General features: G+C 72.1%; 50 protein-coding genes (1 of these 50 cut by a window edge). 19 read left to right on the top strand and 31 right to left on the bottom strand.

Annotated features, from left to right (window positions below):
- Window positions 1-817: the 3' end of a glycoside hydrolase family 9 protein gene (locus Ari01nite_RS31795; protein WP_203785921.1), read on the top strand. The gene continues 1,409 nt to the left of window position 1, outside the view; the window shows 817 of its 2,226 coding nt (coding positions 1,410-2,226); its start codon lies off the left edge, out of view; its stop codon occupies window positions 815-817.
- A gap of 25 nt (window positions 818-842) precedes the next feature.
- Here Ari01nite_RS31795 and Ari01nite_RS31790 read toward each other — a convergent pair whose 3' ends face one another.
- Window positions 843-1,274: a hypothetical protein gene (locus Ari01nite_RS31790; RefSeq protein ID WP_203785920.1), complete on the bottom strand. Its 432-nt coding sequence runs from the start codon at window positions 1,272-1,274 to the stop codon at window positions 843-845.
- An 85-nt stretch (window positions 1,275-1,359) separates the two neighbouring features.
- On the opposite strand from Ari01nite_RS31790, the gene Ari01nite_RS31785 reads away from it, so the two are divergent.
- Complete coding sequence (locus Ari01nite_RS31785) at window positions 1,360-1,926, top strand: DUF2087 domain-containing protein (RefSeq protein WP_203785919.1); 567 nt, start codon at window positions 1,360-1,362, stop codon at window positions 1,924-1,926.
- 257 nt (window positions 1,927-2,183) lie between these two features.
- Window positions 2,184-3,539 carry a glycosyl hydrolase family 18 protein gene (locus Ari01nite_RS31780; RefSeq protein WP_203785918.1) on the top strand — a complete coding sequence of 452 codons (1,356 nt, stop codon included), beginning with the start codon at window positions 2,184-2,186 and terminating at the stop codon, window positions 3,537-3,539.
- 10 nt (window positions 3,540-3,549) lie between these two features.
- Here Ari01nite_RS31780 and Ari01nite_RS31775 read toward each other — a convergent pair whose 3' ends face one another.
- The 11 genes from Ari01nite_RS31775 to Ari01nite_RS31725 form a co-directional block, all read right to left on the bottom strand.
- Window positions 3,550-3,891, bottom strand: a complete 342-nt coding sequence (locus Ari01nite_RS31775; protein ID WP_203785917.1) for a transcriptional regulator — start codon at window positions 3,889-3,891, stop codon at window positions 3,550-3,552.
- Window positions 3,888-4,598 carry a hypothetical protein gene (locus Ari01nite_RS31770; RefSeq protein ID WP_203785916.1) on the bottom strand — a complete coding sequence of 237 codons (711 nt, stop codon included), beginning with the start codon at window positions 4,596-4,598 and terminating at the stop codon, window positions 3,888-3,890. The genes Ari01nite_RS31775 and Ari01nite_RS31770 overlap by 4 nt, the downstream gene beginning before the upstream one ends.
- A gap of 58 nt (window positions 4,599-4,656) precedes the next feature.
- Window positions 4,657-5,460 (bottom strand): GGDEF domain-containing protein, encoded by an 804-nt coding sequence (locus Ari01nite_RS31765; RefSeq protein ID WP_203785915.1) that lies wholly within the window; start codon window positions 5,458-5,460, stop codon window positions 4,657-4,659.
- A gap of 36 nt (window positions 5,461-5,496) precedes the next feature.
- Window positions 5,497-5,670, bottom strand: coding sequence for a hypothetical protein (locus Ari01nite_RS31760; RefSeq protein WP_203785914.1), 174 nt, complete (start codon window positions 5,668-5,670; stop codon window positions 5,497-5,499).
- Between the two features lie 60 nt (window positions 5,671-5,730).
- Entirely contained in the window at window positions 5,731-8,136 is a 2,406-nt protein-coding gene (gene fxsT / locus Ari01nite_RS31755) for an FxSxx-COOH system tetratricopeptide repeat protein (protein ID WP_203785913.1), read from the bottom strand.
- A gap of 47 nt (window positions 8,137-8,183) precedes the next feature.
- A complete protein-coding gene (locus Ari01nite_RS31750; RefSeq protein ID WP_239163206.1) occupies window positions 8,184-8,957 on the bottom strand; it encodes a M15 family metallopeptidase in 774 nt (257 codons plus the stop codon).
- A gap of 61 nt (window positions 8,958-9,018) precedes the next feature.
- On the bottom strand, window positions 9,019-10,050 hold the full coding sequence (locus Ari01nite_RS31745) for a GGDEF domain-containing protein (protein WP_203785912.1): 1,032 nt from the start codon (window positions 10,048-10,050) through the stop codon (window positions 9,019-9,021).
- Between the two features lie 50 nt (window positions 10,051-10,100).
- Window positions 10,101-11,177, bottom strand: a complete 1,077-nt coding sequence (locus tag Ari01nite_RS31740; protein ID WP_203785911.1) for a CaiB/BaiF CoA transferase family protein — start codon at window positions 11,175-11,177, stop codon at window positions 10,101-10,103.
- On the bottom strand, window positions 11,174-13,177 hold the full coding sequence (locus Ari01nite_RS31735) for a 3-hydroxyacyl-CoA dehydrogenase NAD-binding domain-containing protein (RefSeq protein WP_203785910.1): 2,004 nt from the start codon (window positions 13,175-13,177) through the stop codon (window positions 11,174-11,176). The genes Ari01nite_RS31740 and Ari01nite_RS31735 overlap by 4 nt, the downstream gene beginning before the upstream one ends.
- A gap of 17 nt (window positions 13,178-13,194) precedes the next feature.
- Window positions 13,195-14,409: an acetyl-CoA C-acetyltransferase gene (locus Ari01nite_RS31730; protein ID WP_203785909.1), complete on the bottom strand. Its 1,215-nt coding sequence runs from the start codon at window positions 14,407-14,409 to the stop codon at window positions 13,195-13,197.
- Window positions 14,399-15,571 carry an acyl-CoA dehydrogenase family protein gene (locus Ari01nite_RS31725; RefSeq protein ID WP_203785908.1) on the bottom strand — a complete coding sequence of 391 codons (1,173 nt, stop codon included), beginning with the start codon at window positions 15,569-15,571 and terminating at the stop codon, window positions 14,399-14,401. The genes Ari01nite_RS31730 and Ari01nite_RS31725 overlap by 11 nt, the downstream gene beginning before the upstream one ends.
- Before the next feature lie 60 nt (window positions 15,572-15,631).
- Here Ari01nite_RS31725 and Ari01nite_RS31720 point away from each other — a divergent pair, with 60 nt between their 5' ends.
- From Ari01nite_RS31720 to Ari01nite_RS51020, 5 genes are all read left to right on the top strand, one after another.
- The gene (locus tag Ari01nite_RS31720; protein WP_203785907.1) at window positions 15,632-16,231 is read left to right on the top strand and encodes a TetR/AcrR family transcriptional regulator; all 600 of its coding nucleotides are present in this window, start codon (window positions 15,632-15,634) and stop codon (window positions 16,229-16,231) included.
- Between the two features lie 113 nt (window positions 16,232-16,344).
- The gene (locus Ari01nite_RS31715; protein WP_203785906.1) at window positions 16,345-17,364 is read left to right on the top strand and encodes a S8 family peptidase; all 1,020 of its coding nucleotides are present in this window, start codon (window positions 16,345-16,347) and stop codon (window positions 17,362-17,364) included.
- Window positions 17,365-17,366: 2 nt separating this feature from the next.
- Window positions 17,367-17,936, top strand: coding sequence for an RNA polymerase sigma factor (locus Ari01nite_RS31710; protein ID WP_203785905.1), 570 nt, complete (start codon window positions 17,367-17,369; stop codon window positions 17,934-17,936).
- Window positions 17,933-18,427 (top strand): hypothetical protein, encoded by a 495-nt coding sequence (locus Ari01nite_RS31705; RefSeq protein WP_203785904.1) that lies wholly within the window; start codon window positions 17,933-17,935, stop codon window positions 18,425-18,427. The genes Ari01nite_RS31710 and Ari01nite_RS31705 overlap by 4 nt, the downstream gene beginning before the upstream one ends.
- Window positions 18,424-21,183, top strand: coding sequence for a CHAT domain-containing protein (locus tag Ari01nite_RS51020; RefSeq protein ID WP_203785903.1), 2,760 nt, complete (start codon window positions 18,424-18,426; stop codon window positions 21,181-21,183). Before Ari01nite_RS31705 ends, Ari01nite_RS51020 begins: the two co-directional genes overlap by 4 nt.
- 63 nt (window positions 21,184-21,246) lie before the next feature.
- Here the strand turns inward: Ari01nite_RS51020 and Ari01nite_RS51015 are convergent, their stop codons facing one another.
- Window positions 21,247-22,449, bottom strand: coding sequence for a methyl-accepting chemotaxis protein (locus tag Ari01nite_RS51015; RefSeq protein ID WP_275410895.1), 1,203 nt, complete (start codon window positions 22,447-22,449; stop codon window positions 21,247-21,249).
- A 129-nt stretch (window positions 22,450-22,578) separates the two neighbouring features.
- Window positions 22,579-22,782 (bottom strand): DUF1918 domain-containing protein, encoded by a 204-nt coding sequence (locus tag Ari01nite_RS31690; protein ID WP_203785902.1) that lies wholly within the window; start codon window positions 22,780-22,782, stop codon window positions 22,579-22,581.
- Window positions 22,783-23,048: 266 nt separating this feature from the next.
- Between Ari01nite_RS31690 and Ari01nite_RS31685 the strand changes: the two genes are divergently transcribed.
- Window positions 23,049-24,473, top strand: coding sequence for an AMP-binding protein (locus Ari01nite_RS31685; protein ID WP_203785901.1), 1,425 nt, complete (start codon window positions 23,049-23,051; stop codon window positions 24,471-24,473).
- Window positions 24,474-24,665: 192 nt separating this feature from the next.
- The gene (locus Ari01nite_RS31680; RefSeq protein ID WP_203785899.1) at window positions 24,666-25,346 is read left to right on the top strand and encodes a DUF5317 family protein; all 681 of its coding nucleotides are present in this window, start codon (window positions 24,666-24,668) and stop codon (window positions 25,344-25,346) included.
- 435 nt (window positions 25,347-25,781) lie between these two features.
- On the opposite strand, the gene Ari01nite_RS31675 is transcribed toward Ari01nite_RS31680, so the two are convergent.
- Complete coding sequence (locus Ari01nite_RS31675; protein ID WP_239163204.1) at window positions 25,782-26,987, bottom strand: alpha/beta hydrolase-fold protein; 1,206 nt, start codon at window positions 26,985-26,987, stop codon at window positions 25,782-25,784.
- A gap of 161 nt (window positions 26,988-27,148) precedes the next feature.
- On the opposite strand from Ari01nite_RS31675, the gene Ari01nite_RS31670 reads away from it, so the two are divergent.
- Window positions 27,149-27,889, top strand: coding sequence for an acetoacetate decarboxylase family protein (locus Ari01nite_RS31670; RefSeq protein ID WP_203785897.1), 741 nt, complete (start codon window positions 27,149-27,151; stop codon window positions 27,887-27,889).
- Window positions 27,890-27,912: 23 nt separating this feature from the next.
- Here the strand turns inward: Ari01nite_RS31670 and Ari01nite_RS51010 are convergent, their stop codons facing one another.
- From Ari01nite_RS51010 to Ari01nite_RS31655, 3 genes are all read right to left on the bottom strand, one after another.
- Entirely contained in the window at window positions 27,913-28,575 is a 663-nt protein-coding gene (locus Ari01nite_RS51010) for a M15 family metallopeptidase (RefSeq protein ID WP_203785896.1), read from the bottom strand.
- Window positions 28,556-28,702 carry a hypothetical protein gene (locus tag Ari01nite_RS31660; RefSeq protein WP_203785895.1) on the bottom strand — a complete coding sequence of 49 codons (147 nt, stop codon included), beginning with the start codon at window positions 28,700-28,702 and terminating at the stop codon, window positions 28,556-28,558. Before Ari01nite_RS31660 ends, Ari01nite_RS51010 begins: the two co-directional genes overlap by 20 nt.
- A 281-nt stretch (window positions 28,703-28,983) precedes the next feature.
- Window positions 28,984-30,390, bottom strand: a complete 1,407-nt coding sequence (locus Ari01nite_RS31655) for an aminotransferase-like domain-containing protein (protein ID WP_203785894.1) — start codon at window positions 30,388-30,390, stop codon at window positions 28,984-28,986.
- Between Ari01nite_RS31655 and Ari01nite_RS31650 the strand changes: the two genes are divergently transcribed.
- Window positions 30,389-31,381, top strand: coding sequence for a DMT family transporter (locus Ari01nite_RS31650; protein ID WP_203785893.1), 993 nt, complete (start codon window positions 30,389-30,391; stop codon window positions 31,379-31,381). The two genes, Ari01nite_RS31655 and Ari01nite_RS31650, sit on opposite strands and share 2 nt — an antisense overlap.
- Here Ari01nite_RS31650 and Ari01nite_RS31645 read toward each other — a convergent pair.
- Both Ari01nite_RS31645 and Ari01nite_RS31640 read right to left on the bottom strand, forming a co-directional pair.
- Window positions 31,371-35,315, bottom strand: a complete 3,945-nt coding sequence (locus Ari01nite_RS31645; protein WP_203785892.1) for a hypothetical protein — start codon at window positions 35,313-35,315, stop codon at window positions 31,371-31,373. The genes Ari01nite_RS31650 and Ari01nite_RS31645 overlap by 11 nt on opposite strands.
- A gap of 238 nt (window positions 35,316-35,553) precedes the next feature.
- Window positions 35,554-37,149, bottom strand: coding sequence for a methyl-accepting chemotaxis protein (locus Ari01nite_RS31640; protein ID WP_239163202.1), 1,596 nt, complete (start codon window positions 37,147-37,149; stop codon window positions 35,554-35,556).
- 136 nt (window positions 37,150-37,285) lie between these two features.
- Between Ari01nite_RS31640 and Ari01nite_RS31635 the strand changes: the two genes are divergently transcribed.
- Complete coding sequence (locus Ari01nite_RS31635; protein ID WP_203785890.1) at window positions 37,286-38,869, top strand: methyl-accepting chemotaxis protein; 1,584 nt, start codon at window positions 37,286-37,288, stop codon at window positions 38,867-38,869.
- Window positions 38,870-38,936: 67 nt separating this feature from the next.
- Here Ari01nite_RS31635 and Ari01nite_RS31630 read toward each other — a convergent pair whose 3' ends face one another.
- Window positions 38,937-40,457, bottom strand: a complete 1,521-nt coding sequence (locus Ari01nite_RS31630; protein ID WP_203785889.1) for a methyl-accepting chemotaxis protein — start codon at window positions 40,455-40,457, stop codon at window positions 38,937-38,939.
- Between the two features lie 146 nt (window positions 40,458-40,603).
- Here Ari01nite_RS31630 and Ari01nite_RS31625 point away from each other — a divergent pair, with 146 nt between their 5' ends.
- Complete coding sequence (locus tag Ari01nite_RS31625; protein ID WP_203785936.1) at window positions 40,604-42,523, top strand: propionyl-CoA synthetase; 1,920 nt, start codon at window positions 40,604-40,606, stop codon at window positions 42,521-42,523.
- Window positions 42,492-43,259, top strand: coding sequence for a PASTA domain-containing protein (locus Ari01nite_RS31620; protein WP_203785888.1), 768 nt, complete (start codon window positions 42,492-42,494; stop codon window positions 43,257-43,259). The genes Ari01nite_RS31625 and Ari01nite_RS31620 overlap by 32 nt, the downstream gene beginning before the upstream one ends.
- Here Ari01nite_RS31620 and Ari01nite_RS31615 read toward each other — a convergent pair.
- From Ari01nite_RS31615 to Ari01nite_RS31585, 7 genes are read right to left on the bottom strand one after another with little or no spacing between them, the layout of a single operon-like run.
- Window positions 43,249-43,986: an enoyl-CoA hydratase/isomerase family protein gene (locus Ari01nite_RS31615; protein WP_203785887.1), complete on the bottom strand. Its 738-nt coding sequence runs from the start codon at window positions 43,984-43,986 to the stop codon at window positions 43,249-43,251. The two genes, Ari01nite_RS31620 and Ari01nite_RS31615, sit on opposite strands and share 11 nt — an antisense overlap.
- A gap of 9 nt (window positions 43,987-43,995) precedes the next feature.
- Window positions 43,996-45,282 carry a type I glutamate--ammonia ligase gene (locus Ari01nite_RS31610; RefSeq protein WP_203785886.1) on the bottom strand — a complete coding sequence of 429 codons (1,287 nt, stop codon included), beginning with the start codon at window positions 45,280-45,282 and terminating at the stop codon, window positions 43,996-43,998.
- Window positions 45,283-45,317: 35 nt separating this feature from the next.
- Complete coding sequence (locus Ari01nite_RS31605; protein ID WP_239163201.1) at window positions 45,318-46,382, bottom strand: amidohydrolase family protein; 1,065 nt, start codon at window positions 46,380-46,382, stop codon at window positions 45,318-45,320.
- A gap of 37 nt (window positions 46,383-46,419) precedes the next feature.
- Window positions 46,420-47,274 (bottom strand): LLM class flavin-dependent oxidoreductase, encoded by an 855-nt coding sequence (locus Ari01nite_RS31600; RefSeq protein WP_239163200.1) that lies wholly within the window; start codon window positions 47,272-47,274, stop codon window positions 46,420-46,422.
- Complete coding sequence (locus Ari01nite_RS31595) at window positions 47,271-48,644, bottom strand: transaminase (protein ID WP_203785885.1); 1,374 nt, start codon at window positions 48,642-48,644, stop codon at window positions 47,271-47,273. Before Ari01nite_RS31595 ends, Ari01nite_RS31600 begins: the two co-directional genes overlap by 4 nt.
- Window positions 48,645-48,679: 35 nt before the next feature.
- Entirely contained in the window at window positions 48,680-49,570 is an 891-nt protein-coding gene (locus tag Ari01nite_RS31590) for a nucleoside hydrolase (RefSeq protein ID WP_203785883.1), read from the bottom strand.
- Between the two features lie 4 nt (window positions 49,571-49,574).
- Window positions 49,575-51,305, bottom strand: coding sequence for a sulfatase-like hydrolase/transferase (locus Ari01nite_RS31585; protein WP_239163199.1), 1,731 nt, complete (start codon window positions 51,303-51,305; stop codon window positions 49,575-49,577).
- Between the two features lie 108 nt (window positions 51,306-51,413).
- Here Ari01nite_RS31585 and Ari01nite_RS31580 point away from each other — a divergent pair, with 108 nt between their 5' ends.
- Together Ari01nite_RS31580 and Ari01nite_RS31575 are read left to right on the top strand one after the other, a co-directional pair.
- Window positions 51,414-51,959 carry a pyridoxamine 5'-phosphate oxidase family protein gene (locus Ari01nite_RS31580; RefSeq protein ID WP_239163198.1) on the top strand — a complete coding sequence of 182 codons (546 nt, stop codon included), beginning with the start codon at window positions 51,414-51,416 and terminating at the stop codon, window positions 51,957-51,959.
- A gap of 45 nt (window positions 51,960-52,004) precedes the next feature.
- Window positions 52,005-52,646: a hypothetical protein gene (locus Ari01nite_RS31575; protein ID WP_203785882.1), complete on the top strand. Its 642-nt coding sequence runs from the start codon at window positions 52,005-52,007 to the stop codon at window positions 52,644-52,646.
- Here the strand turns inward: Ari01nite_RS31575 and Ari01nite_RS31570 are convergent.
- Complete coding sequence (locus Ari01nite_RS31570; RefSeq protein WP_203785881.1) at window positions 52,615-53,472, bottom strand: glutathione S-transferase C-terminal domain-containing protein; 858 nt, start codon at window positions 53,470-53,472, stop codon at window positions 52,615-52,617. The two genes, Ari01nite_RS31575 and Ari01nite_RS31570, sit on opposite strands and share 32 nt — an antisense overlap.
- Before the next feature lie 347 nt (window positions 53,473-53,819).
- A complete protein-coding gene (locus Ari01nite_RS31565; protein WP_203785880.1) occupies window positions 53,820-54,941 on the bottom strand; it encodes a 5-methyltetrahydropteroyltriglutamate--homocysteine S-methyltransferase in 1,122 nt (373 codons plus the stop codon).
- 79 nt (window positions 54,942-55,020) lie between these two features.
- On the opposite strand from Ari01nite_RS31565, the gene Ari01nite_RS31560 reads away from it, so the two are divergent.
- On the top strand, window positions 55,021-55,518 hold the full coding sequence (locus tag Ari01nite_RS31560; protein WP_203785879.1) for a hypothetical protein: 498 nt from the start codon (window positions 55,021-55,023) through the stop codon (window positions 55,516-55,518).
- 98 nt (window positions 55,519-55,616) lie between these two features.
- Here Ari01nite_RS31560 and Ari01nite_RS31555 read toward each other — a convergent pair whose 3' ends face one another.
- Window positions 55,617-56,231 carry an ArsR/SmtB family transcription factor gene (locus Ari01nite_RS31555; protein ID WP_203785878.1) on the bottom strand — a complete coding sequence of 205 codons (615 nt, stop codon included), beginning with the start codon at window positions 56,229-56,231 and terminating at the stop codon, window positions 55,617-55,619.
- 65 nt (window positions 56,232-56,296) lie between these two features.
- On the opposite strand from Ari01nite_RS31555, the gene Ari01nite_RS31550 reads away from it, so the two are divergent.
- Window positions 56,297-56,878 (top strand): dienelactone hydrolase family protein, encoded by a 582-nt coding sequence (locus tag Ari01nite_RS31550; protein ID WP_203785877.1) that lies wholly within the window; start codon window positions 56,297-56,299, stop codon window positions 56,876-56,878.
- Window positions 56,879-56,965: the final 87 nt, after the last annotated feature.

The raw sequence follows: 56,965 nt of genomic DNA, 5'->3' as shown, positions 1-56,965 counted from the left end.
GGCGCTGGCGGCGGCCCGCACCGCGTACGCGGCCGCCAAGGCCAACCCGGACAAGATCGCCTCGCCGGACGACGGCGTCGGCGGCGGCACGTACAGCGACAACAAGGTGGTCGACGACTTCTACTGGGCCGCCGCCGAGCTGTTCATCACCACCGGTGAGAAGCAGTACCAGGCGGACATCCTGGCGTCGCCGGAGCACACCGCGGACGTGTTCGGCGCCGGCGCGTTCGACTGGGGCTACACCGCGGCCGCGGGCCGGCTCGACCTGGCGCTGCTGCCCAACAAGCTGCCCGGCCTCGCGGCCGTCCGGCAGTCGGTGGTCGCCGGGGCCGAGAAGTACCTGGCCCAGCAGCAGGCGCACCCGTACGGCGTCGGCTACGCGCCGGCGAACAACATGTGGGACTGGGGCTCCAGCAGCATCGTCCTGAACAACCTGGTGGTGCTGGCGGCCGCGCACGACCTGACCGGCAAGGCGAAGTACAAGGACGGCGTGCTGACCGGTATCGACTACATCTTCGGCCGCAACGCGCTGAACATCTCGTACGTGACCGGCTACGGCGAGGTGAGCGCGCAGAACCAGCACAGCCGCTGGTACGCCCGCCAGCTTGACCCGAACCTGCCCAACCCGCCGCCGGGCACCCTGGCCGGCGGCCCGAACTCGTCCATCCAGGACCCGGTCGCGCAGGAGAAGCTCAAGGGCTGCGTCGGCCAGTTCTGCTACATCGACGACATCGGCTCCTGGGCCACCAACGAGCTGACGATCAACTGGAACGCCCCGATCTCATGGGTGTCGGCCTGGGTCGCCGACCAGAACTGACCCGCTGGACCCTGCTGCTGCGCCGCTACCGGTGCAGCAGCAGGGCTCCGTCCAGGCTTTCCACCCGTACGGCCTGACGCCGCGCATCGGTGAAGTCGCCGGTGGCGGTGGGTGACACCCAGAGCAGCCGGGGGAGCAGCGCGGAGATGTCGTCGACCAGCGCGACGGTGTCCGCGCTCAGGCTGCGCCCGGCCTCGGTGACCAGGCGCGTCCACCAGGGATCGTCACCGGCCGGCCCGTCCATCTCCACGGTCAGCCCGTGCTCGTCGACCCGGAACCGCACCGGCACGTCCTTGCCGTCCGGCGGCGAGATCCGTCCCGCCACGGGTCGACCGGCGGCCAGCGCCACGGCCGCCTCGTGATGGCTCCGCCCCTCGATCCCGAGCGGAAGCCGCCGCAGCCAGTCCTCGACCGGCCCGGCGTCCACCGCCCCCGAGATCAGCAGCCAGGTGATCACGTCGGCTCACCTCCGACCCCATTGTGGCGCGCCCCGCCAAGAAATCCGGATGCGGACCGGCCGGTAGCTTGCCTAAGTTGGCAAAATGTCCGCCGAAGCCGCCCGCGCCGCCGAGGTGCTGGCCCAGCTGTCCAGCCCGCCCCGCCTGCTGGCCTACGCCGAACTGGTGCGTCGCGGCAAGGAGGGCGCCACCATAGCCGAGCTGGCGTACCTGCTGGACGTGAAGCCCCCGCAGGCCGGCGAACTGCTGGCCCGACTGACCGGCGCAGGCCTGGCGACGGGAACGGGCAACGGCGTCTACCGGGCCCAGCCCGGAGCCCTGCGCGAGGCGGCGGCCGCCGTCGACCGGATGCAGCCGATCGCCCTGCTGCTGGCCGAGTATCCGCAGCTGAAGGGCAACTTCGCGCACGGCCGCCTGACCGCCCTGCCGCCCACGATGAGCGAGCGGTACCAGCAGATCGGCGAGTTGCTGGCCCGCTTTCTGGCCCTCGAGGGCCTCCACGACGAGGACGCGATCAACCGGCGGCTGTCCGCGATCACCGATGACGTGGCCGGAGCCCGCCGCATGCTGGTCGAGACGGGCTGGCTGGAACGCGACCGGGCCGGCACGACTTACGGCCCGGGGAGGCCGTTACCGCAGCCGACCCCGTAGATCCGCGCCCTACCGCGCCCGCGCCCGCCCCGCGCTGTCCGCACGGCCATGTGGAGTCTCTGTCGCCCGGCGACAGCGGATCCACAAGATCGAGGATCGGGTGCGGGCACGTAGTGGCGACGGCCGGTCGCTGCCGTTCGGTCTGACTTTGTTCATGGTGTGTATTGACGACTATTAGTAAGTCTTCCTAATATTTGGCGGCCCGTAGTCATCCCCACGGCGCGTTCGCGCGCCGGACACGAAGGGTCACCATCCCCATGGCCAAGTTCAGAAGGGGCCGCTGGTTCGCCGCGGCCACCGCGGTCGCCACGGTCGCGGCCGGTGCGGTCACCGTGATCGCGCTGCAGGGCACGTCCGAAGCGGCCGTGCTGCCCAACGGGTTCAAGAGCGTCGGCTATCTGCCGTCCTGGGCCGGCAGCGTCACCAGCGTCCAGTACTCGAAGCTGACGCACATCAACTACTCGTTCGCGCTCCCCAACGCGAACGGCACCCTCCAGCCGATCGAGAACACGGCGAAGCTCCAGCAACTCGTCACCCTCGGCCATCAGAACAACGTCAAGGTCTCGCTGGCCATCGGCGGCTGGAACGACGGCAACGACTCCGCGTTCGAGAGCCTGGCGGCCAACGCGAGCACGCGCTCCGCGTTCGTCTCCAATGTCTTGAATGTCGTCCGTCAGTACGGCCTGGACGGTGTCGACATCGACTGGGAGTACCCCGATCCGGGAGCCTCGGGCAACAACTTCACCGCCCTGATGCAGCAGCTCAGCACCGCCCTGCACAACGAGGGCAAGCTGCTGACCGCGGCCGTGGTCAGCGAGGGCGGCACGGCCAACGGCGTCCAGCCGGCGGTGTTCGGCATGGTCGACTGGCTCAACATCATGGCGTACGACGGTGGCAGTCCGCACGCGAACTACGACTGGGCGATCGGCGCCGCGAACTTCTGGAAGAACCGCGGCCTGCCCAAAGCGAAAACCGTGCTGGGTGTGCCGTTCTACAGCCGGCCGGGCTACCTCACCTATGCCCAGCTGGTGCAGCAGGACCCGGCCAACGCCAACCGCGACTGCACCCCGTCCGGCGAGTGCTACAACGGCCTGCCCACCATCCGCCGCAAGACCCAGTGGGCCATGGCCAACGCCGGCGGCATCATGAACTGGGAGCTGTCGCAGGACGCCACCGGCGCGAATTCGCTGGTCAGCGCCATCTATGAGACGGCGGTGGGAATGGGCGGCCCCCGCGCCGGCCGGATCACCGGGATCGCCGGCAAGTGTGTCGACATCGCCGCCGCCAGCAGCGCCAACGGCACCGCGGTCCAGCTCTACGACTGCAACGGCACCACCGCGCAGACCTGGACCGCCGGCTCCGACGGCACCCTCCGCGGCCTCGGCAAGTGCCTGGACGTCGCCGCCGCGGGCACCGCCAACGGCGCACTGGTGCAGATCTACGACTGCAACGGCACCGGCGCCCAGCAGTGGCAGGCCCAGTCCAACGGCACGTTGCGCAACCCCGCCAGCAACCGGTGCCTGGACGCGTCCGGCAACAGCTCGGCGAACGGCACCCGCCTGCAGATCTGGGACTGCTTCGCCGGCGCGAACCAGCGCTGGATCCTGCCGTGACGACCCGGCCCTAAGCCGGTGCGGGCGGCGGATCGTCCAGGTCCGCCGCCTGCAACCGGGCCGTGAGCTGTTCCAACGCGTGCAGCTCCGCCTTGAGCGCGCGCCGGCCGTCCCGGGTGAGCCGCAGCCAGGTGCGCGGCCGGTTAGCCTCGTACCCCTTTGTCACCGTGACCAGCCCGGCATCCGCAAGCACCTGGACGTGCCGGTTGAGGTTGCCGTCGGTGAGCCGCAACTCGCTGCGCAGGGTGGCGAACGCGCACTCCGGGATCTCGGCGAGCATCACCAGGATGCCGAGCCGTACGCGCTGATGAATGACGTCGTCGAGGCCGACCGCCGGATGAGGATCGGTCACGACCGCCGCAGCCGGAACAGTCCGACGACCACCAGCGGCAGGCTCATCAGGATGAGCGCGGGTGCCGGCCGGTCCATGCCCAGCAGGGTGACCTGGCCGCCCAGCCCGGGCCCCGATCCGCCGCCGAGCAGCCACGTCTGCCACCCGAGCAGCCCGCCGACCTGCCCGGTGGCGCAGAACTGCCAGGCCACGGCCGCCATCCAGGCGCCGGCCAGGACGATGGCCGGGCTCCGTTCGACAAGACCGAGGGCGAACGCGGCGACCGCCACCCCGAGCAGCGGCGTCAGCAGCCCCTGCCACCAGTTCGTGCCGAAGCCGAGCGCCGGCGTCCCGGTCGGCGCGGCGAACAGGGCCACCAGCGCGAGCAGGCCGAGCGAGCCTGCCGCGACCGGCACCCGCCACGGCACCCGCACGCCGTGCCGTCGTTCGCGGTACCGGTACCACTGCGCCACCAGCACAAAGGCCAAGGGCGCCAGCACCATCCAGAAGAGGTACGAGAGCAGCGCCGCGCGCTGCTGGTGTGGCAGGCCGGCCCAGTACGGGTATTCGATGATGATCTCGGTCACCGGCGCGAACGGGTGCCGGTACAGCGCGATGCTCAGCAGCGGCAGCGCGGCCAGGGCGAGGGCCGGCAGCCAGGCGCCGCCGTGCGCGAGCCGGCGGCTGCGGTTCTTCAGGTCGTGCAGGTCGGACAGCATGTCACCCATCGGAACCTCTGCAATCCAGAAAGCTTTGGATTACAGAGTAAGCCGCGCTGTCAACGGCTCAGGCGGCCACCCGGTCCCGCCCGTTGCGCTTGGCGTCGTACAGCGCCTCGTCGGCCCGCCGGATCAGGTCGGCCTCGCACCCGCCGTCGCCGGGCCGCGCCGTGGCCGCGCCGACGCTCACCGAGACCCGCCCGCTGGGCGCCTGCACGTGCTCGAGCGCGAGGTCGGCCACCGCCTGCCGCACCCGCTCGCCGACCGCGCGGGCCCGCTCCAGGCCGGCGCCGGACAGCACCACGATGAACTCCTCGCCGCCGAACCGGGCCACCAGGTCGGCCTCCGGCGAGGCCCCGTCGAGCGCGGCCGCGACCTGCTCCAGGCAGCGGTCCCCGCCGAGGTGCCCGTAGTGGTCGTTGTAGGGCTTGAAGTGGTCGATATCAATCATGAGTACGCTGATCTCCCGCGCCGACGGCCACACGTCCGCGAGCACCTCCCCGAGGTGCCGCCGGTTGGCCAGCCCGGTCAGCGGATCGGTCCGGTTGGCCCGCTCGAGCAGCGCGTTGGCCGCCGCGGCCGCCTCCAGCGCCTGCGCGAACCGCCGCTCGGTGGTGACCCGCGTGCCGAACAACAGCAGGCCGAGCAGGACCGACGTGATCGCCGCCCCGACGACCTCCACCTCGGCGCCGCGGGCGGCACCACCGGCGAACTGGGCGACCAGGTGCGCCGCCGGCACCACGGCGAGCCCGATCTGCGCGTACGGCCGCAATGCCATGAGCCCGACGTAGGTCATCGTGATGGCCAGGCTGACCGAGGCCAGCGCGTGCGCGTCGGGCGTGAGAAACGCCCACGCCAGATGCAGCAGCACACAGACGCCCAGAGCCGTCGGCCCGTCACTGGGCCGCTACCCGTCCCGACGCGTGATAATTCCCATGATCATGATGACGGACGCCGAGAGCAGCACCCACCCGCCGACGCCGGGCGTGATCAGGAATCCCGTCACGTACAGCGGCACCGAGATGCCACCGAGCCGGCTGGTCCACCGGCCGGCTACTCCCGCGAGCGTCACCTGGGTCACATGCTCACCGGTCGGCAGGCTCGGTCGCACATTGAGTGCCGCCGGGTGGCATCCCGGTTGCTACGCCGAGGCCCGCTTCTCACCCAGCAGGCGCAGGTTGATGGCGAGGTTGCCGGCCGAGCGGCGGGTGTCGGCGTGGTCGTCGCCGAGCACCCGCCGCCGGCGGGCCAGGGTGGCCTCGTCGAGCTGCCGCGCCCGCTCGTACTCACCAAGGTGGCGCAGGCTGACGGCGAGGTTGGTGGCCGACAGGAGGGTGGCGGGATGGTCCTCGCCGAGCACCCGACGGTAGCGGGTCAGGGTGTCCTCGTCGAGCTGCCGGGCCTGCTCGTAGTCACCGGCGTCACGCATGTTGACGGCCAGGTTGGTGGCCGAGGCGAGGGTGTCGGGGTGGTCGTCGCCGAGCACTCGCCGTTGCCCGGCCAGGGTGTCCTCGTTCAGCTGCCGCGCCCGCTCGTGTTCCGCCAGTCGTTGCAGGTTGATGGCCAGGTTGGTGGCCGAGCCGAGGGTGTCGGGGTGGTCGTCGCCGAGCACCCGCCGCCGGCGGGCCAGGATGTCCTCGTTCAGCTCCCGCGCTCGCTCATACTCGCCCAACTGGTGCAGGCTGTTGGCCAGGTTGCTCCCCGAGATGAGGGTGAGGCGGTGGTCGTCGCCCAGTTCGAGCCGGCGGTATGCCAGGACCTCCGCCCCGAGGCGCCGGGCGTCGTCGTACCGGCCGAGCGCGTGGAATGCCACGACGACGATGTTGGCCGCGCTCAACGTTCGTTGATGCTCGCGGCCGAGCCGATCGCGCCACCGGTCGTGCAGCCGTTGCGCGAATTCGAGGCCGGCGTGCAGCTCACCGCGGGAAATCAGATACCAGGCGGCCCGGTCGGCTGTCAGCTGCAGGTTTTCGTCGTCGGACTCGGCCGGGTCGGTGGCGAGCAGATGCGGTATCAGCAGGGCCCACCGCGGCCAGGAGGCGGGTTCGTTGCCTTCATCGTCGGGGACGGCCGCGCCGAGCAGGGCGGCGGCACGATGCCCGGTGCCGGGGCGGTCGGGATCAGTGGCGGTCAGGATGGCCTGGGTGAGCCGATGCAGCTGGACCGTCCCGTCGGCGACCCGAGCGAGGCCGTAACGGCCGAGGCGGCCGAGGCTGCGGTGCACGGCAATCGTCGAGCCCGCCACGGTGGCCAGCGGTTCGGGCAAAGCGTCGTCCGGGGCGGTGGTGAAAAGGTCACCCGGGATCGGCTCCGGCGCCAGCGCCGCGCACAGCCGCAACAACTGCACGGCGGCCGGATCCTCGCCGTCCAGCCGTCGCAGTGCGACCGCGACCGACGCCGCCAGCGACACCGGGTACCCGATCGGTGTGCCCTCGGCGAGCACCTCGGCGGTCTGCTCTGCGACAGCGTCCAGGTAGTCCGCCGGGGTGATGCCGGTCTCGGTGAGCATGTTCGCCGCCTGGGCGACGGCGAGCGGCAGGTCGGCCAGTGCTACGGCGATCCGGTCGGCGTCGGTCGCGGCGATGGTCGGGAGCAGGCGGCGCAGCAGCGTGGTCGATTCGGTGCGGGCGAACACGTCGACCGGCACCGGGTTTCCGAGCTGCCGCCAGTTCGGGTTGCGGGAGGTCACCAGCACGTGGCCGGGCGGGCGGGCCGGCAGCCACCGCGGCAGTGTCGCGGGATCCTCGGCGTTGTCGAACACCACCAGCCAGCCCGGTATGCCTCGCAGCCGCTGCCGGGCCGCGGCCACCCCGGTCGGCACGTCGCTGGTCGGCGGGACCCAGCCGGCGGTCATGGTCAGCGCGGCGATCTGCTCGCCGATGCGGTCCGGCTGCTCCGCGTCGATCCACCAGACCAGTTCGTAGGAGTTGGCGAACCGGTAGGCGTACTCGATCGCCAGGGTCGTCTTGCCCACCCCGCCGATGCCGTGCAGCACCTGCAGCGGCGCCCCCGTCGTCAAGCGGTCGCGCAGGTCGGCCAGCATCGCGTCGCGCCCGGTGAACACCGCGTTCTGGATCGGCACGTTCCACACCTGCGGCAGCAGGCCCGGCAGCCGGGGTCCGGGCGACGAGCCCGGGAAGGCCGGCGGCCGGCTGGGCTTCCCGGCCGGCCCGTCGACCGCCTGGAGCACCACCTGCCGGGCCGACGTCTCCGCAAGACCGAACACATCCCGGAAGATGTACGGCCGCAGCACCGCCTCCACCGCGACGTCCTCCACGCGCAGCAGCACCAGCCGCCCGCGCCCGGCGATCACCGCGGTCCACTCCTCGGTGGTGAACCTCTCCACCTCGAAGTACGCCTGCGACACGATCGCCACCACGACCTCGGCGCGGTCCAGGGCCTGCGACATCCGCAGCACGAAGTTGTCGCCGGCCGCCCAGTCCCACCGGTCCAGCTCCACCTCGTGCCCGGCCGCGTGCAGCTGCCAGGCCACCCACTCCGCCCACGCCAGATCCCGGCCCGCATGCGACACGAAGACGCCCGTCACCGCGGCAGCATGGCCGGACCGCGTTCATGATCGCAATTGGACGGTGGTCACTTGTTGGTGAGGCTGAAGTGCATGTAGTCCTTGGCGCTGCGCCAGTTGCCGCCCCAGAAGTAGCCGTTCCAGGTGAACGCGCGCGCCGCGCCGCCGGCATGGATCATGCCGATCAGGTGGCGGCTGCGGTTGGCGTAGACGGAGCTTGGCGCCGGCAGCATCGGGTTCTGCAGCGGGTTGATGTCGAGCGCCGTCCCGTACGCGTGCTGTGACCAGATCCTGGTGCCGGCCACCGGGCGGCACCGGTAGCCGGCCGTCACGATGCCCATGTCCTTCCAGCCGGGCATGTTCACCGACATCGGGGCCATCGCCATGATCCGGAAGCGCCAGTGGTAGAGCGTGCGGAAGATGCGCTGCACCCGGGTGACCACGTCGCGGCGGACGATCACGCTGCCGTTGTGGGCGTTGCCCTGCAGGTCGATGTAGCGGACCCAGACGCGGCGCAGGTGGGCCGGCGCCACCGGGCAGCCCTGCCGGGCGTTCCAGTTGACCATGCCGGGGGTGACCGGTTCGACCCGGGTCGCCCAGTCGGGCAGGGGCCGGGCCGGCGGGGTCAGCCGCAGCGTCGCGTCGACCTGCACCGGGTACGCGGCGGTGATCTGGTTCCAGCGCACCAGGTCGGTCACGCTGACGCCGTAGGTGCGCGCGATACTCCGCAACGTCTCACCGGGCGCCACCACGTGCCACACCTTGGCGGCCATCGCCGGCCGGGACCAACCAAGAACAAGCAGGGGTACGAGGAGCAGCACAACCAGAATTCTTTTCGGCACGGTTATCGACCGTACGAAGACATTCGTCCCGGGAACGGTGAAACACGAAACAAATCCAGATTCAGCCGCGGGAGACGGCCTTTTCGCGGTACATGGCGGCGTCCGCGATCACTGCCAGCGCGGCCAGGTCGGCCGGGTCGCCGTCGGCGCGGGTGCAGACGCCGATGCTGGCGCCCACCCGGAGCGGTTCGCCGCCGAGGTCGACCGGCTTGCCGATCGCGGTGCGCAGCCGGCCGGCCACCTCGGACGTGGCGTCCGCGGAGGCGCCGGGCAGCAGCACGATGAACTCGTCGCCGCCGATCCGGCCGGCCATGTCGCCGTCGCGCAGGCCACCGGCCAGTCGCCGGCCCACCTCCTGGAGCAGCCGGTCGCCGGCCGCGTGCCCGAGCGTGTCGTTGACGTCCTTGAAGCCGTTGAGGTCGATCAGCAGCACGCCCAGCGCCCGGCCGTCCTGCTCCCGCGCGTACTCCTCCAGACAGTCCCGGTTGGGCAGCCCGGTGAGCGGGTCGTGGGTGGCCTGGTGCTGCAGCGCGCTGCGGACCTGCTCGAGCTCCTGCAGCTGCCGGGAGAAGGCGGTGCCCTGCACGCCGCACAGGGCCGCGATGGCCAGGTTGATCACGAACGCGGTGGCCACCTCGCCGGGCCGCACCGCCGGGTTGTGGATCAGGTGCATGCCGAGCGCGAACGCCCCCCAGGTGAACGCCCACACCAGCAGCGCGCCGGGCAGCCGGTGCCGCAGCGCCGCCACCACGATCGGGATCATCAGAGTGGGCCAGGCGGTCTGCCCGTTGAAGCCCTGGATCCAGATCACGCTGCCGGTGACGCCCACCGCGTCCAGCGCCACCTGGGCGACGCTGAGCGTGTGGTACTGCGGCCCGGTCGGGCGGCGGTAGTTGATCCCGGCGAACACGTTCGCGACGACCATCAGCACGACCGACACCAGGCACAACATCCGCAGCTCGGGCGGGGTCGGTCCGTCCATGCCGTTCATGGCGCCGGTCAGGTAGAGCACGGTGGACACCATGCCGCCGCCACGGATCAGCAGCGCGGCGAACTCGATGGTCCGCCGGCGGCGCAGCAGGGGGTCGGTCAACGCTGTCACCCCCGTCGGATCGGCCGCCGGCGGTCCGTCCTGAGGAATGGTTACCAGCTGGTCAGTATCTGGTCGACGGTGGTCCCGGCGGCCGGGCGCGGCACGTCCGGCGGGGTCCGGCCGAAGCGGGGCGCGGGTGCCGGCTGCGGTGCGCCGTCCACCTCGACGAACGCCGCGCGGGCCCGGTTGTGCGGGTGGTCCGGCGCCTCGGCGGGGGAGAGGACCGGCGCCACGCAGGCGTCCGAGCCGGCGAACGTGGCCGCCCACTCGTCCCGGGTGCGCTCGGCGAACCGCTCGGTGAACCGTTTCCGCAGCTCCGGCCAGCCGTCCCGGTCGTACTGTGCGGGCAGGTCGGCGCCGGCCAGGCCGAGCCCGTCGAGCAGCGCGGCGTAGAAGGCCGGTTCCAGGGCGCCGACGGCGACAAAACCAAGATCTTTGGTCCGGTACGTGTCATAGAACGGCGCGCCGCCGTCCAGGGTGTTCTCGCCACGCGGGTGCGCCCACAGGCCGTTCGCCAGCATGCCGTGCAGGAACGCGCTGAGCAGGGCCGAGCCGTCCACCATCGCGGCGTCGACCACCTGCCCGCGGCCGGAGCGCGCCCGTTCCAGCAGCGCGCCGAGCACCCCGATCACCAGCAGCATGCCGCCGCCCGCGAAGTCGCCGAGGACGTTCAGCGGCGCGTGCGGGCGTTCACCGGCCCGCCCGAGCGGTTCCAGCAGGCCGGAGAGCGCGATGTAGTCGATGTCGTGCCCGGCGCGGTCGGCCATCGGCCCGTCCTGACCCCAGCCGGTGATTCGTGCGTACACCAGCCTGGGGTTGATCTTTTCGCAGGTCTCCGGCCCGAACCCGAGACGCTCGGCGACACCCGGCCGGTAGCCCTCGACCAGCACGTCGGCGCGGCTGATCAGGCGCAACAGCCCGGCCACGCCGGCGGAGGTCTTGAGGTCGAGGGTGACCGTGCGGCGGCCCCGGTCGAGCGGCCCGGGCGGCGAGACCAGACCGCCGGGGGTGGGCCGGTCGATCCGCACGACGTCGGCGCCGAGGTCGGCGAGGATCATGCAGCCGAACGGCCCGGGCGCGAGACCGGCCAGCTCGACCACCCGGATCCCGTCGAGCGGCCCGCTCATGCGGCGAACCTCTCGCCGTAGCGCTCCGCCAGTTCCGCCGCGCGTTTCGCGAAGTTTTCATGCTGGTCGGCGAACCGGAGCACGCCGCCGGTCCAGGCCGGGAAGCCGATGCCCAGGATCGACCCGACGTTGCCGTCCTCGGCGGTCCGCAGCACGCCCTCGTCGAGGCAGCGCAACGCGTCCAGGGCCTCGGCGAACAGGAACCGGTCCTGCAGGTCGGCGAAAGGCACGGCGCGGCCCGCGGGGGTGGCCAGCTCGGCGAGGCCGTCCCAGAGGCCGGTGCGCCTCCCTTCGGCGTACGTGTGAAAGCCCCGCCCGGCGGCCCGGCCCGGCCGGTCGTGCTTGTCGACCATCGCGTCCACCAGCTCGTGCGAGGGCTGTCGCTCGAACGCGTCGCCGGTCGCCGCCTCGTACTGCCGCCGGATCCACTGCACCAGGACGATGCTCACCTCGTCGGCCAGCGCCAGCGGGCCGGTCGGGTAGCCGGCCTGGAGCGCGGCCTGCTCGATCGACGCGGCCGGCACTCCCTCGGCGAGCATCCCGATGGCCTCGTCGATGAACTTGCCGATCACCCGGCTGGTGAAAAAGCCGCGCCCGTCGTTCACCACGATCGGGGTCTTGCCGATCCGCCGGCCCAGGTCGAACGCGCGGGCCACGGCCTCGTCCCGGGTCTGCTCGCCGACCACGATCTCCAGCAGCGGCATCTTGCCGACCGGGGAGAAGAAGTGCATGCCGATGAAGTCGGCGGGCCGGCGCACCGACCCGGCGAGGCCGGTGATCGGCAGCGTGGACGTGTTGGAGGCGAGCAGCGCACCGGGCGCCAGCACCGGTTCGACCTCGGCGAACACCTGCGCCTTGAGAGCCGGGTCCTCGAAGACCGCCTCGATCACCACGTCGCAGCCGCGCAGGTCGGCCACGTCGGCGGTGGTGGTGATCGGCAGCCCCGGCACGGCGGCGCGGGCGGCCAGCTCCGGCGTCGTGTCCTTGACGACGACCTCGAGACCGGCCCGGGCGCAGGCGGCGGCGATCCCGGCGCCCATCATCCCGGCGCCGAGCACCGCGACCTTCGTGGCCGGGAGCACCTCGGCGGCGGGCCGGGCCAGGCCGCCGTTGACGGCCCGCATGTCGAAGAACAGCGCACCCATCATGTTCTTGGCGATCCGGCCGGTGAGCAGCGTGATCAGCCGCCGGGTCTCGATCAGCTGGGCGGTCGCGAAGTCGACCTGGGTGCCCTCGACCGCGGTGGCCAGGATCGCCTCGGGGGCCGGCAGCCGGTTGCCCTTGAGCTGCTTGCGCAGGGTGGCGGCAAAGGCCGGCAGTTGCGCTTTCTGCTGGGAGAAGCCGGGGATCCGGTAGCTGGGCCGGTCCCACGGCTGTGCGGCGCCGGGATTCGTGATGATCCACTCGCGGGCCTTGGCCAGCAGTTCGGCGCCGCTGCCGGCCAGGTCGTCGACCAGGCCGTTGTCCCTGGCGTCGGCGGGCTTGAACCGGCGGCCGGTGAGCAGCCAGGTGGTCAGCGCCGGGGCGAGACCGAGCATCCGGACGGTCCGGGTGACTCCGCCGGCGCCGGGCAGCAGCCCCAGCGTCACCTCGGGGAAGCCGAGCCGGGTGCCCTTGGCGTCGAGCGCGATCCGGTGGTGGCAGGCCAGCGCGATCTCCAGGCCGCCGCCGAGCGCGGCGCCGTTGACCGCGGCGACGACCGGCCGCCCGTACGTCTCCAACCGGCGCAGGTCGCGCTTGATGGTCGTCAGCAGGCCGAACAGCGCGGGCGCGTCGTCGCTGGTGGCGCGGCTCATCATCGGCAGGTCGCCGCCCGCGAAGAAGGTGGTCTTGGCGCTGGTCAGGATCACGCCGGTGACGTCGTCGCGCTCGGCCTCGAGCCGGTCGAGCGTGGCGCTCATGGCTTTGACGTACGCCGGATTCATGGTGTTGGCCGACTGATCCGGGTCGTCCATGGTCAAGGTGACGATGCCGTCGGGTTCCCGCTCGTAACGGATCATGCTGTGTTTGCCGCTCATTATGGCCTCTCGATGACGGTCGCGACGCCCATGCCGCCGCCGATGCACAGGGTGACCACGGCCCGCCGCAGGTCGCGCCGTTCCAACTCGTCGAGCGCGGTGCCGAGCAGCATCGCCCCGGTGGCGCCGAGCGGGTGGCCGAGTGCGATGGCGCCGCCGTTGACGTTCACGATCTCCGGGTCGAGGCCAAGGTCGCGGACGTACTTGAGGACCACCGCGGCGAACGCCTCGTTGATCTCGAAGAGGTCGATGTCGGCCGGGGTGAGCCCGGCGATCTCCAGGGCCTTGCGGGTGGCCGGGATCGGGCCGGTCAGCATGATGGTCGGGTCGGCGCCGGTCACCGCCGCCGAGGCGATCCGGGCCCGCGGGGTGAGGCCCATCCGCTCGCCGGCCCGCTCCGAGCCGATCACCACGAGCGCGGCGCCGTCCACGATGCCGGACGAGTTGCCGGCGTGGTGCACGTGCTCGATCCGCTCGACCCAGTGGTATTTCTGCAGCGCCACCGCGTCGAAGCCGGCCGCCTCGCCGACCCCGGCGAACGACGGCCGCAGCTTGGCCAGGCCCGGGCGGCTGCTGTCCGGGCGCGGGTGCTCGTCGACGGCCAGGATATCTAGGCCGTTCGGGTCGCGCACCGGCACGATCGAACGCGCGAAGTGGCCGGCCGCGATCGCCTTGGCTGCCCGGTCCTGCGACTGCAGCGCGTACCCGTCCACGTCGTCGCGGGTGAAGCCCTCGATCGTGGCGATCAGGTCGGCGCTGATTCCCTGCGGCACAAAACCGGTGGCCAGCGCGGTCTCCGGATCGAGGAACCAGGCGCCGCCGTCCGAGCCCATCGGGTTGCGCGACATCGACTCCACGCCGCCGGCCAGGATCACGTGCTCCCAGCCCGAGCGGATGCGGGCCGCCGCCTGGTTGACCGCCTCCAGGCCGGAGCCGCAGAAGCGGTTGAGCTGCACCCCGGCCACGGTGTCCGGCAGGCCGGCCAGCAGCGCGGCGGCGCGGGGGAGGTCGCCGCCCTGCTCGCCGATCGGGGTCACGATGCCCAGCACCAGGTCGTCGATCGCCTGCGGGTCGAGCCCGGGGTGCCGCTCGCGCAGCGCGTCGATCAGGCCGGTGACCAGCGAGATCGGTTTGACGCCGTGCAGGGCGCCGCTCTCCTTTCCACGGCCTCGCGGGGTGCGCACCGCGTCGTACACGAACGCCTCAGAGGACACGGGCGATCAGCTCCTTCATGATCTCGTTCGTGCCGCCGTAGATCTTCTGGACCCGGGCGTCGGCGTACATCCGGGCGATCGGGTACTCGGTGGTGTAGCCGTAGCCCCCGAAGATCTGCAGGCAGCGGTCCACCACCTCGCACTGTCCCTCGGTGAGCCAGAGCTTGGCCATCGCGGCGGTCGCCACGTCCAGTTCACCGCGAACGTGCCGGGTGATGCAGTCGTCCAGGAAAACCCGGGAGGCACGGGTACGGGTGACGCAGTCGGCCAGGACCATCCGGGTGTTCTGGTGGCCGAGCAGGGGCTTGCCGAACGCGGTGCGCTCCTTCGCGTACGCGACCGTGAGATCGACCGCCCGCTGCATGGCAGCGACCGCACCCACCCCGATGACCAGGCGCTCCTGCGGCAGTTGCCGCATCATCTGGAAGAAGCCGGTGCCCACCGCGTCCGGGCCGCCGAGCAGGTTCGCGGCCGGCACCCGGAAGTCGTCGAAGAACAGCTCGGCGGTGTCGTTCGCGTGCAGGCCGATCTTGCCGATCAGCCGGCCGCGGCGGAACCCGGGCGGGTCGCCGGCCACCTCGCACACCAGCAGGCTGATGCCGCCCGCGCCCTGGCTGGTGTCGGTCTTGACCGCCATGATCACCAGGTCGGCCAGGCCACCGTTGGTGATGAACGTCTTGGAGCCGGTGACCAGGTAGTCGTCGCCGTCCGGCACGGCCCGGGTGCGCAGCGACTGCAGGTCGGAGCCGCCGCCCGGCTCGGTCATCGCGATCGCGCCGATCAGCTCGCCGCTCGCGAGGCCGGGCAGCCAGCGCCGCTTCTGCTCCGCGGTGCCGTACGCCGCCAGGTAGCCGGTCACGATGCCGCTGTGCACGGCCAGGCCCAGGCTGCCCTCGCCGCAGGTGGTCTGCTCGTGGATCAGCACCGCCTCGTGGGTGAAGTTGCCGCCCCCGCCGCCGTACTCCTCCGGCACGCTGAGACCGAGCAGCCCCAGCTCGCCGGCGCGCCGGTAGTGGTCGCGGTCGGGGTGGCCCTGCCGCTCGAGCCGGCCGGCGTGCGGCAGCACCTCTTTGGTGAAGAAGTCACGGGCGAGCTCGGCCAGGTCGTCGTGCTCCGGCAGCTGCCACGGCGGGGTGTACCCGTCCAGTCCGGGAGTGGGCATGGGGCCACTCTTCCGACCTATTGGCATGGTGTCAATAAGGTGTGACGTATGGTCCACAAGGTGAGTGTCGACGCAGGTCCGCGCCGCCGGCTGGAACCGGACGCCCGGCGGGAACAGATCCTTTCGGTGGCGGTCCGGCTGTTCGGCGAGCGCGGCTACGCCGCCGTCTCGACCGGCGACGTGGCGAAGGGCGCCGGCGTCGCCCGCGGCCTGGTCAACCACTATTTCGGTACGAAGAAGGAGCTGTACCTCGAGGTCATCCGGGTGATGCTGACCGCGCCCGCGGAGGCGGTGGCGCAACTGCCGCAGGGCGACCTGCCCACCCGGGTCGACGCGATCGTCACCTGGTTCCTCGACGTGGTCTCCCGGCACAGCACCTCGTGGCTGGGCGCCATCACGGCCGGCGGGATGGCCGGCGACGACGACGTGGACCGGGTGATCGCCGAGGCCATCGACGTGGCCGCCGACCACGTGCTGACCGCGGTGGGGCCGTCCACCCGGTCGAGTGCGCTGCACGCGATGGCCCGCTCCTATGTGGGGCTGGCGACGTCGACCGCGCGCGAGTGGCTGCAGCGCGGAGAACTGACCCGCGCCCAGGTCCATAAGCTTCTGACCGCCACTTTGCTGGCCATGGTGGACCAGGTGTTCCCCGACGCGTAGACGTTCGGTGGGCTGTGCGGCACACTCTCGCTCGCGAATATGAGGTATCTGCGGGTGTCTCGCGTACCCCCTCAAAGGTGAAGCGAAGTGCCCGCCGGACCCGGAGGCGAACGATGCCGATCCCATACAGTCCCGACACGATCCTGCTCGACTCGGCCGAACCGGCCGACGTCGACAAGCTCAACGACGTATTGCAGGACCACGACCTGGGCCGCCCGCTGGGCCAGGCCAGCCGCACCGCCGCCGCCCGCCTGGTGGTGCCGGTGACCGAGGCCGACCCGGCGGTGCTGCTGCGCACCCTGGAAACCGCGGAGCCCGCGGCGGCCGCGAAGATGAGGCTCGACGCGGTGTACCACAACGGCACGTTCCGGCTGAGCGGCAAGGAGATCGGGCACGCGTTCGCCTGGGCTCCGGTCGCGGTGGCCGAGGAACATCCGGTGCCGCCGTGGTCACCCTTGCCGCCCAACCTGCGGCGGCCGGTGGTCGCGCTTCTCGATTCGGGGGTACGCCCGCATCCCTGGTTCCCGGAGACACCGGCGGACGACCCGTTCCTGCTGTACGCGGAATCGGCGCCGCTACCGTGGATCTCCCCGGTCACCCCGTCCACCACGTCGGAACACGCCACGTTCCTGGCCGGCCTGATCCGGGCCGCCGCACCGAGCGCGCAGATCCTGTCGGTGCCGGTGATGTCCGATCAGGGCACGGTGAACGAGTCCACGGTCGTGAACGCGCTGGAGTGGCTGAACAAATACCGGGCCGACCAGTCGCTCGACGTGGTGTGCATGGCGTTCGGCCGCCGCCCCGGCGACATGTCCGACGAGCCGCTGCTGCGCGAGATCGAGAACCAGCTGCGGTCCCTGTCGGACGCCGGCGTGGCCCTGGTCGCCTCGGCCGGCAACGACCACCAGGCCGACCCGATCTACCCGGCGGCTTTCGACATGGTCACCGCGGTGGGCGCCGGCTTCGGCGAGTACCACGCGACGTTCAGCAACTTCGGCGACTGGGTGAACCGCTACCGCGACGGCGTCGACGTGCTGAGCATCCTGCCGCCCGACCGCTGGGCGAGGTGGAGCGGCACGTCCTTCGCGGCCGCCAACTTCGCCGGCGACCTGGCCCGCCCGCAGGTGATCTGACCATGTCCGGCCCCCACTCGCCGGAGCACCTGGGCGCGCTGCTGGAACAGGCCCGCGCCGGCGACCCGTCGTCGCTGCGCGAGTTGGTCCGCACGCTCAACCCGGTGCTCTGGCGGGTGGCCCGGGGCCAGGGCCTGACCGCCGAGGACGCCGCCGACGTGGTGCAGACCACGTGGCTGGAACTGCTCCGCCGGCTGGACCAGATCAGAACCCCGAGTGCGGTGACCGCGTGGCTGGTGACGGCCACGAGGCGGGAGGCCTGGCACCGCCGGACAAGGACCAGGCAGACCCTCCCACCCGACGCACTGCTCACCGAACCGGACACCGCACCCACCCCCGACGAACACCTGCTGGCCGACGAGCGCGACCGCGTGCTGTGGCGCAACTTCGCCCGCCTGCCCCAGCGCTGCCGCGACCTGCTGCGCATAGTCGCCCAGGTGGACCGCCCGGACTACGCGGTGATAGCCGAGGCGTTCGGCATGCCCCACGGCAGCATCGGCCCGACGAGGTCCCGCTGCCTGACCAAGCTGCGCACCCTGCTCCAGTCCGACCCGGCGTGGAGCACCCCATGACCGACGACGACCTGGACCGCGAGATCCTGGCAAGGCTGGCCCACCACGACCCGCCCCCACCCGACCTGGACGAGCGCGTCCTGTTCGTCCTGGCCCTGTCCACCCTGTCCACCACCCCCCTGTCCAACCCCCTGTCCAACCCCCTGTCCACCCTGGACGCCGAGGTGGCCCGCCTGGCCCCGGCCGACCCGGTAGGCGCCCGAGCCACCGAACGAACCCGAACCACCACCTTCGAATCCCCGACCCGCACGGTGATGATCACCGTGGTCGACCGCCCCGACCACCTGATCCGGATAGACGGCTGGCTGGCCCCCGCCACCGCAGCCCGCGTCGAGCTTCGCTTTCCCGAACCCACCGAACCCCGCACGGTCATCGCCGACGAAGCAGGCCGCTTCGTCTTCGACGAGGTGCCGCGCGGCCTGGCCCAGCTGGTGATCCACCCACCGTCCCCGGACGTCCCCCGGGTGGTGACGCCATCGCTCCACCTGTGACCCCACCGAGCGGGGATATCGGCCCGCCGACCGAGCCGCCGGCCGAGCCGCTGGCCGAGCCGCTGGCCGAGCCGCTGGCCGGGGCGCCGGCCGAGCCGCTGGCCGGGGCGCCGGCCGGGGCGGGCCGTCCGGGAGGGACCGGGCTGGCCCCGCGGGCCGGGCGGCTCTACGCCGCCGGGCTCGAGGCCAGCGAGGACGGCAGGCCCGCGCTCGCCGCGCGCCGGATGCGCGCGGCGCTGCGGCTCGCCGCGGACGCCGACCCGCCGGCGCGCGGGCGCCTGCTGGTCAGCCTCGCCTGGGCCGAAGCCGAGCGCGGCCGGGTCGACCTCGGCTTCCGCCTGCTCGACGAGGCCGAGCCTCTCCTGCCCGCCGCCGGGCGCGCCGTCCTGCACGCCCAGCGGGCGGTGCTGCTGCGCCGCAACGGTCGCAGCGACCTCGCCCTGCCCGAGTACGACCGGGCAATCACCGCCCTGACCGAGCGCGACCACCCGCTCGACCTGGTGAAGGCGCTGAACAACCGCAGCATCCTCCACCAGGACGCCGGCCGCGTCGGCGCCGCCCGCGACGACCTGCGCCGCGGCCTGCGCATCGCCGAACGCCACGACCTCGAACTGGTGACCGCCCTCATCCGGGTCAACCTCGGCAGCCTCGACGTGCTCGCCGGCGATCTCCCGGCCGCCCTCGGCGCGTTCGCCGAGGCGCGGCCCGCCTACGAGCGTGTCGCCCCGGGCCGGCTCGCCGCCCTCGCCGTCGAGCGAGCCCGCGCCCTGGTCGCCGCCGGCCTCTTCCGCGAGGCCGACCGCGAACTGTCCGCCGCCCTGGCCCAGGCCCGCGAACAGGGCCAGGACCACACCCGCGCCGCAGCCCTCCAGGCCCGCGCGGAAGCCGCCCTGCTGGCGGGCCACCCGCGAGCCGCCGCGGAGTGGGCGTCGGCCGCCCGTGCCGGTTTCCGTCGCCGCGGAAACCGCCGCCGGACCGCCCTGGCGCAACTGCTCACCCTCCGAGCGGCCGGCACCGAGTGGCTCGTCTCCCGTGCCGGTGCGACCGCCGTGGGCGGCACCGAGACCGATCTGGTCGTCTCCCGAACGGAACCGCTCGTCCTCGATGCGGGTGTCACTCTGCCACGGGGGTACGACAAAAATGCCGGCGCCGCAGCTCAGGACCGCATTTCGGCACTCGTCGGCCGGGGCCGGCGCCTGGCCCGGGAACTCCGGCAGCTGGGGATGGCCGAGGACGCGCGGGTGGCGGCCCTCGTCACCGCCCGCCTGCTGGCCCCGTCCGCGCCGCGGGCCGCCGCCCGGCTGGTCGAGCGGCACGGCATCCCGGGCCGCCTCGACCGCCTCGACACCCGCCTGCTGTGGCGGCTCGCCCGCGCCGAGATCGAACGGGCCGCCGGCCGCCCGGCATCCGCGGAACGGCACCTCACCGCCGGGATGGCGGCCCTGCACCGCTACCGCGCCCAGTTCGGCTGCCTGGACCTGCAGACCGGCGCTTCGGCACACGGCCGGGACCTGGCGACCGCGGGCCTGGCCCAGGCGCTCACGGAGGGTTCGCCCGGTGCCGTCCTCCGCTGGTCCGAGCGGGTCCGCGCGCAGGCCACGCTGCTGCCGCCGGTGCGGCCGCCCGACGACCCCGCCGCCGCCTCGGCCCTCGAGGATCTGCGCCAGACCAGGCAGGCGCTGCGTGCCGCCGAACTTGCCGGGGAGCCGGTGACCAACCTTCGCGCCCGTGCCGAGGCGCTGCAGCGCTCCATTCGCGAGCGTGCCTGGTCGACGCGGGGGGCCGCGCCGCTTCCGGCCCGGGTCGCGACGATGGGAACCGTACGGGATAAGCTCCTCGGCACAGCGCTGGCAGCGTACGTCCGCAGTGGAGATACCCTGCACGCGCTGGTTGTGACCCGGCGACAGGCAGCTTTGCTGCCGCTCGGCTCGATGGCGGCAGCCGAGGAAGCCGTGTCGCGGCTACGCGCTGACCTGGACACCGCGGCCGGGCGTGCGATGCCGGCGCGGCTGGCCACGGCGGTGGCCGGGGCGACCCGGCGAGATGCCGCCGCGCTGCAGGCTGCCGTCCTCGACCCGCTGTTGGCGGCGATCGGCGACCGGGCGCTGGTCGTGGTGCCCACCGGTCTGCTGATGACCGCGCCGTGGGGTGTGCTGGCGGCATGCGCGGGACGGCCGGTCACGGTGGCGCCGTCGGCGACCGCGTGGCTGGCGGCCCGGCAGCGGCAGGCGGGCGCCCCCGGTCGCGTGGTGCTGGTGGCCGGGCCAGGAATCGCCCGGGGCCCGGTGGAAATCAAAAGCATCAAGGCATGCCGTACGAATGCCACGACGCTCAGTGGCGACGCGGCCACCCCCGGAGCTACCCTTGCGGCGCTCGACGGTGCGACGCTGGCGCACCTGGCAGCGCACGGGAGACACGAAGCGGAGAACGCGCTGTTCTCGGCGCTCGACCTGGCCGGCGGGCCGCTGCTCGGTTACGACCTGCAGCGCCTGACCACCCCACCCGAAACGGTGGTGCTGGCCAGCTGCGAGCTGGGCCTGAACGAGGTGCGCCCGGGAGACGAGTCGTTCGGTCTGGCGTCGGCGCTGCTCGCCGCCGGCACCACCACAGTGGTCGCCAGCGTGGCACGGGTGGCCGACGACACCGCCGCCGACGTCATGGTGCGGTTCCACCACGCCCTGGCAGCGGGCCGCAGCCCGGCGGCGGCCCTGGCCGGCGCCGCCGCAGGCACAGGCTTCGTCTGCCTGGGCGCCTGACCATCATCGGCCAGGCGCCTGAAGCGGCCCGGCCGGAAAGCGAGTCGGGCCGGACCGGGGGTATCAGGACGCTTCGAAGATCTGGCTGATGTGGGCGTCGAGCAGGCGCCGCGCCTCCGCCCCGACCTCGGTGAGCTCGAGGCCGAGCTCGATCTCCGGGCCGAGCTCGCGCCGGCGGACGACCTTCGCCCCGACCGCGAGTGGCGTGCCGTTCAGCTCCAGCGCGGCCTGAACCGAGTCGCCCACCTTGACCGGCGTTCCGGACGGCACCGCGCAACCGAGGCCGCCCGTGCTGAGGTCGACCAGCCGGCCGGCGAGCGCGGTGTTGCGCGAACCCAGCCGCAGCGTCACCCTCCCGTCGGTCGCGAGGCGGTCCCCGCGGCGGCGCTCCAGGCGTTCCGCGACCTCGGACAGGTCCGCGATCTGGTGCATCGTCGCGTCCACGGTGCCGTTGAGGCGTTCCACGATCTGCTGCTGGTCGTCGGCGATGCCGTCCAGCGTGCCCATCGCGGTCTCGATCTCGCCGACGTCCTGGACGATGGCGGAGAGCGTCTCGCTCATCTGCACCACGTCGGCCTCGAGGGCGGCGATGGTCGCGGCGATCTGCTCGGTGGACGAGGCGGTCGTGTCCGCGAGGCTCTTCACCTCGTCGGCCACCACGGCGAAGCCCTTGCCCGCGTCGCCGGCCCGCGCCGCCTCGATGGTGGCGTTCAGGGCCAGCATCCGGGTCTGCGAGGCGATCTCCGAGATCACGCTGGCGATGCCGGCAACCTGGTGCAGGCTGTCGTTGAGCGCGGTCGCGGCCTGGTCGGCGCTGCGGGCCCGACGCACCATGGTGGTGGCGGCCGCGCTGGTCTGCGAGACCCGCTGGTGGGTGGCGTTGGCCGCGTCGCGGGCTGCGCCGACCTGCTCGACCACGTCCCGGAGACGCTCGCCGATCACCGCTCCGGTGTCGTCGATGGCCTCCTTGGCGCGCCGGCGCAGCCGCCCGTTGACCTGTCGCTGCTCCTGCTCGGAGGTGCGGATCCGGTCCTCCCGGTCGACCCGCATCTGATCGAGCTCGGCCTGGCACTCGGCCTGCGACGCACCCAGGCTGGCGAGCCGCTGGTGCAGCTCGGCGTAGCTGGTAGGCGCCGGCTCACCGGGCCGCAGCGCGGCGACCTCGGCGGCGATGGCCCGCAGGTCGCGCCCGGCCTGGCGGCGGGTACCGGCGAAGTATCCGGCTCCGGCCAGCACCAGCGTCAGACTGATCCAGAGTAGCGTCACGCCGAGGTCCCGGGAACGCGAACGACGTGCACCACAGTATCCCCGTTCCGCCCGAATGTCTGACGATGCCTACGGGGTACTGATCGGCGACGCGGGGCCTGCCTTTAGGCCCATCCCGCGGGACCCCGCTCACCGGTCCTCGTGGTGTGGCCCACGCTCGACGTGCGCCTCCGGCCCCGGGAAGATCAACCCCGAGTGGCCGTCGTCAAGCCACCGGACCTCATAAGGCGGCGTCCCGTCCGCGTGCCGCAGCGCGGTGACCACGCCGATCCGCGTCGCGTCACCCACACGCACACCCTTCACCACAATCCGATCACCAACCTGCGCGTTCATCTCCACCTCCGCAAGCGCCTCACCGCAGCATGAACCCGCGGCGAGCGCGGGTCCAGCAGATCGGCACATCCGCCCACACCTCCGCCGAGATGACGACCGCCGACCCGGCGCGTCAACCCGCCCGCACGACCTGCCGCGGGCCCGCACGACCTGCCGCGTGCCCGCACGACCTGCCGCGCGCCCTCGCCACCTGCCGCGCGCCCTCACCACCTGCCGCGCGCCCGCCACACCGTGCGTGCCTCAGGCGCGGCTGCCATCATGCGGGCATGCCGCTGCTCGCCGCCCTGCTCGACCCCGCCGATCGTGCCGCCTTCCTGACCACGCCCGAAGGGACCTGGTCGCGGCACGAACTGCTCGGCTGGGCAGCCGCCATCGCCGCCGATCTCGAAGGCGCGCCGATCGTCGCGGTGCACGCCGTGCCCGGGGCGCCCACCATCGCGGCGGTCACCGCGGCTCTCCTGGCGGGCGTGCCGATCGTGCCGGTGCCGCCCGACGCCGGCCAGCTCGAGCGCGCGCACGTTCTGCGCGACTCCGGCGCCGTGCTGATGCTTTCCGACGACCCGTCGGCCGCCGCGGACAGCGGTCTCCCCATCGTGCCCATCACCCGCGTTCAGCGGTCGGGCACGATTCCCGCCGAGCCGGCCGGCACGCAGCCCGCACTCGTCCTCTACACCAGCGGCACCACCGGTGCGCCGAAGGGTGTTGTCGTCTCCCGGGCGGCCATCGTAGCCGACATCGACGCGCTCGCCACCGCCTGGCTGTGGACGCCGGACGACACCCTGGTGCACGGGCTACCGCTCTACCACGTACATGGCCTGGTCCTTGGTGTTCTTGGTCCGTTACGGCTGGGCGCGCGCCTCGCGCACACCGGCAGACCAACCCCGCAGGCGTACGCCCAACAGGCCGGAACCATGTATTTCGGCGTGCCCACGGTATGGTCGCGGATCGCGGCCCGGCCGGCCGAAGCCCGACGTCTGGCGGCGGCGCGGCTGCTCGTCTCCGGCAGCGCACCCTTGCCCGCTCCCGTTTTCCACGATCTGCGGGAACTGACCGGCCAAGCGCCCGTGGAGCGCTACGGGATGACCGAAACGCTGATCACGATCAGCGCGCGGGCCGACGGCGAGCGAAGGCCGGGCCAGGTCGGACTGCCGCTGGACGGCATCAGCACCCGGATCGTGGACGAGTCCGGTAGCCTGCTTCCCGCAGACGGCACCACGATCGGCCACCTCCAGCTCAAGGGGCCGACGCTGTTCGACGGCTACCTGCGCGGCGGCGTGGCCGGGCGCCCGGTCACCGAGGCGGTGCAGCCGCCGCCGCTGGTCGACGGCTGGTATCCGACCGGCGACGTGGCCACGATCGGCCCGGACGGCTGGCACCGCCTCGTCGGCCGCGCCTCCACCGACCTGATCAAGACCGGCGGTTACCGGGTCGGCGCCGGTGAGGTGGAGGACGTGTTGCTTTCCCATCCAGCCGTACGCGAGGCGGCCGTCATCGGCCTGCCCGACGACGACCTGGGGGAACGGATCACCGCCTTCGTGGTGGGCGACCCGGTGCCGCCGGACGACTTGATCGCGTTCGTGGCGGAACGGCTGGCCGCACACAAACGGCCGCGCGCCGTCCACCACCTCCAGGAGCTTCCGCGCAACAGCATGGGGAAGGTCCAGAAGAACCGCTTGCGCGACGTCCACTAATTCCGCGCGCATTCGCAGATCGCGGAAATTGCGACCCGGCCATCTGCGCAACCGAGAGGTGCCCCACGGATTTTTTCGGCCACAAAGGACAAACGGCTGCGGCCGGCCCGCGGAATGTCGGCGGCCCGTGCTAGCGTTCCGCATTCGCATCGAACGGGGGTTCGGATGCCCAGTCCACTGATGCTTCTCTTGATGTCCTTGCCGCTTGCCGTGGCGATTGCCGTGGCGATTGTCGTGACGGGGTTGCGCACGGGAGGGTTGCGCACGGGAGGGTTGCGCGCCCTGCTGCGGTTGCGGTTGCGGCACCGCTGGCTCGTCGGCGCGGCGGCGGCGGTGCAGCTCGTCCGGCTCACCGACCCGGCATGGGCCGCCGCCGTGCTCCGGCCGTGGCGAGGCGCGTTGCCGGTGATCGCGATCTGGGTGCTGGTCGTCGCGTTCGCGATCGCCAACGTGTCCACGCTGCACGGCCGGGCCAGGGCCGCGATGGCCCTGTTCGTGACCGGCATGTCGATGAACTTCGCCGCCATCGTCGCCAACGGTGGCATGCCGTTCTCGGTGCCGGCCGCGCGCCGGGCCGGGTTCACCGAGGCTGAGATCGGCACCGACGTCCTGGGCCATCCACCCCTCACACCGGGCAGCCGTCTCACGCCGCTGGCGGACGTGATACCGCTGCCCGGCCTGCACATCGTGGCGAGCGCCGGCGACGTGCTGATCTTCGCCGGGCTCGTCTGGCTGCTGTTGTCCTCATGCTCCGCCGGCGCGAGCCTGACGCAATTCGGCCGCGAGCCGCAGCAGCGGCCAGAAGACCAACGGGCCGTCGCGCCGCGGCCAACCGCCACGGCCGTCGCTCGCCGGTCGGGACGCGGGACGTGAGGCCCGCAGCCGATTTCGCACCGGGCCGCCGATAAACCACATAGCCAATACTGAGCCGCTGGCAATGAGCTCAGTCGCCATTCGTGCTGATCTCGTCGCGTGCCTGGTCGGGCACGCCAGACATTCGCCTATTCCGCTGCCGATGCGTCGTGCATTGGGCGAGCAGCATTTCCGCCTGGAAGGAGGTCTCATCAGTTCTTGAATTCGCGCATTCTGGGTGCTGGCTCCGTACCACTCATCCTTTCAACCAGACAACCGCACCGTCAGACCTGAGAAAGCAGGTGCACCGTGAACCGACTACGCACCCTCTGGGCCGCCGCCATGTCGGCCGCCACCGCAGCCGCCGCCGTGTTCGTGGCGGTTGCCCCCTACAACTCACCGCACTGACCGTGTCCCGCCCGGTGGCCCGCTCTGACCGTGGGCCACCGGGGCCATTCAGCGTGCCAGCACGCTCGCCAGGTTGAGCAGCCCGTCCGCGAAGGTCCGCCGCCAGTTGAGGTAGTCGTGCGAACCGGCGTACTCGGTGTAGGCCACTCGGTAGCCGTGTTCGACCAGCGCGTCGCGCATGCCCCGCACGACCGTCAGCTGGTTCGGGCCGCCGCCGGGGCTGTCCAGCGTCTCCAGGATGCCGACGTCCAGATAGAACCGGACGTCCGACCGGGGGAACCGGCCCACCTCGCGGATCAGCCACCCCGGTTCGCCCTGGTCCGGGGACGGCCACCAGAAGCTGCCCGACTGACTGATCACCGCGCCGAACAGATCGGGACGGCACAGGCCCAGGTAGGCCGACACCAGCCCGCCGCGGGAGGCGCCGGCGATCACGTTGGCCCGCGGGTCCAGGCCGGCACCGAGTTGGGACTGCGCCCACGGCATCAGCTCGTCGGCGACGAAGTCGTGGATCGGGCCGGTGGGGCTCAGTTCGTCGTCGCGGCTGTCGCCGAAGCTGGAGACGAAGACCGCGGCGATCGGCGGGATCCGTCCGGCGGCGATCAGGTTGTCCAGCACCGTCGGGATGTGCAGCACGTGCCGGGCCACGAAGCCGTCGAACACGACCAGCACCGGCAGACCGGCCACCGGCATGCCGGCCGGGCGGTAGACGACGACCGGGCGCAGGCCGCCGAGCGCCGCGCTGGGCAACTCGACCTCGGTCAGCCGGCCGGGCGTCACGCCGGGCCGCGGCTCGGTCCACGGCTCGGCCGGTGCTGCCGGCAGTTCCAGTACCGAGAACCAGTGCTCGTGATCCGCCGGGTCGGCGGGGTCGGCCGGAAAGCGGAGCCGTCGCGGGTTGGCGGTGTCGATGTGGCTGAGCCCGGTTCCGGTGGTGTCCGGCGGCGGCGACTCCTGGCCGTCGTGGGTGATGCAGTAGATCGTGCGGATCGCGGGGGAGAGCAGCGTGCTGCCGTACCAGAGATCGGTCCCGTCGATGCGGGTGAGCGGGACGTCCACGCCCCACCAGGCCCGGCTGCGTCGGGCGTCGCCGCGCCAGAGAAAGGTCACCAGAACCGTGTCGTCGTCGTGCGGCTCGACCAGCGGTGTGCCGGTGGCGGTGGCGTCGGCCCAGAACCGGTCGACCAGTACGGACGGTGGCTCGGAGGAGTCGGACAAGGCGGACTGCAGGCGGCTGATGCGTGGACTCTGCAAGGCGGCGAGTCTCCCACTCCGTTGCCACGTGAAATTCTCGCACCGAGCGTTCCAACTCGGTCACGGGCTGTCAAGTGACTGAAATCGATGAATGGGGCGCATTCACGCCGGTCCACTGAGGAGAGATGTGCACCGGCCTTACCGAGCGGTAAGGTCGGCCCGTGGCGGAGCGCGTAGGTCCCGGAACCTGGTCCATTCAGGGCGAGACGGTCACCCTGCCGGTGACGGTCACGAATGCCCGGCTCACCTCCGCGGTCTTCGCCGCCGAGCCGGCCGCGGCGCGTCAGCTGCTCGCCGGTGTCCCGCTCGAACCGCTGGTCGTCTTCGGCCGGGCGTTCAGCGTTCTGCTGATCATTCACTACGACGAATGGGCGCTGAAAAGCTACGACGAGGTCGGGGTCGGCCTGCTGGCCCGCGGTCCCGGTGGCCGTCCCGGCCTGTACATCGTCGACCTGCCGGTCACCGGCGCGTTCACCCGGGAGGCCGGCCAGGACTTCTGGGCACTGCCCAAATGGCTGATGGAGGCGGTGCTGACCTTCGGGCCCGACGCGACCGAGGCCGAGGTGCGTCAGGACGGCGCCGAGGTGATGCGGGCGACGGTCCGGCACGGCCGGGTGCGCCTGCCGTTCGGCACGCGCCTGTCGCTGCCCTCCTGGTCCTACCTTGATCACGGCGCGCAGGCGGGACGCCTGCTGCGCGGCCGGGTGCCGATGCGTCTGTCCGGCGTGCGGGTGGGTCGCGGTGGTTTTGCGGTACGCCTGGGCGAGCACTCGATGGCGCAGAGGATGCGGTCACTCGGCATGCTCGGCACCCCGTGGCTGACCGTCACCGCCGACCGGCTCAGTGGGCCGCTCGGCGAGTTCGAGCCGGTGGCCGCCGTGCCGAAGCAACGACGGCCATGATCGGGTCGTGACGTTCGCCGAGGTCAGGGCAGCCGCAGCACGGTGCCGACCACGATGAGGTCCGGGTCGTCGCCGATGACCCCGCGGTTGAGGTTGTACAGCGCGCGCCACCCGCCCGGCACGTGCAGCCGCTTCGCGATCGTCGACAGCGTGTCGCCGGACTTGACGGTGTACTTCTCGACCACCGCCACGGGCCGGTGCTTGAGGTCGCGACGGGCCTTCGACAGCATGTCGTCGGCGTCGTCCGGCGAGCCCATGAATTCGAGGTGCATGGGATCCTTGTGCTTGCCCCGGTAATTGCCGCCCCAGGCGAACCCGTACCGGTTCCAGAGGGGCACCAGCCAGGACGGGAAATTCGTCCGGAGTACGCCGTCGAAGCGTTCCGGATTCTTGTCCCAGTTGAAGTCGAGCCCCAACCCGAAGGAATGGTTGCTCGGCTTTTGCGTGCCCTTGATCGGCCGATTGACGAACCCGCCGCACTTCTTCGGGTTGAGCCGGTATCCGCGCCGCTCGGTCTCGTCCAGCAGGATGTCCACCAGCGCCGCGATCCGCCGGTGCACGTTGATCGACGTGCCGGACCGGTCGGCCCGCACCCGGACCATGTCCTGCGGCCGGGCGTTCGGCCAGCCGCCGGCCCAGCCCTTCTTCCGCGGGGTGATCGAGTAATCACTGATCGAGAATCGCATCGGACACCTCCTCGGGCTCGGGCTGATCGGATTCGTGCACATCGGCGTCATGATCGGGCGGCTCAGGCAGAGAACTGTCCATCACCGCGAACCGGCGCTCATCGCCGACCAGAATCTCGTTGCTCATTTCCGCTCTCCTTTCTGTGCAGCCCAGAATGAAAAGCGAACAACCCCAGGTCAACGCGTACGTCAAATGCGGGACGCAACGTATCTGGCCGGCTCCGGCTGCCCCGGAGGGGCGCATCGCAGCGGGCGTGGGGCGGCGGCAGCCGACCTCATCGGCCGGTAACGGGCCGCGGGTTGGCGGTGGCGCGGTGGCCGCGGTTGATCGGCCGACGTTGCCGGCTCGGGCACCCGAGGCGGGCCCGGATCACCCCCGCCGGCGCCGGATGGTCAGGCGGCTGAGTGCTAGGAGACTGGCTGCTCGCGGGGCGGGGCGAGGGCGCTGGCGAGTCTTCGTATGGCCTCGTCCATCAAAGCGGCGGGGGCGGCGGCGAAGGTGAGGCGCAGGTGAGGGGCTGGCGGCTCGGCGGCGAACCAGGGGCGGCCGGGGAAGACGATGACGCCCTCGGCGGCCGCGGCGGCGGTTGCCGCTACATCGTCGGTGCCCTCGGGTAAGGGGATCCAGAGGTGCAGGCCGCCGCGGGGGATGGCGTGCGGGGTCAGGTCGGGCAGGTGTCTGGCCAGCGCGGCGAGCAGGGCATCGCGGCGGATGCGCAGCTCGGTGCGTATCGAGCGGCGGTGCCTGGTCCAGGCCGGGCTGGTGACGAATTCCAGGGTGGCCTGCTGGAGTGGCCCGGCCACGAAGAAGTCGTCCAGCACGCGGGCGCCGCGGAGGCGGGCGCCGGCCGGACCGCGGGCGCCGACGGCAGCGACGCGCAGGCCCGGTGCCGTCGACTTGGTCAGCGACCGCAGGTAGACGACGTGACCGTCCGGGTCGTCGGCGGCGAGCGGGGGCGGTGCCTCGCCGTCGATGGTGAGATCGCGGGCGTAGTCGTCCTCGATCAGGAATGCGCCTGCCTCGCGTACGACATCTGAGACTTCGGACCTTCTCGGGCCGGAAAGCGTGGCGCCGTGCGGGTTGGCGTGCAGCGGCTGGCAGTAGAAGAGCCGGGCACCGGTGCGGGCGAACGCGGCGTCGAGCTGGTCGGGGCGTACGCCATCCATGTCGGCGGGCACCGGCACCACCCGCAACCCCGCGGCCCGGGCCGCGGCCAGCGCCCCCAGGTAGGTGGGTGACTCGACGAGCAGCGTGTCGCCCGGCTCGGCCAGCGCACGCACCGTCGACGACAGCGCGGCCTGGCCACCGGGGCAGATCACCAGGTCGTCGCCGCGCAGGCCGGCCTCGCGCGCAAACCAGGCCCGCAGGTCGGCGCGACCCTCGACCGGCCCCCGCTGCCAGCTCGCCGGCTGCCGTCCGGCGCGCGCAAGGGCGGCCCCGAGCGCCGCGGCCGGCTGCAGGTCGGCATCCAGGTAGCCGCCGGACAGCGTGATGGCGCCGTCCGGCGGTAACGCCAGTAACGCTTGCATCTCCTCTTCGCCCGGCCGTCGCGGGCCGAGCGCCACCGTCTGCCAGGACAGGTCGGGGGCTCGTCGGGCGGCGGGCCGGGCAGCCACAAATGTACCTCGTCCGGACCGGGTCTCGACCACCCCTTCGGCCACCAGTAAGCGAATCGCCTCGGCAACGGTCACCGGCGAGGCGTGGTGGCGGGCGGTCAGCTCACGCACTGAGGGAAGCCGTGATCCCGGCTCGGCCGCCACGGCAAGGCCGCGCAACTCTTGGACCACCCGCCCGGCCGCGCTACTCTTATCCATGAAACAGGAGAGTAGCGCTACTGCAGCTAGCGCGGTAACGGCTGTCGGCCTCGCGCTGGGTGCGGTTGGCGTCCTGGCATTCAGCATGTCGCTGCCCGCCACCCGGGTCGCGGTGCAACAGCTGGACCCGTGGTTCGTCGCGTTCGGACGTGCCGTCGTCGCGGCCGCGCTGGCGGCGGCCTACCTCGGCGCCACCCGGGCACCGCGGCCGACGGGAGCACAGTGGCGGCGGCTCGCCGTGGTCGCCGTCGGTGTCGTCGTGGGCTTCCCGCTGTTCACGTCGTTGGCGCTGACCAGCGAGACGTCGGCGCATGGCGCGGTCGTGATCACGGTGCTGCCGGTGATGACGGCCGTGTTCGCGGTGCTGCGCGCGGGGGAGCGTCCGTCGCCGGTGTTCTGGCTGGCGAGCACCGGCGGTCTGATCGCCGTGCTCGCATTCCTGACGGCGGCCGGCGCGGTGCGGGGCATGGTCACGGCCGCCGACCTGTACCTGCTGCTGGCGGTCGCGCTGTGCGGACTGGGCTACGCGGAGGGTGGCGCGCTGGCCCGTGAACTGGGCGGTGCCCGTACGATCTCCTGGGCTTTGCTTTTGTCCCTGCCTTTCACCGTGCCGGCGACTCTGTTGTCCGCTGTGGCCGACCCACCACGCGCCGACCTGCTCGGCTGGTCCGCGTTCGGTTACCTGGCCGCGGTCTCGATGTTCCTGGGCTTCTTCGCCTGGTACGCGGGCCTGGCCCGGGGCGGCATCGCCAGAGTGGGGCAGATCCAGCTTGCCCAGCCCGTTCTGACCCTGACGTGGTCGGCCCTGCTGCTCGGCGAGCGGGTGACGCCGGCCGCTGTCCTCGCGGCGCTCGCGGTCCTGGCGTGCGTTGCCCTGACCCAGCGAACGCGCATGCCCAGGACGCCGCCCCGGCTTTCGGACGTCCGCTCCTCAGACGCCCGGCTCTCGGACGCCCGGTCCTCAGACTCTCGTGGGGTGGTCAAGCGATAGTGCGTGCCAGCCGGGCGGCCTCGTCGCCCAGCGGGGTTCCGGTGGCCTGAGCGGCGGCTGTCACCTCGGGAATGTCGCCGCGGGCGCCGGTGGTGGCGGCCGCCGCGCTGGCGGTGGCCAGCAGCGCGGGAAGGCCGTCCGGTTGTGTCGGCAGGCGGAGCAGGGCCGGCACGATTGCACGCGCCAGCGTCCAGACAACGTGCCAGGCGCCGGCCCGGCCGACCGCGCTGAGCGACGTTGCCAACCGCGCGGCCGGGCCGACCGCGCTGAGCGACGTTGCCAGCCGCGCGGCCGGGTCGGCCGCGCTGAGCGACGTTGCCAACCGCGCGGCCGGGCCGACCGCGCTGAGCGAGGTTGCCAGCCGCGCGGTTTCCGGGTGCTGATGGGGTTGGTGTGCCTGTGGCATCGCGGCGTCATCGTGCTTCGTGGGTTGGGCGAGTAGCGCCTTCAGTTCCCGCCCGATCAGGGCTGCGTCCAGGCCGTCGGTTCCGGCCAGGTGGACCACGGCATCGACGGCAGCGAGGCGGTCCGGTTCGTGGACGGCGGTCAGGCCGTGGGCAAGTGCGAGTGCCATCGCGGGTCCGAACGGGCCCGCCGACCGGGCCAGGTCACGCAGAATGTCCAGGCCCACGCCGCCGCCGGCCTGGGAGGCGGTCAGGCAGTGTGCCGCGATGATCTCCCGATGACCCGGCAACACCATCGGCCAGCAGCGCATGTCCGGCGTGCTGCTCGCTCCCCGGGCGCCTGACTCGGTCTCCGGCATCCGGGCGGTCAGCCGGCTGCCGCCCGCGACGGCTCCCGGCCGGGTCGTGGTGCCGGAAATCGGCAGACCAGCCCTGGCGGCGGCTGCACCGCCGCGAGCCGGCTTGCCGATGGCGATCGTCGCGTCTGACCAACCGGCGACGGTTGCGGCAGCCACCCGTTGGGTGGCGCGGGCGCCGTGCGGTGCGATCGCCGGCTCGCCGGTTGCGGCGCCGCCCACATTTGCGATGGTGGCTCGCGATCTCGTACGGGCGCTCCTGGTGGGTTTTGGCTCTAGCAGCCCGTCGGGGAGCGCCAGGCCGGTCAGGTCGAGCGACCGCGGTGGGCGGCCTGCGCGGGAAGGGCGGCGGGCCAGAACCACGCTGCGGTGGGCCGGGTCCTCGGTGGACGTCACTATGCGGAACGCGGGGTCGGGCAGGCCGCCGGCCTGGAGCCAGGCCGCGAACCGCCGACCGGCCGGCGAGGTCAGCCGAGCGGCGGCCTCCATTACCGAACGGTCCACGCGCCGGGGCATGCGCAGCAGCGCCTGGGTCAGGTCGTGCGAGCCGGGTTGCCAACCGTCTCGTTCGGCCCGAGCCAACAGCAGGAGCACCTTCGCCGGGCTGACGTGGCCGTCCACTGTCGATGGAGTGGCCAGTAGTGAGGGTGGAAGACAGCCGGCGGCCAGTTGCTCGGCTATCTCCCTGATGCGGCCCATGAGCATGCGGTGCGGTGGTGGGCCTCCTTGGTGGTGTGGTGTCTCCCGCGTGCCACGGTAGTCGGGTGGGGCGGTGGGCGCGTCTGTCTCAGGTCTGATTTTCGGCTCGGTGATCGCTTGCACCACCCGGTCCAGAGGTGCGGTGGCGGCGTGGGCCAGCGGGGCCAGCGCGTCGGCCATCGCGGTCCGGCTGGTGTAAGCGAAGACCACCACGGCGGCCAGCAACCGCTCCATGCCGACCGGGTCGAACGGATCGCGGAGGCGGTCCGCCATCTCCGCGGCGAGTTCGGCGACGGAGGCGATGGGTGCGGGCATTGGAGCGGTCCGGTGTCCGGCGGGTGCGGGCGGGAAGCTCCGCGGCGTCGGGTGCGGCTGCAGTGTGTCGGGAGGCTGCGGCGTGGGGGGAGGCTGCAGTGTGCGGGGAGACTGCGGCCTGCGGTGAGACTGCGGCGTGGGGGGAGGCTGCAGTGTGCGGGGTGGCTGCGGCGTGCCGGAAAGCTGCAGTGCGTGGGAAGGCTGCGAGGTGCCGGGAAGCTGCGAGGTGCCGGGAAGCTGCGAGGTGCCGGGAAGCTGCGAGGTGCCGGGAAGCTGGGGCCTGCGGGGTGCCTGCGCGATCGCTGGGGCTGGTGGATCGGTCGCGGCGGGCGCCTGCGAGGGAGATGTGAGGCCTGCCGGTCGGTATGACTTCGTGCCCACGGGCGGTGTCGAGGGCATGGGGGAAGTGGAGGTCGTGGTCTTGGCGGCGGTGACGGCCGAAGGCTGGGCCTTGCGGGGCGGTGCGGAGGGAGACGGAGCTCCGGTCGAGACGGCGGGGGGCTTCGCGACTGGGGGCCGGGTCGAGGAGGTAGAGGTCGGGGTGGGCGCCGGCTTTGAGGGCTGACTTGAGATATGCGAGGTGGGGGTCTCGGCCTCGATGGGTGGCGGCACCAGGGTGACCGTGGTGGGGGTGTCGGTCGCCGGGAGCACGGGTTCGACCGCCGTGGGTGCCGCTCCGCTGGGCGCCGCGTCCTCGATCGGCGGGGCAAGGATGGGCGCGGCAAGGATGGGCGGCACAGGGATCGGCGGCACAGGGATCGGCGGAACAGGGATCGGCGCCAACTGGTTTTCGGTGGGCGGTCCCGGGACCGGAGCGGACGGCCGGGACACCAGGATCTCGTCCGGCCTGGCCACCGGCGTGGCGCTGCGATGCGGTCGCACCGACGGCGCCTGCGGATCTGGCAACACCGGCTGTGACGGGGGCTGGAGGTTCCGGCGCAGGCGCGGGCTTCGCGGGCCGGCCGCGCGCAGCAGTTCGGCGGCTCGGTGGCGTACGTGGCCTCGAAGCTCGCCCAGCACCGCACGCAGCGCGACCAAACCGCCCGGGTGCCCACCGAGCAGCGTCAGCGCTCGGTCTGCCAGCGTGTCCGGGAGGGTGGGTAGCGCAGCCGCCACAGTGTCCACCAAGGGTCCGACATTCTGCGAGTGCCGGTCGAGAGCCTCGGTGAGCCAGGCCAGCTGGGCGCGGATCAGCTTTCCTTCGGTCCGGGCCAGAGTCGCGCGCGTCGCCGCGGCGAGCAGGTCGGTGTTCAGGCGGCCCGATTCGTCCAGGGTGCGCAGTTCGTGCTGGGCCAGCTCGGCGATGGTCTGGTGCGGGCTGGCCAGTAGCGCCAGATAGTCCGCAGTGTGGCTGACCTGCTCCTCGGGCGTGGGTTCGAGGAGGTGGTAGGTGGTGACGGCGGCTACCGGGCGGGCGGCGGTGCGCATCCGGTGGAGGATCTGGGCTATCATCTCGGCCTGGGAGACACGACCCTCGGCAGCCAGGTGGGAGAGCGCTGGCGGCCAGGTGCGATCCAGAGCGCCAGCGTGTTCGAACAGGTGCGGCAGCAGCGGGTCCAACCACGCGTCGCCGGCCAGGCGTTCCGGATCGGCTGGGGTGTGGTCGCGTACCCATCCCAGAATGAAGCCCTCGGTTGCCGGTGGCGGAAGTCCGGCTGCGCGCAGCGCGATCGCGGCGATGTCCCAGTCGGCGTGGCGGCTCGTGCGCGAGCGGAGACGGCGGGCCAGTCCGTCGGCGATCGCCTCGAGGTCGGGGCGGCCGGGTGCGGCCAGCACGCGGGCCAGAGCATGGGCGGCGTCGGGTGACGGGCGGTGCCGAAACTTGCGGGAGCGGAGCCAAGAGATCACATCGGCCGTACGCGCGAAGCAGCCGGCGCCGGCGACGAGCAGGGCGGCTTCCAGCCGTTCCGCACGGTTCTTGCTCGCGGCCGTGGTCGGCGGCGCGGCCGGGGTCTGGGCAGCGATGGCCTGAACCGTGTCGGCCAGCGCGCGCCGCTCGTCCTCGGTGCGGACGAGCAGGGCGTCCGCGACGTCGGTGGCGGTGCCGTGTTTGAGCAGGCGACGCAGTTCGGCTTCGGACAGCCGGCTCGCGGCGGTGCGGCCGCGCGCCCGGCGGCGTTCGGCAGCCGGGTGAGAGACGGTTTCGGACACCCCGACCATGATCGCGACCGTACCGGGCGTTACGCCCGCCCCGCGCCCTTTCGCCCGACTCCATGTCCAGCGCCCGGCAAACAACCCAGCCTCCTAGGACGCCCCAGCGGTGGTGCGCCACCAATCGCGGCGGAGATAAAGGGCCTCAGGCGGTTAATGCTGGCGCGGAGCGGCACGGTGGTTGCGCCGCCGGGGAAACGGCAGGCCGAAGGACACGGCCGGCCCGCGCGGGGCCGGCCGCCGTCCGTCAATAGCGGAAGCCGGACACCAATTCGTTCAGCTCCGTGGAGAGCCTTGCCAGCTGGATCGTTGCCTGCTCGGAGTCGGTGGCGCTTCGGCTTGTGGTTCGGGCTGATTCGGCTACGCCGGTTATGTTCTGGGCTATGTCGTTGGTGCCGGTGGCTGCCTCGGTGACGCTTCGGCTCATCTCGGATGTGGTGGCGGTTTGTTCCTCGACGGCGGAGGCGATGGTGGTCTGGTAGTCGGAGATTCGGGCGATCACCCGGCTGATCTCCTCGATTGCGGCTACCGCGCCCTCGGTGTCGGCCTGGATTGCCGAGACGCGCTTGGAGATGTCCTCGGTGGCCCTGGCGGTTTCCTGGGCCAGATCCTTCACCTCGGACGCCACCACGGCGAAACCCTTTCCGGACTCGCCGGCCCGGGCCGCTTCGATCGTTGCGTTCAGGGCCAGCAGGTTGGTCTGCTCGGCGATCGACGTGATGGTGTTGATGACGTTGCCGATCTCGGCGGAGGACTCGCCCAGTTTGCTCATGGTGGTCGAGGTGGACGCCGCCAGCCCCACCGCCTCGCCGGCCACCTGCGCCGCCTCGCCGGCGTTCTGCGAGATCTCGCGGATCGACGCGCCCATCTCGACCGAACCGGCCGACACCGAGTCGACGCTGCGGGAAATCTGCTCGGCGGCGGCCGAGACGGTCTGGGCCTGCGCCGCCGTGGATGCGGCTGACTCGGCGATCTGTGCCACCGTGCCGGCCATCTGCTGGGTGGCCGCGTTCAGGCTGCCGGCCGAGCCGTCGATGGTGGCCACCGTGGATCGCAGGCGCTGCATCGCCACGTCCAGGGCGCGACCCATCTGGCCGGGCTCGTCCGACGACGTCAGGCCGCTGCTGCGGGTCAGGTCGCCCTCCGCCAGGCCCTCGCAGACGCTCTTGACCCTGGACAGGGAGCGCACGATGGAACGGGCGATCCAGAACCCCAGACCCAGGGCGAGCGCTGAACCCAGGACCACCATGATGATCGACTGGAGGCGGCTGCGGGCGGCGCCGGCCTCGGCGGACTTCGCGAACGTCGCCGCGTCCGCGGTCTCGGCGGCGCGCAGCGTGTCGACGTCGTCGCCGGCCGAGTTCATCAACTCGGCGATCTCGGTGTCGCGGACCTTCTGGTAGCCGGCGTCGTCGCCGGCGCGGGCCAGGGCCAGCAGCTCCGTCTCGGCCACCTGGACCAGGGTGTCCCACTTGGTCTCCAGCGCGTCCACCACGGCCGGGTCGCCGGACGGCTCGGCCGCCCGGTAGGCCGACATCGCCTGGTCGAACTCGGCCTGGTCCGCCTCGAACGCTGCCGCGTAGCGGTCGTTGGTGGCCCGGTCGGCGGAGATCACCATGTTGGCCAGGTCCAGCTGCCCCTGGGCCAGCGCGGCGTCGACCTCGCCGATCGCCAGCAGGCTGGGCACGTTGTTGTGGTAGAGGTTCTGTGCCGCGGCGCTCGCGTTGTTCAGGGCGATGATCCCGGCGATGCCGACGACCACCGCGACGACGACGGCGAGGCAGATCGCAGCATTGATCTTGACGTTGACGCCGATACCCGGCTTCGAGGCACTGTCCTGCACAAGGCACACGCTAGGTCCCGCTTCTCGGGCCGGTAGCGGTTTCCGGATCGGTCTGACCTTTTGCGGGCGGCTTATCGAATGGCTGAACTGTGCCGAATGGCCTGATGCAGGACGTGTCAGACGAGAGGCGACGGGCATGGGACTCATGGGGGCGTTCGACGACCTGTCGCTGCGCACGAAGATCGGTGCGGCCGTGCTCACCGCCACGGTCAGCGGCCTCATCGTGGGCGGGGTGGCCATCGGGACGCTCAACGACCTGAACGCCGACGCGGCGGCCGCGCAGCGCCAGACGATCACGGTGGAGACGGCGGCGGGACAGTTCGCCAAGAACATCGAGTCGTTCAGCGGGAACCTGTCGGCGATGCGGCTCTACCCGGCGCTGGCCGACCGGATCTCGACCAACCTCGAGGCCAACAAGAAGGCGATCACGGAGGCGCTCAGCAGCCTGGAGACGAGCCTCGCGGGCGATCCGGCCGGCAGCGAGGCGGTCACCAAGGCGCGGGGCGACTGGGAGGCGTTCCTCGCGTTCATCTCGGCGCCGCAGACCGGCAACCCGTCGGCGGATGAGCTGGCCGCGGCGGTCAAGGAGTACGACCGGGTCTACAACGCGCTGGTCGACGACGAGACACTGCTGCAGGAACGCGCCGAGCACCTGTCCGAGCAGAGCATCGCCCAGGGCGAGCAGGCCGGCCGGGCCGCGACCTGGACCGTGGCAGGTCTGCTCGCGGCGGGCGTGCTGATCAGCCTGCTGCTCGGGTTCCGGGTGGCCAGCCGGGTCCGGGGGACCGTGCGGCAGGTGGCGCTGGTGGCCGAAGGGCTGGCCGAGGGCGACCTCACCCGGACCTCGGGGGTGACCACGCACGACGAGGTGGGCCGGATGGCGGCGGCCATGGACCGGGGGATCGGCCGCCTGCGCGACGACCTGGTGCAGCTCGCCGGGAACGCCGGCACGCTGAACTCGGCGGCCAACCAGCTGACGGCGGTGTCCGGCCAGGTGGACGCGGCGGCTGCCGAGGCCTCGGCCCAGGCCGGCTCGGTGGCGTCCGCGGCCGACGTGGTGTCGAACAACCTCCAGGTGGTGTCGGCCGGCTCGGAGGAGATGGGGTCGGCGATCCGGGACATCAGCGTGTCGACGACCGAGGCGTCCGAGGTGGCGGTGCAGGCCGTCGAGGTGGCGGCCGCGACGAACACGATCGTGGCCCGGCTGGGCGAGTCGTCGACCGAGATCGCGTCGGTGGTCAAGACGATCACGGCGATCGCCGAGCAGACCAACCTGCTGGCCCTGAACGCGACCATCGAGGCGGCCCGGGCCGGCGAGTCCGGCAAGGGCTTCGCGGTCGTCGCGGGTGAGGTCAAGGATCTGGCGCAGGAGACGGCCAAGGCCACCGAGGACATCTCCCGGCGGGTGCAGGCGATCCAGAGCGACACCGGCGGTGCGGTCAGCGCGATCGGCGAGATCTCGTCGATCATCGAGCGGATCAACGGCATCCAGCTGACCATCGCCTCGGCGGTGGAGGAGCAGACCGCCACGACGCAGGAGATGAACCGCACGCTGTCCGAGGCGGCGACCGGCGCCGGCAACATCGCGCAGACCATCGGCGGGGTGTCCGACGCGACCCGGCGCACGTCCGGCGCGGTGGGCGAGACCCGCCAGGCCGCCGGCGACCTGGCAATCACCGCGACCCAGCTGCAGGCGCTGGTGTCCCGCTTCCGCTACTGACGAAAAACGCTACTGACGAAGAACGCTACTGACGAAGAACGCTACTGACCAGCGAAGAAGAGGCACCTCAGCGCTCGAACGCGTGCGCCATCGTCGCCTGCTCCTCGAGGACCTCGCCGATCCGGGCCTGCACCGCGTTGATCTGGCCGATCGTCTCGCTGGTCGTGCTGATCCCGGCCGCCACCGACTCGGCCGTCGACTGCAGTGCCGCCACCTGCTCCGACACCCGCTTGGTGGCCTCGGCGGTCTCCCGGGCCAGTTCCTTGACCTCGCCCGCGACGACCGCGAACCCCTTGCCGATCTCGCCGGCCCGGGCCGCCTCGATCGTTGCGTTCAGGGCCAGCAGGTTGGTCTGATCGGCGATCGACGTGATCACCTTGATCACGTCGCCGATCGAGGCCGAGGCGTCACCCAGCGCGGACACGTCGCCGGTCATCGCCGACGCCCGGTTGACCGCCTCGTCGGCCACGTGGGCCGCGTCGGCCGTGGCGCTGCGGAGCCGGTCCACCGTGTCGAGCAGGGCGCGCGCGTTGCCGGCCGCATCCTCGGCGCTGCGCACGATGTCGAGCCGCTGCGACACCAGCTGCTGCACGTTTCGCAGCGCCGAGGCCCGGGACTCGCTGAGCTCGACGTACTCGGTGGTGAAGAAGTCCATGGTGCCGACGATGCGGTCCTGGATGGTGATCGGGAAGCAGACGCCGGAGCGGACGCCGGCACGCTGGGCGGCGGGTGCCCGCACGCAGTCCGTCAATTCCCCGATATCCCGTACGAAGACCAGGTCGTGCTGCCGCCACGCCCGGCCGGACAGGCCGACGCCCTCGGCGAACGTGGCGGCCAGCGTGACCTTGCGGAACTCGTCGCCGGCCGAGCCCGACTCGACCTTGAACTTGAGGACGTCGTCCTCCTCGTCGATCTCCCAGTACGAGCCGTAGGCCCAGTGGAACGCGGTGCGGACGGCGTCCAGTGCCGAGCGCAGCGCCACCGCGGAGTCGCTGGTGTGTCCCAGCGCGCTCACCACGGCGGTCACCGCGAGCCGGTCGTCGGCCAGCTGCTGGGTCTGGAACGCGGCCAGCGCCGCCAGCCTCGCCTGCTCGGCGACCCGGCTGATGGCCGCCCACTTGCCCAGCAGCGCCGAGTCGACGGCGGTCACCTGCCGCTCGTAGAACTCCAGCACCGCGGTCACCGTGCCGTGGAAGACCACCGGCACCACCAGCGCGGCCCGGGCACCGGCGCGGAGGGCGGCAGCCAGCCGGGGGTCGCCGTCGGCGCCGCGGTCGTCGGCGTACACCGGGTGGCGGCTGCGGATCGCCTGCTGCACCAGCCCGGCCCGCTCCTCGGTGCCGGTCAGGGCCGGCGCGATCCGGCCGACCTCGTACTCGAGCTGGGCGGTGCCCCCGGCGACCAGCCAGGCGGCTACGTACTCCATGTCGTAGAACTCGAGATAGGTGGACGCGTAGATGCGCCAGGTGCTGGCCTCGTCGGTGGCGTTCTCCAGGTTCGTGACCAGTTCCTCGAGCGCCTCGATGTCGCGCGGCTCCCGGGGCGGTGCCGCGGCGCGCTCGACGGTCCGGTTTCCGAACAGGCCCATAACGCCAGGCTACGGAGCTAAGTAATGATATTTCACATAATGGTGGAGTTGGCGGGGTCGGCACTTCGGCGCAGCGGTCTGCCCGTTCGGCGCCGTTTCCGCCGGTAACCCTGGACGACCACCGGCGAAGGGTGCTGACTGTGCTCATGGGCGAATACCAGCGGGCGTACGAGCGGAGCGTGGCCGACCCCGAGGCGTTCTGGCGGGCGGCCGCCGGACTGATCGACTGGGTCACGCCACCCGGCCGGATCCTCGACGACGCCGCACCGCCGTTCTACCGCTGGTTTCCCGGCGCCGAGCTGAACACCTGCTTCAACGCCCTGGACCGGCACGTCGACGCCGGCCGGGGCGACCAGCCCGCCCTGATCCACGACAGCCCGGTGACCGGCGCCCTCACCACGTACAGCTATCGGGTCCTGCGCGACGAAGTCGCTGTTTTCGCGGGCGCGCTGCGGCGGCTCGGCGTCACCCGGGGCGACCGGGTCGTGCTCTACGTCGCCATGGTCCCGGAGGCGGTGATCGCCATGCTCGCCTGCGCCCGGCTCGGCGCCGTGCACTCGGTGGTGTTCGGCGGCTTCGGCGCGCGCGAACTGGCCGCCCGCATCGACGACGCCCGCCCGCGGGTCGTGGTCGCCACCTCGTGCGGCATCGAGGCCGGCAAGGTGCTGCCGTATCAGCCCATGCTGGACGCCGCCCTGGACGCCGCCACCCACCGGCCGGAGCGCTGCGTGATCGTGCAACGCCCGCAGCACCTGTTCGAGCTGCGCCCGGACCGCGACCTGAGCTGGGACGACGCGATCGACGGCGCGGAGCCGGCCGAGTGCGTGCCGGTCGCCGCCACCGACCCGCTCTACATCCTCTACACCTCGGGCACGACCGGTAAACCGAAGGGCGTGGTCCGCGACAACGGCGGGCATGCGGTCGCGCTGCGCTGGTCGATGCGGTCGGTGTTCGACACCGCGCCGGGCGAGGTCTACTGGGCGGCGTCCGACGTCGGCTGGGTGGTCGGCCACTCGTACATCGTCTACGCGCCGCTGCTCACCGGCGCCACCACGATCCTCTACGAGGGCAAACCGGTCGGCACCCCGGACGCCGGCGCGTTCTGGCGGGTGGTCGAGCAGCACCGGGTGACCACGATGTTCACGGCGCCGACCGCGATCCGGGCGGTCAAGAAGGAGGACCCGTCGGGCGCCCTGCTGCGCGGGCGGGACCTCAGCTCGCTGCGGCACCTCTTTCTCGCGGGGGAGAGGCTCGACCCGCAGACGTACGCCTGGGCGAGCGACCTGCTGTCCGTCCCGGTGATCGACAACTGGTGGCAGACCGAGACCGGCTGGCCGATCGCGGCGAACCCGCGTGGCCTGGAACCGCTGCCGATCAAGGCCGGCTCGCCGTCGGTGCCGGTACCCGGCTTCCGGGTGCGGGTGGTCGACGGCACCGGCCGGGACATGCCGGCCGGCGAGGACGGCGCCATCGTGATCGACCTGCCGCTGCCGCCCGGCTGCCTGCCGACGCTGTGGGGCGACGACGAGCGGTTCGTCCGCTCCTACCTGACCGCGTACCCGGGCACCTATCTGACCGGCGACGGCGGCCGGCTCGACGAGGACGGGTACCTGTACGTGATGGGCCGCACCGACGACGTGATCAATGTGGCCGGTCACCGGCTCTCCACCGGCGCCATGGAGGAGGTGCTGGCCGGGCACCCGGCGGTGGCCGAGTGCGCGGTGATCGGCGTGGCCGACCCGCTCAAGGGCCAGCTGCCGCGCGGCTTCGTGGTGCTCAAGAGGGGCGTCGAGGCAGACCCGATCGGTCTCGAGGAGGAACTGGTCGCGATGGTGCGGGCCCAGATCGGCGCGGTCGCCGCGCTGCGCCGGGTCGACGTGGTGCCGGCCCTGCCCAAGACCAGATCGGGCAAGATCCTTCGCCGTACGATGCGCGGCATCGCCGACGGACTCGACGAACCCGTGCCGTCCACTATCGACGATCCGTCCGTCCTGGACCGCCTGCGACCGGTGCTGGTGAACTACCCTGCCGCGCATGGGTCTGAAGGATCTGCTCCGTCCTCGTAAGGTCACCCGCCGCGCCGGTGACAAGATCCAGCGCGGGGTGCTGGCCATCGCGATCGTCATGCTGCTGGCGATGATCGTGGTGGCGATCTTCCTGGGTTCGGCGACCGGCGCGGCCGGCGCCGGGGTGACCGCGTTCCTGCTGTTCGTCGCGGCCACCGCGGTCGGCGCGGTGCTCGGCTTCCTGTTCGGACTGCCGAGGGCCCGGGTCGCTGACCTGACTGGCGGCGGCGAGACCGGCACCGACCCGGCCACCGGTCACCGGGCCAGCACGTTCTATCTGACGAACTCCAACCTGATCAAAGTCTCCGACTGGCTGACCACCATCGTGATCGGCCTCGGCCTGGTGAACCTCGGCAAGGTGGTGCCGGCCCTGCGCGAACTGGCGCACGCGCTGCACCGGCCGCTGGGCGACGCGGCGTACTCGGGCGCCGTGGGAATTTCGGTTTTGATCGTCGGGGTCCTGGCCGGGTTCGTGCTCACCTACCTGTGGACCAGCATCCGGGTGCGCGAACTGCTCGAGGACGCCGAGCGGCAGAACCAGCAGACCGTGCCGGAACTGCGCAACCAGACGCTCGGCCAGGCGAAGGAGGCGGCCAGCCGCAGCAACGTGACGCTGCTGGTGCCCGAGGACGCGCCGGACTCGTCGCTGGTCACCCGGCAGGCGGTGGCGCCGGGCACCGCGGTTCCGGCGGGCACCGCGGTGGCGATCAGCATGATGGAGCCGCCTAGCGGGTGACCGCCTCCATGTAGCGCCGGATCCGGCCGTCCGCGACGGCGCGCAGCCAGAGGTCGAGCACCTGCGGGTCGTAGACCGGGCGGCGGTGGGCGAGGCGCTCGCGGACGGTGGCCTGGAGTTCGTGCTTGGTCAACCGGAAGGTGTCGGCCGCTCGGCGCACCCGGGCCAGTGCGGTCGCTTCCAGGATGTCCGCTGCCACCACCTCGTCGACGAGGCCGGCTGCGAGGGTCTCGGCCGGGCCCGACGTGGTGGCCGACAGGACCGCTCGGCGGGCTGCCCGATCGCCGTAGGCGTGGCCGAGGATCTCCAGGGCCGTCGGTGGGAACGGCACCCCGACCGCCAGTTCGGTGACCCCGAACGTGCCCCGGCCGTCGGCCATCACCCGTTCGTCGCAGGCGGCGGCCAGGATCGCGCCGCCCGCGACGGCGTGGCCGTTGACCGCGGCCACCACCGGCTTGCCGATCGTGAAGACCGCGAGGAAGGCCGCGTTCAAGGCGGGCAGGAACGCGCGCACGTAGCCGGCACCGCCGTCGAGGATCCGCCACAGGTCGACGCCGGCCGAGAACGAGCGCCCGGTGCCGGTGAACACCACGGCGTCGGGCCCGGCCGTGTCCAGTTCGGTGAAGGTGGCGGTGATGCGCTCCAGCAGTTCGAGGTCGAGCGCGTTCACCTTGCCGTGGCTCAGCCGCACCACGGCCACGTCGCCGGCCTCCGCTACCTCGATCACGTCGCCTCCTCAGTAGACCCAGCGCAGGGCGGCCGTCACGGCCTCGGGGGTGGCGTCGCGGAAGCGGGCCGCCTCGGCGCGCCGGACCGCCACGATCGCGTCGGACAGCACCGGGCCGAACGCGTCCCGCAGCACCTCGTCGGCGGCGAACGCGTCCACCGCGGCGTCCAGCGTGGCCGGCAGCCGGGGCGCGTCCGGCAGGTGCACCGGGTCGCCGCGGACCGGCTCCGGCAGCGGCTCGCGCCGGGCCAGGCCGTCCAGCGCGGCGGCCACCAGCGCACCGCCGAGCAGGTACGGGTTGGCGGCCAGGTCGAAGCACTTGACCTCGAGGTTAGCCGCGCCGATCAGACCGGTGGTGCCGGGCACGAAGCGCAGCGCGGTCTCCCGGGTCTCCACGCCCCAGCAGGCGTACGCGCCGGCCCAGCGGGACGGCACCAGCCGCAGGTAACTGGCCGGGGTGGGCGCGCCGACGGCCAGCAGCGCGGGCAGGTGGGCCAGGATGCCGGCGGCCGCGAATCCGCCGTCGCCGGCCGGGAACCCGGTGCACAGGTTGGTGTCGTCCCGCCACGGCGACAGGTGCACGTGGCCGCCGTTGCCGACCTTGCCGGCGACCACCGCGGGCGCGAACGACGGCCGCAGCCCGTGCCGGTGCGACACCGCCCGGATGGTCTGCCGCACCAGGACGCTGTCGTCCGCGGCGCCGACCGGGTCGCTCGCCGCCACCGACACCTCGAACTGGCCCTCGGCGTACTCGGGGTGCAACTGCTCGACCCGGACGCCCTGCTCCTCCAGCGCGGCCAGCACGTCCCGGCAGTAGTCGCTGAGCTCGACCAGCCGGGTCATCCCGTACGCGGGACCGGTGCAGCCCGGCGTGAAGTCGTCGCCGGGCCGGCCCACCGCCCACTCGATCTCGACGGCCATCCGGAACGACAGGCCGGCCGACGCGGCGCGGTCCACCGCCCGCTTGGCGAACCCGCGCTGGTCGGCCACCCACGGCTCGCCGTCCTGGGTGAACCGGTCGGCCGGCGCCCACGCCCAGCCGGGCTGCGCGGCCAGCACCACGAGCCGGTCCAGGTCGGGGAACAGCCGCAGGTCGCCGTCCGGGCCGCCGAGCCGGTCGGTGGCGGTGGCCGAGTCGTCGGCGAGGAAGACGTCGAAGACCGGGGACATGCCGACGCCCCAGCGCGCGGCGTCGTCGAGACGGGCCAGCGGCACGGTCTTGACGCGGTTGATGCCGGCCGTGTCCACGTACGACAAAACGACGGCCCGCACCCCGCGCTTGCGCAAGTCTTCCATCCCACCTCTTCCGTGGTTCCCAGCCGGTTCCTGATTCACAGCCGGTAGACCCGGCGGGCGTTGCCGGACCCGATGAGCTCGGCCACCCGCTCGGCGTCGCCCTTCGACCACTGACCGGCCACCTCGCCGAACGCCTGCCGGAACAGCACCGCGCCGAGATGGTGCAGCTCGGCCGGCCCGAACGCGTCGGACGAGTAGAGCACCTTGTGGAACGGCGCCAGCTCGAGCGACTCGGCCAGCACCGCCGGGGCGCGGGCACCCACGTGGTTGAGCGCGAGCCCGACGTCGAGATACACGTGCGGGAACGCCTGCGCGAGGTAACCCGCCTGGCGGTGGAACGGGTAGCAGTGCAGCAGCAGGACGGCGGCGCCGCGGTCGCGGGTGGCTCGCAGGAATGAGGTCATCAGCAGCGGGTCGCCGCGCGCCAGGTCGAGATCGGGGTCGCCGAAGCCGGTGTGGAACTGCACCGGCCCGCCGCGGTCCACGGCCGTCCAGATCAGGTGCCGCAGCAGCACCGGGTCGTCGAGCCGCGGCCGTCCGCGTCGCAGCCAGCGCCCGGCCGCCCGGGTGACCTCGCGCCGGGTCGGCGGGTGCGGATCAAAATCAAGACCTTGGCGGTACGCGACCACCGACTTGAACCCGGCCGCTCCCGCCGCGGCGTCGTCGAGCACCCGGTCGAACGCGTCCGCGAACCCGGCGGCGCTCACCCCGTCGAGCGCCTCGGCCACGGCCTCGAGCCGGACGATCTCGCGGACCTCGGCCGCGGCCGCCGCGGCCATGGCCGGCCCGTCCAGCAGTTCCCCGGCGCGATAGCCGGAGTCGACCAGGAACACCTCGACCTCGGCGGCCCGCAGCAGCCGCCGGTTCACCTCGTCCGGCCCCAGTTCGGCGCGCCGGTCGAGGTAGTCGCCGGGGTCGCAGTGCGCTTCGAGTCCGAGCACCGGCGCGCACCAGCGCCGCACCGCGAACCCGAGCTGCGAGTCGAACCCGCTGCACCCGGGCGGCGGCGGCCGGTCCGACTCGGTGAGCAGCGCCTCGAAGGCCGCCCGGTCGAGCGGGCCGGTCACCGCGCCGTGGCAGTGGTGGTCGATCAGACGCACCGGTCCAGGCTAGTGCCAGTTCAGAGCTGGTGGCAGTTCACCCCCGCAGGGCCGCCAGACTGGCCGACACCTGGCCGGACGGGTCCGGGCCGAGCGGCCGCAGCACCACGGTCGCGGCCCCGGCGTCGCCCAGTTCGGCGACCTTGCCGGCGAGCGTGCCGGCCGGGCCGATCAGGCCGAACAGCTCGGACGGGTCGCGGCGCAGCCAGGCCGCCTGCCCGGCCACGGTGTCGCGGGTCAGGTCGGCGGAGCGCTGCGGGTCGTCGTCGGTGCGCAGGAACTGGAACGACACCAGCTCGTGTCCCGGCCGGTCGCCGATGTGGGTCAGCGCGGCGCGCAGCTCGGCGGGGCCGTTGCCCTCGGCGATGATCGTGCCGTCGGCGACCCGGCCGGACAGCGCCAGCGAGCGCGGCTGTACCACGCCGGTGACGATCGGCGGCACCACCTCGGGCGGATGCACCAGGCGCAGGCCGTCGACGGTCACCTCCCGGCCGTGCAGGGTGACCTGCTCGCCGGCGAGCAGGCCGCGCACCGCCACGATGGTCTCCTCGAGCAGGGCCAGCTTGCGGGTGCGGTCGGCGCCGACCTTGCGCATCCACTCGGTGACGCCGTGCCCGAGCCCGGCCACCAGCCGCCCCGGGTGGATCCGGGCCAGCGGCGCCAGCTCCATGGCCAGCAGCGCCGGGTTGCGCAGCGCGGCCGGGGCGATGCCGATGCCGACCCGGATCCGGTCGGTGGCGGCCAGGGCGAGCGCGGCCATGCTGATCGACGCGGCCCAGCCGAGGTCCTCCACCACCCACAGGTCGTCCACGCCCCGCTCGTCGAGCTCGGCCGCGAAGCCGGGCAACTCCTCCGGCGGGCGGTCGTGGTCGAACATGTAACCAAGCCTCATGATCCCGACAGTAGTTCCCCGAGCGCCTCCGCGAAGACCTCGTGATGCCGGGCCACATCCGCCGCCGTGGTGGCGGGCGACATCAGAACCATGTTGTGGAACGGGGTGAGCAGCACGCCCCGGTTCGACAGGTAGACGTGCAGGAAGTCCTCCAGCTCGGCGTCCGCGCTGGCGGCCGACTCGGTACCGTTGCGCGGGGCCGGGTCGGCGAACCGGTATTCGACCCGGCAGCCCAGCTGACTGACCGACCACGGCAGCGCGTACCCGTCGATGATTTTGCGGAGGCCCTCGGCGAACGACGTGGCCGTGGCGGTCATGCCCGCGAACGCGTCGTCGGTGAGCACGTGCTCGAGGGTGGCACGGGCGGCGGCCATCGAGACCGGGTTGCCGGCCAGTGTGCCGCCGACGCCGCCCATGTCGACCAGATCCAGGTCGGTGCGGCCGAGCAGGGTGCCGGCCAGCTCGGCGGAGAGCCCGTACGCGCCGATCGGGATGCCGCCCGCGATCGCCTTGCCGATGGTCAGCACGTCCGGCGCCAGATCCCAGGCCCGGGTGGCGCCGCCCGGCCCGGCCGAGAACGTGTGCGTCTCGTCGTTGATCAGGTAGGTGCCGTACTTCCGGGTCAGCTCGCGGACCCCGGCCAGGTAGCCGGGTTCGGGCAGCACGATGCCGATGTTGGTCAGCGCCGGCTCCATCAGCACCGCCGCCACGTCGCCGTGGGCCAGTTCGCGTTCCAGGCCGGCCAGGTCGTTGAACTCGGCCACCCGGCTGGTGACGGTCACGTCGGTGGGCGCGCCGACGTTGCCGTCCCGGCTCTGGCCGCGGCCGTCCGGGCCCACCACGATCAGCGACTCGTCCACCGAGCCGTGGTAGCAGTAGCTGTTCACCAGGATCTTCGGCCGGCCGGAGACGGCGCGCAGCAGCCGGATCGCCCACCGGTTCGCGTCGGTGGCGGTCAGCGCGAAGCTCCAGTACGGCAGCCCGAACCGGCGGCTCAGCTCGGCGCCGACCGCGGCCGCGTCCTCGGTCGGCAGCATGGTGCTGGCCCCGCCCAGGCCGGCCAGCCGCCGGTGCACGGCGTCGACCACCGGCGCGGGGGAGTGCCCGGCCATCGCGCCGGTGTCGCCCAGGCAGAAGTCGACGTACTCGTGGCCGTCGAGGTCGGTGACCCGGGCGCCGCGGGCCCGCTCGACGTAGACCGGGAACCCGCCCGCGGTCTTGTTCATCCAGGTCATCGGGACCCGGCCGAACAGGTGGCCGGCGGCCTCGTAGGCGGCCCGGGACCGCGGGTGCCGCCGCGCGAAGGTGGCCCGCTCGCGGTCGGCGAGAGCGGCGAGCCGGGAACGATCAACTGCGGATTCCGTCGACATGGCGCGACGCTACCAACGAAACGCGCGTACGGACGTCATCCGTCCAGGATTTTCCGCAGGATCACCGGCCCGGCCGGCCGATCGATCGCCAGCACCACGGGCACCCGGGACGGCGCGTCGTCGCTCTCCCTCACCGCGGACTCGCCGACATCCACCCGCAGCCCCAGCACCGGCGCGCCGACCGGCCGCACCAGCCCCACCACCAGCGCCGCGGCGAGCGGGTCGTGCAGCGGGATGACCCGTTCGCCCAGCCGCGGCTCGTACGAGTCGAAGTAGACCGGCAGCATCGCGGCCAGCGCCCGGTGCAGCGGGCTGCCGCCGCCGGCGAGGGCCTGCCGGTCGGCCTCGGCCCAGCGCTGGCCCATGCTCAGGTCGAGCGGCACCAGCGTGGCCGGCCAGTCCGCGGCCAGCAGGTCGGCGGCGGCCTGCGGATCGGCCCGGACGTTCGCCTCGGCCACCGGCGTCACGTTGCCCGGCACCCGGACCGCCCCGGCCATGAACGTCACCGACGCCACCTGACCGGTCAGCCGGGGCGACCGGCGCAGCGCCCGGGCCAGGTTGGTGGCCGGCCCGATCGCCAGCACGTGCAGGTCGCCGGCGTGCTCGTCGGCGAGGTCGAGCAGCAGGTCGACCGCGGTCCGCCGGTCTGGGTCGCCGCCGGCCGGCAGGGTGACGCCGCCGACCCCGTTGTCGCCGTGCACGTGCCGGGCCCGGTGGCTGCTCGAGGTCGTGCCGGCCGCGACCGGGACGCCGGTCACGCCGGCCAGCGCGAGCAGCCCCAGCGTGTTGCGGGCGGCCTGCGCCGCCGAGGTGTTGCCGTCGACCGTGCCGATCCCGGCCAGGGTCACGGCCGGCCGGTGCGCCAGCAGCAGCGCCACGGCCAGAGCGTCGTCGATACCGGTGTCGCAGTCGAGATAGAGGAGCATTCCCTCAGGATGCCGGGGACTTGGCCGAGAACGCCGTCAGGAAGCGGTCGCGGAACGCGCTCATCGGCCACACCGGGGTGTCGCCGGCGGGGCGCAGGCCGGGCACCCAGTTCCAGTCGGTGACCCGGTCCAGCACCGCCGGGTCCTGCGACACGATGGTGATCGGCACGTCGTGGCTGGCACCGGCACCGGACGCGATCGGGGACGGCTGGTGGTCGCCGAGGAACACCATCACCAGGTTCTCGTCGCCGTACTGCGCGATCCAGTTGATCAGCGAGGTGAGCGAGTACTGGATCGACCTGCCGTACTCGGGGCGGACCTGCTTGGGTTCGGCCCACAGCGCCTTGGGCTTCTTGCCGGCCTCGGCCATCGGCGCGTAGACGGCGCCGTCGCCGATCCGGTCCCACTCCTCGATGTATTCGGGGATCGGCGCCCACGGCGTGTGGCTGGAGACCAGCGGCATCTGCACCATCAGCGGGCCGCGGCCGGGCTTTTGGTACTCGACGGTGTTGAGCTGCTTGAGCGTGAACTGGTCGGGCACCGGGGCCCAGCTGAATTTGGGGCCCTGGTAGCCCAGGTTGCGCGAGTCCCAGACCGCGTCGTACCCGTAGAACTTGCCCTCCGGCCAGGCCCGGGTGGCGCCCGGCATGACCGAGACGGTCCGCCACTGCGCGTTCTGGAACGCCCGGGTGAGCGTCAGCCGCTCGCTGGAGACCAGGTTGCGGTAGCGCTGCTGGTTGTTGATCCACAGCCCGGACTCGAAGGTGGCGTGCGCCAGCCAGCTGCCGCCGCCGAACGTGGGCGAGCTCAGCCAGCCGCTGCGCGCCGAGAACCCGGCCGCGGCCAGCTGGCCGGCGCCGCGCTCGAGGACCGGGTTGACCAGCGGGGCGAGGCCGGGGTGCTCGATTGCCGAGCGGCCGTAGCTCTCCACGAACGTGAAGATCACGTCCTTGCCGCGCAGCGCCGCGAGGATCTGGCCGGGCGGGGTGGTGGCGAACGCGTCGACGCGCACCTCCTTGGCGAACTCGGCCTCGTCGGCCAGTCCGGCGCGGGCCTGGTGGACCCGGTCCCAGGCGTAGGTGGCGGTGCTGCGGGCGGCGAGCGGCACCGTCCCGGTGATCGACAGGCCGAGTCCGAACGCGGTCGCCCAGGCCACCGCGAGGCCGCCGGCGGCGTACAACGAGCGGCGCCGGAAGCTGCCGACCAGGGTGCCGACCCGCAGCACCGACCAGGTGGTCAGCGCCAGCACGGCGGCGACCAGCAGGAGCAGCGCGGCGACCGCACCGATCGCGGCGGCCCGGCCGTACGAGTCGACCACGAAGCTGAACGCGTCGTCGAACAGCACCCAGTCGAGCACCGGGTCGAAGGGCCGGTTGAGCTCCGCGAAGAAGCCCATGTCCAGCAGCTTCTCCAGGACCAGCAGGCCGAGCAGCACGCCGACGACGCTGCCGGCGATGCGGCGGGCCCGGGTGGGCAGGAGCAGCAGCCCGATCAGGAACGCGCCCTCGACCGGAATCCGCAGGAAACCCAGCGGGGTGAGCCGGTACACGACGTTCGGGAAGATCAGCGCCAGGAAGACGAGAACACCGGCGAGGATGGTCAGCGTCCGGCGCGCGCCGCGCGTACGGAAAAATCTTGTCTTATCGGGTTTTGGGTCTGGCGCGGGCTCCGGAGCGGAAGCCTGCTCGGCGAGGTCGTTGTCCTGCGCGGCATCGTCGAGGTCGATCTGTGGCACGTCAGATGAAACGGATCGGGCCGAGCAAAAGGTTCATTCGCCGACCGGTCGGCTCGGCAACCTGCGCGTTCAGCGACGGGCGAGGTCCGGGCCGGTGACCGTGGGGGAGTGCGGCACTACTTTGTGGTCATGCTGGAGAACGCCGAAGAAATCGCCGCACTACAGCGCCTGCTCGACCTCTCGCACGCCCGCGCGACCAGCCATCTGCGCAACATCGTGCATGCCGGGCGGACTCTCACCGCCGAGGACCTGGCCGGGCTGCTGACCGGGATGAAGGTGCTCAGCGTCGCCACCGTGACCGCCGCCGGTGAACCCCGGATCAGCGCACTGGACGGTCACTTCCTGCACGCCACCTGGACCTTCAGCACCAGCGGGACCTCGGCGAAGGCCCGTCACCTGGAACGCCGGCCCGCGGTCAGCGTCGCGCACATCGACGGCGAGGAGCTGGCCGTGTTCAGCCACGGCCGGGCCGAGGAACTCGGGCCGGCCGACGACGACTGGAAGGAGATCCTCGAACACTGGACCGCGCACTACGACAGCTCGCCGATGAGCTGGGGCCGCGACGTCCGGATGTACCGGCTGCGCCCGCACTGGATGGTCGGTTACGCCGCCGACCGGATGGAGGTGCTGACCCGCCGCGGCATCGTTCCTTAAGCCGGCACGATCCCTTGAAGATCGACATCGGTGTACGCTCCGCGCGTGCCGAACCTGCTCATCCCGGCCGAGGTGCTGCCCCGGCTCGACATGCCCCCGGTCGCGCTGAGCACCGGCGCCGCCGACCCGGTGTGGCTCGACCTGCCGGCCGGGCGGTTCCCGTACGACCACCGGGCCGCGGCCGCGGTGCGCCGTGCCCGCCGCACCCGGCCGGTACTGCTGGCGGTGGCCGCGGTGGTTTTCGTGCTCTACACCATCCAGCTGGCCGGGGCCGCCGAGATCCCGGCCGGCGTGCACCTGTTCGGCTCGGCCGGCCTGTGCGTCGCGGGGCTGGCCCGGCTCTCCTGGCAGGTGCCGTCGCTGCCGGTGGGGGTGGGCGGCGACGTCTACCTGGCCGCGGTGCCGGAGCCGGTGGCCGCGCAGTGGGTGGCCCGCAACCCCGGCGTCCTACTCGTGGACCGGCGGCCCGTGGTCCGGCGTTTCCGGCCGCGCTTCTACACCGCCGGTGCGGTGCTGTTTCTGATCGCCGCGGTGCAGGTGGTGATCGTGCTTGCGGTCGGCGGGGTGTCCGGGTCGGCGTGGCTGGCCGCACCGGCCCTGGTCGCGGCTGGCGTCACCCTCGGTTATCGGTCCGTACCCTTCGGCCACGTCCGGTTCACCACCGGATCGCAGCGCCCGGCGCGGTGAACGAGGCGAAGTCGGTGGTGTCCCGGAACGCGGGCAGTTCGTGGAGGTTGTGGGCGTAGCGCCACAGGTGCGGGTAGACGTGCAGGCCCGGGTTGATGGTGCGGCGGGCGTTCGGCCCCGCGTCGTAGCGGACCAGGGTGACCCACAGCCGGATGTCGGCCTCGGTGAGCACGTCGCCGAGCAGGTAGTCGGTGCGGGACAGGTGGGCGTCGATCTGCTCGAACGCCTCCAGCAGGTTGGCCCGGGCCGAACGCTTGCCCTCGGCGGCGGCGGTGACGCCCTCGTTGACGGCGGGCCGCAGCCACCGGTCCAGGGCGTCGATCCGGTCCCGGAGGTGCTCCGGGTAGGTGTCGACCGGGTTGTCCGCGAGGTGCCGGAACCGGGTCGCCAGGTCGATGCCGATGGTGGTCACGTCGTTGCTGACCACCCGCGCGGAGAACCGGTCCCAGAGGGTGGGCACGCCGACGTGCCCGGTGTAGCCCTCGACGGTGGCCTCGTACGCCTGGCGCAGCAGGGTGAAGCCGTTGACCGGGTCGGGGCCGTACCGTTCCCGGAACGCCCAGCCGCGGCCGTCCCGCTCGGGATCGACGTACGACATGGTGACGACGTCGTGCAGGCCGGCCAGTTCGCGGGTGATGGCGACCCGGTGCGACCAGGGACAGAACCGCCCGCCGTAGAGGTGATACCGGAACGGCCGGGCCGTGAAGTCGCCGTCGTCGGTGATCCGCCCGCTGAACTCGACGGCCGGCGTGGTGCGGTACTCGCCGTATCGCGCCACGTCGACGGGGCCGGCCAGCTGGGTCTTGTCGGACAGGTGCAGCGCCATGTGCGCCTCCTCGTCGGTCGACGCGTCTGCTCCCCACTCTTCAACGACAATCCCACAATGTCAATAAACCCCATATGCAGACTAGGAAATGCGGAGCCCCGGATCGCGTTGGCGGACCACCGTCGCAGCTCTGCCGTCCCGTGATGCGGCAGCTCTCGCCGGGACATATCCGATAAGTCACGCTTTAACCGGACGCGGACTGGCCGCCGGGACCATATCTTGGGGATCTGTGGTCGCTCGGCACCCCGCTGCCGCCGATCGGCCTTGGGGGGTATCGCCAATTTGTGGTGGGGGTGTGGGTGGCCTTGGAACCTGGGTCGTTTGCCGCCGGAGGTGGGTGGGGTGGGTCAGCCCCAGACTTCGTTGGCGGTTTCCACTATCAGGGTCAGTTTGGCCACCTCCTCGTCGTAGGAGAGGACGTTGCCCTCCACTGTGGAGGAGAAGCCGCACTGGGGGGACAGGCACAGCTGATCCAGGGGCACGTATCGGGCTGCCTCGTCTATGCGGCGCTTCAAGGTGTCCTTGGATTCGAGGGTGCCGCGTTTGGTGGTCACCAGGCCCAGGACCACCATTTTGCCGGGTGGGACGAAGCGTAGTGGGGCGAAGCTGCCGGAGCGGTCGTCGTCGTATTCGAGGAAGAAGCCGTCCACGGCGAGTTCGCTGAAGAGGGCCTCGGCTACGAAGTCGTAGCCGCCCTCGGCGGCCCAGGAGGAGCGGAAGTTGCCCCGGCACATGTGGGTGGTCACGTTGAGGCCGGCGGGGCGGTTGGCGATCGCCTCGTTGATCTGGCGGATGTAGCGCAGGTGCTGGTGTTCGGCGTCGTCGCCGCGGGCGGTCAGCAGGCGGCGCTGCTCGGGGTCGTTCAGGTAGGCCAGGCTGGTGTCGTCCAGCTGAAGGTAGCGGCAGCCCAGGGCGGCGACCCGGTGGACCTGGTCGGCGTACGCGGCGGACAGGTCGGACCAGAACTGGTCCTCGTCGGGGTAGACGGCCGGGTCGATGGCCGCACGGCCGCCACGGTAGTGGACCATGCTGGGCGACGGGATGGTCAGCTTCGCGGTGACGTCGTCGCCGACCTCGGCGGCCAGGAAGCTGAAGTCGTCGCCGAAGATGGTCTCGGTGAGACGGACCGGCTCGTCGATCGCCAGCGCCGCCGACTCGAAGTCGAGCTCGCCCTCGGCGTTCCGGAAATGCACTTGAATTTTCTCGTCGGTGGGGTGCACGCCGCCCAGCCGGTAGATGAAGTCCATGTGCCATGACGTGCGGCGGAACTCGCCGTCGGTGGCCGATCGCAGGCCCACGTCGCGCTGCATGCGGACCACGTCGCGGATGGCCGCGTCCTCGATGTCGCGCAGCTCCCCGGGCCCGATCTCGCCGGTGGCGTGCTGCTCGCGGGCGGCCAGCAGGTGGGCGGGACGGAGCAGGCTGCCGACATGGTCCGCCCGGAACGGCGGGGATTCGCGAAGCGCCATTGCTTTTGGCCCCTTTCGACAGCTATCGACCGGCCTCAAAAGCATAGGGCAGTTCGCATCCGGGGCGTACCTTCGTGGGATGAGCGTGCGGTGGTGGTCGATCGAGGTACGCGATGGCGTGCTCTCGGCACAGCGGTGGAAGGACGGGTACGGCGAGGCGCTGCTCGAGGCCGCCGTGACCCACGGTGCGAAGCGCTGGGAGTGGACCGTGCTGCCCGGCGGGGTGGTGCTCGAGCTCGCCTTCCGCGAGGCCGGCGAGTGGGAACGGTTCCGGGCACTGCCGGTGGTGACGGCGGCCCTCGACGCTACGCCCGACCCGGTGAACGGCCTCTACGTCTATCCGGGCCGGGGCGGCAGCGCGTCGTCGCGCAGCCCGCGCAAACGGCCGCGTCCCACGGGCGCGGGCGCCGCGGCGATGCCGATCCCCGAGGCCCGGCCGCAGGTGGCCCGGCTCGCGGTCGTCGAGCCGCCGGCCGAGCCGATCACGGAGCTGGCGGAATCGGTGACAGCCCGCAGCGGGCCCGCCGGGACGGACCGGGTTGCCGGCCACACCGAACTGGCCGACACGGCCGCCTGACTCGATCTCGGGAGAAACCCGGCGCCGCGCTGCCGGGCGGTGATGAGGCGGGCGGTCCGCCGCTGGGCGTGACGGGGTGGGCAGGCGCCGCCGGGCAGTTACCCGGGCGCGCTGCTCCGGTCCGGTGGGGCCGGCGGTGAGTCCGGGGGTGTGGCGGGCAGCGTGGGGGCGTCGGTGGGGTAGAGGCCGGCCACGAAGCCGTACACCTGCTCTCCTGATCTTGGAATTTGGGCGAATTTCCGGGCCAGGGCCTGCACCTCGGCCCAGAACGTGCGGACCTCCTCGACCGGGATGCGGGCGTGTACCAGGGTGCAGCGCAGGTCGTCGGCGGCGGCTGCCGGTGCCGACTCGGCCACCGCCGCGGCCAGGCCGTTCATGCCGGCCACCACCTGTTTGTCCTCGGGGCGGCTCAGCGGGCCCACGTAGTAGGTGCGCGCCACCCGGCCGTAGTAGCGCTCGTCGATCGCCCGCACCCGCCTCGTCCGCACCACCCGCAGCAGGCCCGCGTCGACCAGCTGGTTCACGTGGTAGGCGACGCTGCTCTTGGGCCGGTCGACCGCCAGCGCCAGCTCGGTGACCGTCGCGGCCCGCTCCAGCACGAGCTCCAGCAGCGTGGACCGCAGCGCGTCGGCGAGGGCGCGCAACTGCTCCGGCGCGGTGACCACGAGCAGGTCGTCGAGGTCGTAATCCGGGATCTGCTGATTGACCGACATTTCTCGACCGTTCTAAAATTCTGGATCGTTTGATCCTCGCCGACTGTTCACCGGAGTGTAGAGATATGGCTGAAGTAGTTCTCTTCCACCACATTCAGGGGCTCACCGACGGCGTGCGGGAGTTCGCCGACCGGTTGCGTTCGGCGGGTCACACCGTGCACACGCCCGACCTGTTCGACGGCGCGCGCACGGCCACCATCGAGGAGGGCCTGTCGCTGAGTCAGCGGATCGGCGACGAGACGCTCGACCGCCGGGCCGCCGAGGCGGTCGACGGGCTGCCCGCGGGGGTGGTGTTCGCGGGCATCTCGTTCGGCGTGATGCGGGCGCAGCCGTACGCGCAGACCCGGCCCGGCGCGCGCGGCGCTCTCTTCTACGAGGCGTGCCTGCCGATCAGCGGCGAGTGGGCGATCGGTCCGTGGCCGGCCGGGGTGCCGGCCCAGGTGCACGGCATGGAGAAAGACCCGTTCTTCGGCCTCGAGGGCGACCTCGACGCGGCGCAGGAGCTGGTCGAGGCCGGTCACGGGGAGTTGTTCGTTTATCCCGGTGACCGGCATCTGTTCACGGACAGTTCGCTGCCCTCGTATGACGCTGAGGCAACGGAGCTGGTCGTCGAGCGCTCGCTGCGATTCCTCGCCGCGCTCTCATAACGCGAACAGCCTCATAACGCGAACAGCCTCATAACGCGAACAGCCTCATAACGCGAACAGCCTCATAACGCGAACAGCCTCATAACG

Source organism: Paractinoplanes rishiriensis (genome assembly GCF_016862375.1).
GTDB lineage: Bacteria > Actinomycetota > Actinomycetes > Mycobacteriales > Micromonosporaceae > Actinoplanes > Actinoplanes rishiriensis.
This window is presented reverse-complemented; position numbering and strand designations above follow the sequence as displayed.

Bases quoted from the DNA above. Each gene is read 5' to 3' on its own strand.
- Ari01nite_RS31725 (WP_203785908.1), bottom strand. From the start codon at position 15,571: ATGCCCACTCCCGGACTGGACGGGTACACCCCGCCGTGGCAGCTGCCG.
- Ari01nite_RS31570 (WP_203785881.1), bottom strand. From the start codon at position 53,472: ATGGCGCTGCACCTGTCCGACAAGACCCAGCTGGCCGGCCCCGTCGAC.
- Ari01nite_RS51010 (WP_203785896.1), bottom strand. From the start codon at position 28,575: ATGCGATTCTCGATCAGTGATTACTCGATCACCCCGCGGAAGAAGGGC.
- Ari01nite_RS31680 (WP_203785899.1), top strand. From the start codon at position 24,666: ATGTCCTTGCCGCTTGCCGTGGCGATTGCCGTGGCGATTGTCGTGACG.
- Ari01nite_RS31645 (WP_203785892.1), bottom strand. From the start codon at position 35,315: ATGGTCGGGGTGTCCGAAACCGTCTCTCACCCGGCTGCCGAACGCCGC.
- Ari01nite_RS31735 (WP_203785910.1), bottom strand. From the start codon at position 13,177: ATGATCCGTTACGAGCGGGAACCCGACGGCATCGTCACCTTGACCATG.
- Ari01nite_RS31610 (WP_203785886.1), bottom strand. From the start codon at position 45,282: ATGGAAGACTTGCGCAAGCGCGGGGTGCGGGCCGTCGTTTTGTCGTAC.
- Ari01nite_RS31715 (WP_203785906.1), top strand. From the start codon at position 16,345: ATGCCGATCCCATACAGTCCCGACACGATCCTGCTCGACTCGGCCGAA.
- Ari01nite_RS31565 (WP_203785880.1), bottom strand. From the start codon at position 54,941: ATGGCGCTTCGCGAATCCCCGCCGTTCCGGGCGGACCATGTCGGCAGC.
- Ari01nite_RS31595 (WP_203785885.1), bottom strand. From the start codon at position 48,644: ATGTCGACGGAATCCGCAGTTGATCGTTCCCGGCTCGCCGCTCTCGCC.
- Ari01nite_RS31785 (WP_203785919.1), top strand. From the start codon at position 1,360: ATGTCCGCCGAAGCCGCCCGCGCCGCCGAGGTGCTGGCCCAGCTGTCC.
- Ari01nite_RS31635 (WP_203785890.1), top strand. From the start codon at position 37,286: ATGGGACTCATGGGGGCGTTCGACGACCTGTCGCTGCGCACGAAGATC.
- Ari01nite_RS31560 (WP_203785879.1), top strand. From the start codon at position 55,021: ATGAGCGTGCGGTGGTGGTCGATCGAGGTACGCGATGGCGTGCTCTCG.
- Ari01nite_RS31705 (WP_203785904.1), top strand. From the start codon at position 17,933: ATGACCGACGACGACCTGGACCGCGAGATCCTGGCAAGGCTGGCCCAC.
- Ari01nite_RS31710 (WP_203785905.1), top strand. From the start codon at position 17,367: ATGTCCGGCCCCCACTCGCCGGAGCACCTGGGCGCGCTGCTGGAACAG.
- Ari01nite_RS31550 (WP_203785877.1), top strand. From the start codon at position 56,297: ATGGCTGAAGTAGTTCTCTTCCACCACATTCAGGGGCTCACCGACGGC.
- Ari01nite_RS31555 (WP_203785878.1), bottom strand. From the start codon at position 56,231: ATGTCGGTCAATCAGCAGATCCCGGATTACGACCTCGACGACCTGCTC.
- Ari01nite_RS31600 (WP_239163200.1), bottom strand. From the start codon at position 47,274: ATGAGGCTTGGTTACATGTTCGACCACGACCGCCCGCCGGAGGAGTTG.
- Ari01nite_RS31740 (WP_203785911.1), bottom strand. From the start codon at position 11,177: ATGAGCGGGCCGCTCGACGGGATCCGGGTGGTCGAGCTGGCCGGTCTC.
- Ari01nite_RS31625 (WP_203785936.1), top strand. From the start codon at position 40,604: ATGGGCGAATACCAGCGGGCGTACGAGCGGAGCGTGGCCGACCCCGAG.
- Ari01nite_RS31650 (WP_203785893.1), top strand. From the start codon at position 30,389: ATGAAACAGGAGAGTAGCGCTACTGCAGCTAGCGCGGTAACGGCTGTC.
- Ari01nite_RS31685 (WP_203785901.1), top strand. From the start codon at position 23,049: ATGCCGCTGCTCGCCGCCCTGCTCGACCCCGCCGATCGTGCCGCCTTC.
- Ari01nite_RS31690 (WP_203785902.1), bottom strand. From the start codon at position 22,782: ATGAACGCGCAGGTTGGTGATCGGATTGTGGTGAAGGGTGTGCGTGTG.
- Ari01nite_RS31590 (WP_203785883.1), bottom strand. From the start codon at position 49,570: ATGCTCCTCTATCTCGACTGCGACACCGGTATCGACGACGCTCTGGCC.
- Ari01nite_RS31620 (WP_203785888.1), top strand. From the start codon at position 42,492: ATGGGTCTGAAGGATCTGCTCCGTCCTCGTAAGGTCACCCGCCGCGCC.
- Ari01nite_RS31770 (WP_203785916.1), bottom strand. From the start codon at position 4,598: ATGGGTGACATGCTGTCCGACCTGCACGACCTGAAGAACCGCAGCCGC.
- Ari01nite_RS31780 (WP_203785918.1), top strand. From the start codon at position 2,184: ATGGCCAAGTTCAGAAGGGGCCGCTGGTTCGCCGCGGCCACCGCGGTC.
- Ari01nite_RS31655 (WP_203785894.1), bottom strand. From the start codon at position 30,390: ATGGATAAGAGTAGCGCGGCCGGGCGGGTGGTCCAAGAGTTGCGCGGC.
- Ari01nite_RS31630 (WP_203785889.1), bottom strand. From the start codon at position 40,457: ATGGGCCTGTTCGGAAACCGGACCGTCGAGCGCGCCGCGGCACCGCCC.
- Ari01nite_RS31660 (WP_203785895.1), bottom strand. From the start codon at position 28,702: ATGAGCAACGAGATTCTGGTCGGCGATGAGCGCCGGTTCGCGGTGATG.